This is a genomic window from Halobellus litoreus, assembly GCF_024464595.1.
Taxonomy (GTDB): Archaea; Halobacteriota; Halobacteria; order Halobacteriales; family Haloferacaceae; genus Haloquadratum; species Haloquadratum litoreum.
The window spans coordinates 281,436-339,106 of sequence record NZ_JANHAW010000002.1; the positions used below are offsets into that span (position 1 = coordinate 281,436).

Below are 57,671 nucleotides of genomic sequence, written 5' to 3' on the forward strand. Positions count from 1 at the left end.
CGAACGGCCGGACCTCGTGGACGCGCTCGAAACGCGCGTCGACGGCGAGGTCCGCTTCGACACCTACACCCGCCAGATGTACGCCACCGACGCCAGCGCCTACGAGGTGACCCCCATCGGCGTCGTCTTCCCGACGTCGACAGACGACGTCGCCGCGGTGGTCGCCTACTGCGCCGACGAGGAGATTCCGGTGCTGCCGCGCGGCGGCGGCACCAGCCTCGCCGGACAGACGGTCAACGAGGCGGTCGTCCTCGACTTCACGCGCCATATGGACGCGGTCCGCGACATCGACCCCGACGCCCGCGAGGCGCGGGTGCAGGCCGGGACGGTGCTCGCGACGCTCAACGACCGCGCCGCGGAGTACGGCCTGACGTTCGGCCCCGACCCGGCGGCCGGCAACCGCAGCGCCATCGGCGGGGCGATCGGCAACAACTCCACCGGCGCGCACTCGCTCGTCTACGAGAAGACCGACCACTACGTCGAGGAGGCGGAGGTCGTCCTCGCGGACGGCACCGTCACGACGTTCGGGGAAGTCGCCGTCGAAGACCTCCGCGAACGCGCCGACCCCGACGGCGACGCCGAGGCCCGAGTCGCCGCGGGCGTCGTCGCCGTCCTCGACGAGCACTCCGGGGAGGTCCACGAGCGCTACCCCGAGATGAAGCGGAACGTCTCGGGGTACAACCTCGATCGGCTCGTCGCCGAGGCCGAGGGCGAGTACGGCGAGGAGGGCGTCGTCAACCTCGCACGCCTGCTCGCGGGTTCGGAGGGCACGCTCGCGGTCGTCACGGCGGCGACCGTCTCGCTGGAGCCCGTTCCGGAGACGAAGTCGGTCGCGCTCCTGACGTACGACAGCGTCGTCGAGACCGTCAGCGACGTCGTCCACGTGCTGGAACACGACCCGGCGGCGGTCGAACTCATCGACGACGTCCTGATCGAGTTGGCCTCGAACACGAGCGAGTTCGAGGAGGTCGCCGGCAAACTCCCGGATCGCACCGAGGCGGCGCTGTTGGTCGAGTTCTACGCCGAGAGCGACGAAGCGGGGAGAGAGAAGGTGCGAGAACTCCTCGCGGATCGCGTCCCCGGCCGCGGCGAGGCGGACGCGGTCGGTGGCGACGAGCGCGACGGCGACGCGGATCGAGAGCACTACGCCTTCGACGCGCTGGAGGCCCACGACGACGAGGATCGAAAAGAACTCTGGAAGCTCCGGAAGTCCGGCCTCCCGATCCTCCTGAGCCGGACGAGCGACGCGAAGCACATCAGCTTCCTGGAAGACTGCGCCGTCCCGCCGGAACACCTCCCCCGGTTCGTCACGGAGTTCCAGTCCGTCCTCGAAGAGCACGACACTTTCGCCTCGTTCTACGCCCATGCCGGCCCGGGCGTCCTGCACGTCCGCCCGCTCGTGAACACGAAGTCCCAGACGGACCTCGACGCGATGGAGGCCATCGGCGAGGCCGTCACCGACCTCGTCGTCGAACTCGGGGGGTCGGTCTCGGGCGAACACGGCGACGGCCGCGCGCGGACCCAGTGGAACCGGAAGCTCTACGGCGACGACCTCTGGTTCGCGTTCCAGGACCTCAAGACCGCGTTCGACCCCGACTGGCTCCTGAACCCGGGGCAGGTCTGCGGCGACGTCTCGCTCACGGAGAACCTCCGCTTCGACCCCGAGTACGAGTTCGACGCCGGCTTCGACCCCGCCTTGGTGTGGGACAACGAGAACGGGATGCAGGGGATGGTCGAACTCTGTCACGGCTGCGGCGGCTGTCGGACACAGCAGTCGGAGGGCGGCGTGATGTGTCCGACCTACCGCGCGGCCGACGAGGAGATCCAGGCGACGCGCGGCCGGGCGAATATGCTCCGGCAGGCGATGAGCGGCGACCTCCCGGACGACCCGACCGACGACGAGTTCGTCACCGAGGTGATGGACCTCTGCATCGGCTGTAAGGGCTGTGCGAACGACTGCCCGAGTGAGGTCGATATGGCGAAGCTGAAGGCCGAGGTGACCCACGCCTATCACGAGGAACACGGCGGCTCGTTCCGCTCGAAGCTGTTCGCGAACGTCGACACGCTGGCGAAGGTCGGCAGCGCGTTCGCGCCGGTCTCGAACTGGGCCGCGAAGGTGCCGGGCGCGCGAACCGTGCTGGAGCGGACGATCGGCATCGCGAGCGATCGCACGCTCCCGACGTTCGAGCGCGAAACGCTGCAGGACTGGTTCGAGGCCCGCGGCGGCTCCCGCGTGACCGTCGGGGAGGCCGACCGCCACGCCCTCCTCCTCCCGGACACGTACACGAACTATAGCCACCCCGACGTGGGCAAGGCCGCGGTCGAAGTGCTCGAAGCCGCCGGGGTCCACGTCGACGTCGCGGACGTGACCGACAGCGGTCGACCGGCGTTCTCGAAGGGGTACCTCGACGTCGCACGCGAGACCGCCGCGGAAGCGGTCGACGCGCTCGCCCCCCGGGTCGAGGAGGGTTGGGACGTCGTCGTCGCCGAACCCTCCGACGCGGTGATGCTCCAGTCGGACTACGGCGATCTCCTCGCCGGCGACGACGTGGCGACCGTTCAGGCGAACAGTTACGGGGTCTGTGAGTACCTCGACACCTTCCGGCTCGACGAGGCGATCGACTTCGACGCGCCGGACCGCTCGATCGCCTACCACGGCCACTGCCACCAGAAGGCGACGAAGAAGGACCACCACGCCGTCGGCGTCCTCCGACGCGCGGGCTACCGCGTCGACCCGCTCGATTCGGGCTGCTGCGGGATGGCGGGCTCCTTCGGCTACGAGGCCGAACACCGCGCGATGAGCCAGGCCATCGGCGACACGCTCAAAGGCCAGGTCGACGACAGCGAGGCCGAGTCGGTCGTCGCCCCGGGCGCGTCCTGCCGGACGCAACTCAACGATCTCGGGGCGACCGTCGACCGCTCGCTGTTGCCCGACGGCGACATCGATAGAGAAGAGCCGCCGACGCCGATCGAGGCGCTGGCGGCGGGGCTGGCGGACGGACGGTAAGCGGGGCCGCGGCCGACGAACCGGCGCTCACTCTTTCTCGACTCCCGCGATTTGGATCCCGCGAGGGTTTATCAGCGAGGACGGGGCCAACGCCCCCGTGACGTAGGAACAGTCCCGCGCCGGGTCGCGGTCGCTCGGCACGCCGGCGCGGGTGACGAAGACGATAACGCTGGACGTCGTCGGCGTGCGGGTGCCGACTGTTCGCCACCACCGAGAGGCGTCAACGTCTCGTCGGATCCCGGGAGCCGCCGAAACAGACGACCGCTCACCCGCCGAGCGGCGCCGTGCCCCGGTAGAACAGCGCCGCGCCGAGGAGCGTCAGGCCGCCGACCAGGACCAGCGGCGGGGCGTAGCCGCCGGTGAACTCCCGGAGCACGTTCAGCGCGATCGGGATCGAGAACGCCGTCGTCGCCTCCGCGACCGTGAAGATCCCGACGATGGCTGTCGCGTTCGCCGGGCCGAACCGCTCGATGATGATGGGCGAGAACAGCGGTGCGACCGCGCCGAGGCCGACGCCGAAGCACACGACGAGCGCGTACATCGGGAGCGGCGTCGTCACCAGCGGGAGCGCAGCCATCCCGAGCGCCGCGAGCACGACGCCCGCGGTGAGGGTCACCCGCATCCCGATCCGGTCGGCGAACTCCCCACTGGCGACGCGCGCGGCGACGCTCACGCCGCCGACGATGCCGAACGCCGTGGCCGCGAGGGTTCGACGGATGCCGTTCGCCGTGAGGATGCCGACGAAGTCCGCCGAGAGCACGAAGTACCAGCTCCAGATCAGTGCGAACCCCGCGAGCGCGGCGAGGAACGACGGATCGGTCAGGTTCGACCGGAGCCACGCCGCGTCGACCGGCGAGACGTTCGTTCCCCGTCGTCCGGGAGGGCGGCGGTAGAGGAGGCTCGCCAGGAGGATCACCGCCGCCGTCGCGCCCCCGACCACGAGGAACGCGCCCCGAATCGACGTCCTGTCGAGGAGCCACACCCACACCGGCGGGAGGACGAAGACGCCGAGCCCGTTGCCGGTCATCGTGATGCCCATCGCCCGACCCTGGTACTCCTCGAACCACTGCGGGACGAGCGAGATGACCACGACGAACATCGCGCCCCCGGCCGTGCCGAGCAGCCCGAACGCGAGCACCAGCCCCGCGTAGGACGCGGTGATCTGCACCAGCCCGACGGCGACGGCGAAGACGGCACCCGCGGCGGCGACGACCGGGCGAAGCCGAACCCGCGCGACGACGACGCCGATGGCACCGCCCGCGACGTAAAACGCCGCCGTCGTGACCGAAAAGATCGACGAGACGCGAAGGCTCGCGAGTCCGAACGCGCTCCCCAGCGCCTGGGAGTACACGGTGAACGTGAAGACGATGCCCCAGATGAGCACGAGCAGGATCACGCCGAGCGCGACGATGAGCCAGCTAGTGAGCGAGTCGAGCGCGGAGTCGTGCACCTCGGTCATAGCAGTATATTCGAGAGCCGCACAGCCGAATCCGCGGTTGTGGGAGCGGCCGTTCGAGCGAAGCGTATCGCCAACGCCGCTTAGTGTTTTCTCTCGTCGACCGGTGAAAAACGCTCCCGGCGACAGCAGATATCATCGGCGTCACCCGGTTACTGTCGGGAACTCGGCGATCTGACCAAACTTTCATTAGTGTTTCACGGTAACTATGGATATGGCACTCGAAGGCCAGTCACGATACAGCATCGACGCCGACTGGAACAAACTCTATATCGACGGCGAGTGGATCGAATCCGAGAGCGGCGAGTCCACCCCCGTGGAAGACCCGTCCACCCGGGAAGTGGTCACGGAGGTACCCAGGGGAACAGAAGGCGACGTCGACGCCGCCTACGAGGCGGCCGTGGAGGCCCAAGCGGAATGGGGCGAACAACCTCCTGCGGCGCGAGAGGAACTCGTCCAGGGGCTCATTCACGCCCTCGACGAGCATCAGGAGGAGATCATCGAACTGATCACGACCGAGATCGGCGGCATCCACGGCGTCGGCGAGACGTCGGTCCAGATCACCCAGGACCACCTCGCGGAGGCCGCGACGCTCCCCCGGCGGATGAAAGGCGAGACCGCGGCCTCGAACATCCCCGGCAAGGAGAACATCGTCTACCGCGAACCCGAGGGGGTCGTCACGGTCATCTCCCCGTGGAACTTCCCGCTGAACCTCACGGCCCGCGCGCTCGCGCCCGCGGTAGCCGCCGGAAACTCGGTCGTCGTCAAGCCGGCGACCGACGCGCCGATCATCGGCGGACTCGTCTGGGCCCGACTGGCCGAGGAGGCGGGCTTCCCGGACGGCGTGATCAACGTCGTCACCGGCAAGGGCTCCGAGATCGGCGACCACATCGCCAGCCACCCCGACAGCGACGTCGTCGCCTTCACCGGTTCGACCGAGGTCGGTCAGCACGTCGCCGGTCTCGCTGCGGAGAACCTCGCGGTCCCGGCGATGGAACTCGGCGGCAACAACGCCCACATCGTCACCGAGGACGCGGACCTCGAGCAGGCGATCGACGCCGCAGTGTTCGGGTCGTTCATCCACCAGGGGCAGGTCTGCATCTCGATCAACCGTCACATCGTCCACGAAGCGGTGTACGACGAGTACGTCGAGCGACTCACCGAACGCGCGGAGGCGCTCCCCGCCGGCAGTGCTCACGACGAAGTCGTCCTCGGGCCCATCATCAACGAGTCCCAGCGCGATCAGATGCTCAACTACGTCGAGGAGACGATCGAGGCCGGCGCGACGCTCGAAACCGGCGGCGAGACGGTCGAACTCGACGGCGTCGAGGACTCGCTGGTCGTCAGGCCCACGGTGCTCTCGGACGCCACGAACGATATGTCGGCCGCGTGTAACGAGCACTTCGGCCCCATCGCGCCCGTGATCCCGTTCTCGGACGTCGACGAGGCGGTCGAGATGGCGAACGACACCGAGTACGGACTCGCCGGCTCGGTCCACGCCGGCGACATCGGGACCGGGCTCCAGATCGCCAAGCGGATGGACACCGGCAACGTCCACGTCAACGACCAGGGCATCAACGACGAGGCCCACGTCCCCTTCAGCGGCACGAAGGCCTCCGGCCTCGGCGGCTACAACTCCACGGACTTCCTCGACGAAGTGACCGAGAAGAAGTGGATCTCGCTGCAGCACGAACCGCGTGAGTTCCCGTTCTGAGATGGTGGACGGGACGGTCTGTATCGTCACCGGCGGGGGCAACGGCCTCGGACGGGCCGCCGCCCACGAACTCGCTGGCCACGGCGCGCGCGTCGTCGTCAACGACCTCGGCTGCGAGGTCGACGGCTCGGGGAGCGACGCCTCAGTCCCCGAGGACGTCGCGAGCGAAATACGCGACCGCGCCGGAACCGCGACCGCCCACCACGGCGACGTGAGCGACTTCGAGTACGCCGAGCGCCTGATCGCGGACACCGTCGAGGAGTACGGCCGCGTGGACTTCGTCTGCAACTTCGCGGGCGTCCTCCGCGACGGGATCAGCTACAAGCTGAGCGAGGAGGACTGGCGCGACGTCATCGAAACGAACCTCACCGGTCAGTTCGCGCCGCTGCGGGCCGCCGCGAAGCACTGGCGGGAGGCGAGCGAGTCGCAGGACGGCTTCGACCGACAGCGCTCGTACCTCGCGGTCAGCGCCGGTGCGGCGCGCGGGAGCCTCGGGCAGGCGAACTACGCCGCCGCGAAGGCGGGCGTCCTCGGGACGGTCCGCTCGGTATCGAACGAACTGGTCCGCTCGAACGTCCGGGTGAACGCCCTGGTACCGAACGGCTACACGCGGATGACCGAGACGGTGCCCGAGGAGCACCGGCCGTACACCGAGTCGGAGATGCCGCCCGAGAAGGTCGCCCCGCTCGTCGCCTACCTGGCGAGCGAGGCGGCCGAGGACATCACGGGCTGCACGCTGTACGCCGGCGGCGACCGCGTCGGGGTCTTCTCCGATCCGACGATGGAGGCAGTCGGCGTCTGTCCCGACGGCTGGACGCTCGAGTCGCTCTCGGAGCACTTCCGCGAGGACGTCGCGGGCGACGTCGAACTGAGCCGGACGGAGAGTTACCTGTAAGACGGGCGCTCGCTGTCGTCACTCGCCGGTTCGGAACCGACGCTCGCGCCGAAAGGCATCTTTTATCACGGATTCCGCCGATGGTTCCCGTATGCGATTCGTCCGCTACGACGACAATCAGCTCGGACTGCTCACAGAGGACGGAACCGGCGTCATCGACCTCTCGGACCGTCTCGGACTCGACGGCGACGAACCGCTCGTCGAGTACATCGACGGCGACTACGACGCCGCCGAGTACGAAGACGAAGACCCCGACTACGACGTCGACGACGTCGAGGTCGGGTCGCCCGTCGGCCGGCCGGGCAAGGTCATCGCCGCGCCGCTGAACTACGAGAACCACATCGAGGAGGCCATCGCGGACAAGGACATCACCACAGAAGAGTGGTTCTCGATCAAGGACAAGGGCTACTTCCTGAAGGCCCCCTCGAGCGTCGTCGGCCCCGACCACGGGATCGAACTCCCGTTCGAGGACCGCCGCACGGACCACGAGATCGAACTCGCCTTCGTGATGGGCGAGGAGGCCAAAGACGTCTCCGCCGAGGAGGCCTGGGACCACATCTTCGGCTACACGATCCTGCTCGACATCTCCCTGCGCGGCGATCAGGACCGCTCGAACCGGAAATCCTACGACACGTTCACCGTCATCGGTCCGTGTGTCGTCACGGCCGACGAGATCGACGACCCCCAGGACCTCCAGATGGAACTGCAGCTCAACGGCGAGCGCCGCCAGTACGAGAACACCGGCGATATGGTGTACACCTGCGCGGACGTCGTCCAGTACGCCTCTCTCGGCGCGACGCTGGAAGTCGGCGACGTCATCACCACGGGAACGCCCGAAGGCGTCAGCGAACTCCACGACGGCGACACCATCGACGCCGAAATCGAAGACGTGGGCTCGATGACCGTCGACGTTACCGGCCGCGACGTCTCCTACGCGGACGCCAACGTCACGAAAGGCGGCCAGGAGTAGGGTCGCTCGCGGCCTGGCGCATCGACGGATCACCGACGGACTGCCGCCGCTTCGTTCTGACGGGCCGGTTCGACCCCCGTCGTTCGGCCCGTCGCACGCGGTCCGAAAGGTAGGCTTAAGAAAGCCGGTGACGTACGACGTGGCAATCGATGTCACTGCTCGAAGTAGATTCGATAGACGTCGCGTACGGCAACGTGCAGGTCCTCTGGGACGTGAGCCTCTCCGTCGACAAAGGCGAGACAGTGGCGTTGCTGGGGGCGAACGGCGCGGGGAAGACGACGACCCTGAAAACGATCTGCGGGGACCTCGTGCCGATGGAGGGAGAGGTCCGGTACGACGGCGAGTCGATCGGTGACCTCCCCCACGAAGAGGTCGTCGCGAAGGGCGTCGCCCACGTGCCCGAGGGACGGGAGGTGTTCACCGAGAGCACAGTCCGTGAAAATCTCGAACTGGGATCGTACCTCGACCGGAGCGGGATGGACGACCGTCTCCAGCGGGTCTACGACATCTTCCCGCGGCTCGAAGAGCGGGCGAAACAGCAGGCCGGGACGCTTTCGGGCGGCGAACAACAGATGCTCGCGATCGGTCGCGGCCTGATGAGCGATCCGGACCTGCTCCTCCTCGACGAGGCGAGCCTCGGCCTCGCGCCGGTGCTCGTCGACGACGTCTTCGAGGCCATCCAGCGGATCAACGACGAGGGAACGACCGTCCTCCTCGTCGAGCAAGACATCTACAACGCGCTCCGCGTGGCCGACCGCGGCTACGTCATCCAGACCGGCGAGATCTCCCTGTCGGGGACTGCAGAGGAACTCGCCCAGGACAAACGCGTCGAAGAGTCGTACCTCGGCGCGTAGGTCCAGCGGAGTTCGGTTTTTCTCGGCACGAGATAAAAAGCGCGAGCAAAGCGCGAGCCCGGGCCGACTCAGTCGCGAGCGGCGTCGGTCTCGACCGTCTCCTCGACCAGATACTGCTTGATGAGTCCGTAGAGTCCCGTCGGGAGGAAAATGATGAAGAGGATAATCAGGATCCCCTCGACCGCCGAGGAGAACCCGCCGACGATCGCCGAGAGCCCGTTGTCGAGCAGCAGGAACAGCGCGGACCCGAAGATCGGGCCGGCGAACGTTCCCATCCCGCCGAGGATGACGATGACGAGGGAGTCGATCGTCCACGTGACCGCGAGCGTCGACTGCGCGTTGATGTACAGCGTGTAGTGACCGTACAGCGCGCCGGCGAGTCCCGCGAAGAACGACGAGACGACGAAGGCGTACATCTTGTACTTCAGCGGGTTGACGCCGAGACTGCTCGCGGCGTCTTCGTCGTCGTGGATGGCCTTCATTCCGAGGCCGGTCGGACCGCGGACGATGAGATACGTGATCACGACGGTCAGGATCGTCGCGACGAGCGTCAGGAAGAACATCGTATCGCCGTGCGAGATCGCCTCGCCCAGCGAGAGGTCGCCCTGCACGTAGTAGCCGGTCGCGCCGCCGGTCAGGTCCCGACGGTCGAGCATCACGAGTTCGATGACGGCCGCGAGCGCGAGCGTCCCGATGGCGAAGTAGTGGCCGCTCAGTCGGAAGATGACCGGGCCGATGACGAGCGCGATGAGCGCCGACGCGACCGCGCCGACCACGACCGCCGGAATGATCGGCAACTGGACCGACGCCGGAAAGCCCGCGGCCGACGGCGTCGTCAGCCACGCGGAGACGAACGCGCCCATCCCGAAGAACGCGGCGTGCCCGAGCGAGATCTGGCCAGCGTATCCGGCGAGCAGGTTCCACGAGACGCCGAGCATCACGAAGACGAGCCCCGTGAGGACGAGCCCCGTCAGCGAGTCCGTCGTGGTGAACGGCACGGTCACAAGCCAGAGCACGGCGAGGACGCCGAGCCCCTGCACGCGGCGGTCGGTCGCCAGCGACTCGCCCGGTGCTTTTTCGAGCAGCGCCATCACTCACCACCCCCGGAGCCACCGAACAGGCCCTCGGGTTTGACCAGCAGGACGGCCAGGAAGATGAGCAGGCTCACCACGTTGCGGTAGCCGCCGCCGAGGTACAGGGCCCCGAGGTTCTCGGAGACGCCCAGGACGAGACCGCCCACGAGCGTGCCGAGGACGCTGCCGACGCCGCCGAGAACGACCACGGCGAACGTCTTCAGCAGGTAGGACCACCCGACGTAGGGATCGATCGGGAACAGCATCGAGAGCAGCGCTCCGGCCGCGCCGGCGAGCGCCGTCCCGATACCGAGCGTGATGACGTAGATCTGATCGGTGTCGATCCCCATATACTTCGCGGCGGTCCGGTTCTGCGCGGTCGCGCGGATCGCCTGTCCCGTCTTCGTGTACTGCAGGAACGCCCAGGTGAGGACGATGAGCAGCACGCTGACGACGAACGTCACCGTCCGCGGGAACGACATATACGCGAGGCCGATGTCGATCCCGCTGCCGGGGAGTCCGATGTCGGCCGTCCGGGCGTCGCCGCCGAGGATGACACGGCCGAGGTTCTGCAGGATCAACGCGAGACCGAAGAGCACGATGATCGGTTGTTCGAGCCCCTCGTCGACGACGTGCTTCAGGAGCACCTTCTGCAGGAGGACGCCGAAACCGAACATCAGTACCATCGCGAGCAACATCCCCACGAGGGGGGTGATCCCCGTCGCCGTGAAGACGAGAATCGCGATGTACGCCCCGACCATCAGCATGTGGCCGTGGGCGAGGTTCACGATGTCCATAATCCCGAAGACGAGCGACAGGCCCAGGGCTGCGAGGGCGTAGATGCCCCCGAGTAGCAGCCCGTTCACCACTGATTGGGTGAGAAGGTCGGTTGCGACCATCTTAGGCGTGGCTGCTGACGTTCGTCCGACCGGTCATCGCTCGCTCCACGGCGGGATCGGGTATCGGAAGTCGACCGCGCGCTCGGAGTCGGTGTCCGGGTACGCGAGGCGCTGTGCGCCGTCCCACCACTGGCCGGTCGGCGCGGTCAGCTCGCCCTCCGCGGGCAGCCCGTTCTCCTCGAAGCTGAACGAGCCGATCACGGTCTCGAAATCCGTATTTCGGAGCGCGTCGCGGATCGCGGTGGGCTCGACGGAGCCTGCCGCCTCGACGGCCTGCTGGGCGACCTGCGTCAGGTTGTACGAGCCGCCGACGTTCGCGGGCATATACTCGCTCTCGACGTCGTACTCGTTGAAGAACGACTCTCGGAGCGCGGCGTTGCCGTTGCCGGTGAGTCCCGGCACCCAGCCGGGACACATCAGCGCGTAGGCGCCGTCCTGGCCGAGCGCCGACCACCATGCGGAGGGGTCCGCACCGCGGACGAACTTCAGCATCTTCGGGGCCCAGTTGTTGTCGCGCATCTGGTTGACCGCGGTGATGCCGCCGCCGGGCGTCGGGTTCGACAGAAGCACCTCGACCTCGTTGCTCTGTGCCTGCGAGATGAGCGTCGAGAAGTCCGAGGAACCGATCTCGAAGACCTCCCGCATCACGACCTCGTAGCCGGCTTCCGTGAGCGTGTCCTCCCAGTACTGAGCCTGCTCTTCGCCCCAGCCCGAGTTGGGCTCCCAGATGCCGACGTTCGTCGGCCGCTCCTCCTCGGGGATGAGTTCGAGCGTTCCGAGCGTCGAACGGGCGACGTCTCGGGACTTCGGGAACGGCGCGAAGGTCCACTCGTAGTTGTCGTTTCGGTGCGGTGCCTCGTAGGCGAACGCGATGCCCAGGAACGGAAGCCCCTGGTTCTCCGCGAAGGCGCTTCCGGCCGTGACGAGCAGGCTGGAGAAGCTCCCCCAGATCATATTGACGTCGTTGTTGCTCACGATGGCCTGGAGCTGCTCGCGGAGCGTCTGGGCGTCGCTCTCGTCGTCGCGGAGGACGAGTTCGACCTCCCGATCGAGTTCCTCGTTCATCCGCGCGACGCCGAGTTCGTAGCCCCGCCGGAGGTCCTGCCCGAGCGAGGAGAAACTCCCCGTTTCCGGGACCGTCCCGGCGATTGTGAGCGGGGTCGTGTCGCCGCCGCTGTCCCCGCCACTGTCGCCGCCGTCGTCTCCGCTGTCGCCGCCGTCGCCACCGCTGTCACCGCCACTGTCGCCGCCGTCGTCTCCGCCCCCGCCGCCGAGCGTACAGCCGGCGAGACCGGTGATCGCGAGCGTACCGGTCGCTCCGGCACCTTTCAGATACGTTCGTCGTCGAATCGAGGTGTCATCACGAGCCATACCGTGTGACACAATAATTATAATGGAATATAAAAGTGTATGGTCCAAAGCCGGGTCGGTTACGATGCAGATATCGGTCGGTAGCAGCGTTGAAAACGCCGTTTCGCGGGGGAGATCCGACAGACAGTCTCAGGAAGAGGGTTCGGCCTCGGCGTAGAGGTTGAACGCCTCGAAGACCGGCCGGTCCGTCATCGCCAGCAACGTCGCCTCGCCGTCGGGTTCGTGGTGGTGGATCTCGTCCGGCGGGACGATGAAGATGTCCCACTCGCCCCACTCGAAGGCCTCGTCGCCGATGTGGGTGATGCCCTCGCCGTCGATGACGAAGAACACCTCGGTCATGTTGTGGAAGTGCGGGTCGGTGTCCTCCTGCATCAACTGGGCGCGGAACGACATCGTCGGGAACAGCGGCGGTTCGCCACTGGCGGGGTTGACGTACGAGAGGCTGTAGCCGTCGTTCGGGTTCGGGTCGTTGTTGTCGGCGCGCTGGTGCAGCGACTCCACCATCTCCTCCCACTGGAAGCGATACGGCGGCGTGGGCTCCTGGTTCCCCTCGAATGGACCGGGGATCCCGTCTTCCTTCAGGTCCTCCTGCGCCCGCCCGCGGCCGTACTGGGAGGCCCAGTACCCCTGGCTCTTCGTGACCGGCTGTCGTTCGAGTTCGTGGTACTCGAAGGTGTTCTTGGCGTTCAGCGAGTCGAGGACGAGCGGGAGGTCGAGCACGTCGAGCCACGCGGCGGTTTCGTCGCTCTCGTTGACGTGGTCGTGCCACTCCCACTGCGGCGTCGTGATAAGGTCGTTGTCCTTCATCGGGAACTCCTCACCCGCGACGACCGTCTTCATATCCTCGTGGCCGTCGATGGTAAAGCGCAGGGCGTTCGCCCCGTGGCGGTGCGACGGCGCGGTCTCACCCGGCGAGACCGTCTGGATCCCGACGTAGATCGTGTTCGAGATCGCGTTCGCCGTGTTGATCGGGACGGCCACTCGTCGCTGGAACCCCGGCGGCAGGTCCGCGATCGGAACGTCGCGTTCGATCGCGTCGATGGACTCCTTGATGTCCTCCCACTTCCAGATGTCCGCCTCCGGGTCGTCGAGGACGGTACCCATCTCGTCTTCGACTTCCCAGAGTGGACGGAGGTCGTGCTCCTCGAGGATGCTCCGTGTATCGGAACTCATCTCTAGGAGTTCCTCTGGCTCTTGCTGTGCCATACATAATTGTTCGTAAAACTCGATAATAAGTGTGTTGGACGCTCGCACCCCACAGAACGCCGGAGTCGTCGCTAGCACCCGTTTTGCGCTTCGAAATCGACGCCCACGGCGACGCGCTCGCCTTACGCGGTGGCTTCGGCGGTCTCTGTGGCCTGCGCCTCGAAGACCTCCTCGGTGGTGAAGATAGACCGACAGTCCTCACACACCATCTGTCGTTGAATGGCGTACTCCCAGAGCTTCCCGCCACAGTTCAGACAGTCGAAATGCGCCTCGACGAACGGATCATTGGTCGCGTACGGGTTCTCGAACTCCGCCATACGACGAACTACTCGCGTAATTCCTAAAAGCGTATCGCCGGACCCGTCGTGCCGGCCAGAGATTTATATGCAATACCGGAACCAGACGGTCCGTGATTTGAAAGCCGCCCCGCGTCGGGTCGCGACTGTCCGGCACGTCGACGCGGGGAGACGGCGCGGGCGAGCGCGTCGTCGCGGGCGGGTGCCGGCTGTTCGCCGCAGTTCGACGGTCGTGAATGATCGACAGTGGTCCGTGGCCGTCGGGACGACGACGCCACTCCGGTCGGAGTCGACAAAAACCGTCCCGTCGTCGATTCGGTTACTCCTCGGCGTACTCGACGAACTTCGAGTGTATCTCCTCGGGGATTTCGACGGCGCCGCCACCGCCGGTTTCGGCACAGACGCGCTGCTCGTACCCCGAGAACGCGAGCGTGTCGCCGTTGTACGCCTCGTACTCGAACCGGACGGCGCGCGTGCTGGGGTCCGGCGTCAGCGTCATCCGGACATCGTCGCCCGCGTGGAGTGGGGCTTTGAATTCGAACTGCATATCGACGAGCGGGAATCCGAAGTCGTAGTTCTCCGTGAGCTCCCAGAACGGGAATCCGATCTCCTGCATAAACATATCCGAGGTCTCGTGGAGCGCGTCCACGATGCGGGGGTAGTGAGCGATGCCGTGTGGATCGGTGTCCGAGAACCGGACCGTCCAGGTGCGTTCGTACATTATCGTTCCTCAAGTACGACCAGCGCGTCGAGCGCTATCACTCCATCGGTCGTCGCAAGAACTGGGTTGACGTCGAGTTCGGCGATCGGCTGGTCGACGACCAGATCGCCGACGGCCGCGATGGTCTCGGCGAGGCTCTCGACGTCCGCAGGATCGCTGCCCCGGTAGCCCGAAAGCAGGGGCGCGGACTGTAACTCCTCGATCATCGCTCGGGCCTCGCGGCCGTCGATCGGGGCGATCCGGTGGCTGGTGTCCTCGAATATCTCCGTGAACACGCCCCCCAGTCCGGTAAGCACGACCGGGCCGAACGATGGATCGCGAACCCCGCCGACGATCACTTCGGTCCCCCGCTCCAGATCCATCGCCGCCTCGACGAGGACGTCGGCAGCGACACCGCGCTCGTCGGCGGCGTCGAGGACGGCCGTCGTGGCCTCCCGAACCGCGTCCGGGGTGTCGAGTCCGACGGCGACGCCGACGCCGCCCGCCCAGTCGCTCTTGTGCGTGACGTCCGGCGACGAGACCTTCACGACCACCGGATAGCCGATCTCGTCGGCCGCCGCGACCGCCTCGTCTGCGTCGGCACAGACCTCGAAGGCGGGCGTGTCGATACCGACCGACGCGAGGAGCCGCTTCCCCTCGGCCTCGGTCAGCGTGTCCCTGCCGTCTTCGCGAGCGGCAGCGATCGGTTCCGGGAGGGTCTCACTCATCGGCGGTCACCGCCTCGTCCGCGTTGGTCCCTGCCTGAAGTTCGCCGCCGTCGGTGACGCGATCGTCCTCGCGCAACTGCGCGTAGCGGGCCAGCGCACCGGCGGCGTCGGCGGCGCGTTCGGGCGTCTCGAAGAACGGGACGCCGACGTCTCTCAGCGCTTGGCGCTCGTCTGCCAACGCCTCCTCGATTCCCTCGGTCGCGAACAGGACGGGTTTGCCGACGCGTTCGGCGAGGCCGTCGAGTTCCTCGATCGGGAACCCGATCGCCGCCTCGAACAGTTCGTACACGAGGACGACGTCGACGCGGTCGTCCTCGGCGACGGCCGTCACGACCTCCCCGAACTCCGGCATCGGACGGCCCGTGTCGACGGGGTTGTCGGCGTAGGTGATCCCGGGGAGGATCTCGTCGACGCGCTCCTGCGTCTCCTCGGTGAGCTGTGGGAGCCGCCCACCGGCGCGCTGGATGCGGTCCGTGATGATGATCCCCGGCCCGGCCTGGGCGGTGACGACGCCGACGTTCGGACCGTCGGGCGTCGGAGAGTCTCCGAGCGCCGCGGCGGCGTCCAGGAGGTCGTCGGTGGCGTCGACCGTCGGGACGCCGTACTGGGCGAAGCCGGCGGTGTACAGTTCGTGATCGCCCGTGAGCGCGCCCGTGTGCGACTCGGCGAAGTCGCCGACGTCGGACTGCCCGACCTTGTACGCGATCACCGGCGTGTCGCTCTCCCGGCAGGCTTCGAGCAGCCGTCGGCCGTCGTCGGTCCCCTCGACGTGGAGGACGATCGCGTCGGTCTTCTCGTCGCCGTCGAAGTACTCGATCGCCTCGGCGAAGCCGACGTTCGCGCGGTTCCCGAGGCCGACCTCCGCGGAGACCCCCCTGCCCTGCCGCCGGGCCTGGAACGCCAGCACGAGGCCGACGCCGCCGCTCTGGGCGACGACGGCGACGTTGCCCGCCGGGATCTCCTCGGCCCCGCTGGCGAACGAACACCGGAGGTCGAGTGCGGGGACGATGAACCCGCTGGTGTTCGGGCCGAGCAGCGAGATATCGTACTCGTCGGCGACGTCGACGATGGCCGTCTGCAGCGCCTCGCCCTGCTCGCCGGCTTCGGCGAATCCGCTGGCGTAAATGACCGCCGCGCCGATCCCCGCCTCGCCGCACTCTTCGAGCACCTCCGGCACTGCAGGTCCGGGAACGCAACAGAGCGCCAGGTCGACGTCGCCGTCGATTTCTGTCACCGACGAGACGAACCGCGACCCGAACAGTTCCCCCGTGGCCGACGGGTTCACCGGATACACCGGTCCGTCGAACCTCGCGGCGTTCGCCATCGCCTCGTATCCGATCTTTCCCTCGGTCGCCGACGCGCCGACGACGGCGATTCCCGAGGGGTCGAAGAGCTGTCTGAGAGTCACGGTCTCACATATAGCGAACACCATCAAAGCGTTTTCCCCCGTGACCGATGCCGTTCGACGGCCGACAGCAAGGTCGGAAAGGCCTCCGAAACCGGAGGCGGTCTCGGGGACGCCCCCGGCCCTGTCCGGGTGTCCCGTGGTCGGAGGCCGCTCCGTGGACAGGGCCGCTCCGTTCCCGAAGCCGCTCGCGTATTCCGTAAGTTTATCATCGTGGCTTGGATATCGATCGATAATGACGTTATTGGAAGGACGAGGGCTGACGAAGAAGTTCGGCGGGGTCGTCGCCATCGAAGACGTCTCTTTCACTGTCGAGCGCGGCGAGGCCGTCGGGCTCATCGGTCCGAACGGCGCCGGGAAGAGTACCCTGTTCCGGACGATCACCGGCGTTCACCCGCCGACCGAAGGACAGGTGTTCTTCGACGGCGAGGACATCACCGGCGAGTCCCAACACGAGATCTGTCACCGCGGCTTAGCGAAGACGCACCAGATCGTCCGCCCCTTCGGGAGCCTCTCGCTCATCGAGAACGTCGCCGTCGGCGCGTCCTTCGGCGGGCGAACGTTCGACGATCCCAGAGAGCGCGCGGCGGAGATGCTCGAGTTCGTCGGCCTCGAAGAGCAGATGCACGCCGACACGGGCGAACTCAGCGTCGGGCAGCTCAAGCGGCTCGAAATCGCGCGCGTGCTCGCGACCGACCCCGAGATGGTGCTCTTCGACGAGGTCGCCGGCGGACTCGACCCCGAGGAGACCGAGGGCATCATCGACCTCGTCGGCGACATCATCGACGAGGGGAAGACGGTGTTCCTCATCGATCACGTGATGCGCGCGCTGATGAGCGTCAGCGAGCGCGTGATGGTGCTCGACAACGGGAAACTCATCGCCCAGGGGACGCCCGAAGAGATTCAGAACGACGACCAGGTCATCGAGGCGTACCTCGGCGAGCACGCCGGGAAGGACCTCTCGGACGCGATCGCCGAGAGCTGAAACCGCCGCTGACCGGAGGGGTCCCGCTCGCAACCTACCGCTTGCCGGCGAAGTCCACGAACGCGGCGATCTTCTCGCTCGCGTCCTCGGTGACGCTCGATCCGTGATACACCAGGCCGACGTCGAACTCGTAGTCGAGCAGTCGCGAGAGCGACTCGTCGGCGGCCGCCAGGTCCGCCGAGTAGTGCGCCGTCGGGAGAACGAAGTGTCCCGCCGGGAGCCCGCGGGCGTCCGACCCGAACAGCGCGTCGCCGAGGACGGCGACGCCCGCGGCTTCGTCGACGAGCGCGTGGTGCGCTGCGGCGTGGCCTGGAACGTGGACGGCCGTGAACGCCCCCACCTGATCGCCGTCACCGAAGCGGTGGTCCACTGCCACGTCGACGTCGACGCCTTCTGGCACCCACGTCTCCAGGTCGAAGCGCTCGACGAGACCGGCGAGGCCGCCCACGTGATCCGGATCCCCGTGGGTGATCACGATCCGCTCCGGCGCGATCCCGAGCGAGTCGAGGGCGTCGGCGACGACGTCGACGGTGTCCTCGAAGCCGGCGTCGACGAGTGTCGGCGTCTCGCCGTCGAAACAGAAGACGCGCCACCGGGCGTCCGGTGCCCTCCGCACGGTGATGTCGTAGACGTCCGGTGCGATCTCGGTGACGGGCAGATCTGGATCTGGCATCGTTTCTCGATACGCCGTCGCCCGTGTTAAAGGGTACCATCGACCCCGAACCGATTCGGCGCGTGATTCGCCGACCGCGCACGCATCGACATTCCTATTGTGGATCACGGTGACACGACGGACACGAACGATGACAGATGGAATCCCGGCGCGGGCACGCGGGGCGCTCCCGATCGATCCCTCCTGGCTCGCTCTCCCCGCGGGCGTTCTCGTCGCCGGCGCGGTTCTCCAGTTCGCGCCCCTGTCGGCCGAGGCCGCTCGGATGCTCGCGATCACGCTGTTCTGTGTCGCGATGTGGATCGGGTCGCCGGTCGATCCGTGGTTCACCGCGCTGATCGGGATCGGGCTGATCGGCGTGGGGTTCTCGGCCGAACTCGCGCTGACCGGGTTCCAGTCGCCCGCGACGTGGCTGGTCGTCGTCGGTCTCCTCGTCGGCGAGGCCGCGACAGCCAGCGGACTGGCCGGTCTCGTCGAGCGGACCTCGCTGCACCGGATGCCCGACCGCATCGCCACCGACGCGGTCGCCGTCTACCGGTACCTGCTCGTCGTCCTCTCGGTCGGCAGCCTGGCGCTCGCGGTCCTGGTCCCCTCGTCGCTGGTGCGGGTGCTCATCCTCGCGCCGATCCTCAAGTCGCTGGGCGACCTGTTCACCGAGCGGAGCCCGAAGATCGGGATCTTCCTCGGCCCGCTCTTTGCCACCTACTACGGCGCGTCGGGCGTCCTGACCGGGTCGCTCGCGAACATCATCGTCACCGGACTCGTGGAGTCGAGCGGCGGCCCCGCGATCACCTGGACGGAGTGGACCCTCTGGATGGGCCCCGTGATGGGGATCGGTCGCGTCGTCGTCGTCGTCGCCGTCACGTACCTCCTCTATCGACCCCGGGACCGGAGCGCTATCGACGCCCCGGATCGGATCGAGTCCGTCTCCGCGTCGCCGCAGGAGCGGCGGATGCTTCTCTTCTTGCTCGTCGGCGTCGGGGTCTGGGCGACGGACTTCCTCCACGGGCTGCACCCGCTCTTCGGCGCGCTCGTCGTCGCGCTCCTGGCGTTTTCGCCCCGGATCGGAGTCATCGACCACGAGGCGATCGGCGAGACCGACTTCTCGATCCTCTTCTTCCTCGGCGCGATCTTCGCCATCGCCGAGGGACTCCGGCGGACGGCCTTCACCGACCTGGCCGCCGAAACGATGCTCTCGTACCTACCGAGCGACCCGTCGCTGCCGCTCGTCCTGCTCTTCGTCGTCGGCGTCTCGATGTCGCTCGCGTTCGTGATGGAGGGGATGGCGGTCGCGAGCGTGATCACGCCCGTGTTCGTCTCCTTCGCGAACAGCGCGGGAATCCCGCTCGTTCCCGTGGCGATGATCGAGAGCGTCGCACTGAACGCGTACTTCTTCCCGTATCAGTCGGCCGTGCTGGTCGCGATGCTCGGCCTCGGCGTCGTCGACACGATGGAACTGAGCCGGATGGCGGCGCTCTGTACCATCGCGACGCTCGTGTTTCTCCTGCCGATCCAGATCGCGCTGTTCGTCTTCCTGTTCTGACCTCCCGTCTCGTCGACCGGGAGCCGCACCCGTTCGGTCCCCTCAAGCGTCCCGTTTTGATAGTGAAAACGCCCGCTCGTCCGGTCGCTACGAGAAGTACTTCTCGACGAGGTCCTCGCGCTGGATCGTCCCCGTGTCGGTGCGGGGGAGCGCCTCGTCCGTTATCGCGTACGCCCGGGGGCGCTTGAAGTCGGCGAGGCCGTCGTGCTGGAGACAGTACTCCTCGAGGTCCTCCTCGGAGAGTTCCGCCCCCGTCTCGGTGACGACGACGGCCGTGACGACCTGCCCCCAGTCCTCGTCGTCGAGGCCGAAGACGCAGGCCTCGGCCACGTCGGGGTGGTTGCCGAGGACCCGTTCGACCTCCGCCGGGTAGACGTTCTCACCGCCGCTGTTGATCATGTTGTCGACGCGGTCGACAATGTAGAGGTATCCCTCCTCGTCGATTCTGGCCACGTCGCGGGTCCGGAGCCACCCGTCGAAGTAGGACTTCTCGGTCGCCTCCTCGTTGTCGATGTACTCGTGCGACATTCCCGGACCGCGGGCGATGATCTCCCCGCGTTCGCCGGCGTCGACGGTGGCTTCGGGGTCGGGGTCCTCCGAGAGCGGCGCGGTCTCGACGACGCGGATCTCCCAGGTGAACGATTCCTTTCCGATGGTGCCGGGGTGCTCCTCCTGGACGCTCGGGTGCGCGAAGGTGAGGTCCGGCCCCGCTTCGGTCATCCCGTAGGTGTTGTAGACGTGCTCCGAGAGGTGTTCGTGGGTCGCCTCGATGAGGTTCTCGGTGACGATCGCGCCGCCGGTGCGGATGTACGACAGGGAGTCGGAGTCGTACGGCGTCGCCGACTCGCGCTGGACGTCGTTGAGCGCCTTCAGTTGCGTCGGCACGGCGAGTAGCCCCGTGACCTCGTGGGTCTCGATGAGGTCCAGCGCCTCCTCGGGGTCGAACGCCGAGTGGAGGACGACCGTCGCGCCCGCGACGAAGTGCGGATAGAGCCACGCGTCGGTCGTGACCATGTGGTACCACGGCGAGGTGCACAGCGCCGTGTCAGTCTCGTCGATCCCGTGCTCCATAATGACCTGGACCGCGCCGTACCACAGCTGTTCCTGGTCGAACGCGACGGTCTTCGGGACGCTCGTGGTCCCGCTGGTGTGCAGCACGGCGCACTCGTCGTCCGCCGGGAGCGACTCGTCGAGGCTCGGGGCAGCCTCGTCGAGGACGGTCTCGTAGGACTCGACGGCCTCGTGGTCGACGTCGCGGTCGCCGGCGTGGATGGCGACGTCGAACGCGCCGCGGTCGAGGAGTTCGAGGGCGTCGTCGGCGTTGTGATCGTCGAAGATCAGCGCTTCGGCCTCCGCGGTATCGGCCATCTGTTGTAACTCGGTCACCGTCGCCCGGTAGGAGAGTTGCACCGTCGCGAGACCGCGCTTGTTTCCGGCCCACATCGACTCGATAGCGGAGAAGTGATTGATCGCGAGCACGGCGAATCGCTCCGCCCCGATCCGATCGGTGACGGCGTTCGCCAGTCGGGTGCTCCGATCGTCCAGTTCGGCGTACGTGAACGAGCGGCCGTCGTCGGTTACGAGCGCCGGCTTGTCCGGATGACAGCGGACCGAGCGCGCGAGGGCATCTCCTAGTTTCATAGTCTCGTGTTACGCATCACCAAGCCAACTGCAACATTAATTGTTTTGATCGGTGGTGCCGCTCTCACCCCGGTCGTCGCCGTCGCGGCGAATTTATCACCGGTCGGCCGGAACCGAGACAGTATGACACGAGTGCGCGACGGACTGGACGACCTACTCGCGTACGTCCGACCCACGTTTATGCTGCCTGCCGTCGGGATCTCGGTCGTCGGTGCCGCCTTGGCGCCCCTCTCCGAGTTCGCGTGGTCGGTCGCCGCGCTCCACGCCGGCACCGTGGGACTGGCGCTGTTCGTGGCTCACCTCCGGGACGGATACGTCGACGGCCACCGGCGCGGCGAGGAGACGCCGCGGCTCTCCGTCGCGGGGTTCCGGCGAGGGATCTGGGCTGGTTCGGTCGGCGTGATCGCACTCTCCGGGCTCCTGGCCACGGTCTCGGGAATCATCGCGGCGCTCTCGACGATCGTTCTGCTCGCGCTCGCCCTCGTTCACGCGCCGTACCTCGACCGACATCCGATCACCGTCACCGTCGACTATCCGGTCGGAATCGGCGTCGCGCTGGTCGGGGGTCACGCGGCACAGACGGGCGAGATAGGCTTCGCCGCCGCCGTCGCCGCGCTCTTCGTCGCCCTGCTCGCGGGTATCAAGGTCGGGATCGACCGCCTCGACGAGGCGTTCGACCGATCGATCGGCAAGCGAACCCTCCCGGTCGCGCTGGGGTCGAGAGCGGCGAACCGCGTCGCGGCCGGTCTCTTTCTCGCGACCGCGCTCGGGACGGCCGGTCTCGGCGTCGGGGGGGCTGCGGATCTGCTCCCCGTTCGCCCCGCACTTGCGGTGTCGGCGGCCGTCGTCCCCGTCGGTTGCGTTCTCGCGACGGCGCTGTTCCCACCGGAACGAGCCGTCCGGCTCCAGATGGGCCTGACCTACGTGTTCACGGCGCTGCTCTTTCTCTCCGCCTGCGATCCCCAGTGTGCGGGCGTCGCGTTCGGCGAAGGCGCTCTCGAAGCACTCCGGTCCGGGATCGCCGTCTGACCGGCCTCACCGGTAAGCGATCGTGAGGTCGATCTCGTCCGTGGCCGCGCGCAGGCGTTCGAGGATCTCTCCCTCGCACCGCTCTTTCGACATCCGGTGGGCCGGGCCCGCCACGCTCAGCGCGCCCTGAATCTCGCCCTCGACGGTCAGCGGCACGCCGATCGCCTGGACGCCCTCGAGATCCTCGCTGAGGTTGAGCGCGTACCCCTGTTCGCGGATCTGTTTCAGTTCCTCGTCGAGTCGGTCCCGGTCGGTGATCGTGTTCTCGGTTCGGGCGGGCAGGCCGTGTCGCTCGACGATCCGGTCGACCTCCGCCTCGGGCAGGTGTGCGAGAATTGCCTTGCCCCCGGAGTTGTAGTGCATATGATCCTGCGTCCCGAGGATCGTGTTGACGTTGATGTCGTTGTCACCGCCCCGGCCGTACACGTAGATCGCCTTGCCGTTCTGGTGCGCGATCAACCACGTCATCTCGCCGGTCTCCCGTTCGAGTCGATCGACGGCTGCCAGTCCGGACTGGAAGATTTCGAGTTGCCCGCGGACGTACTGGCCGTACTCGAAAAATCGGAGCCCGAGGTGGTACTCCCCACCGCGCTTGACGACGAAACCGCGCTCTACGAGCGTCGTCAGGTGCCCGTGGACGGTGCTCTTGGCGATTTCGAGGCGGTCTGCGAGTTCGGTGACTCCCTCCCCATCGAGACGACGGAGGAGTTCGACGACGTCGAACAACGTCTCGTCGGACTTGATCCCGCGGCTTTTCTCCGATTTCTGTCCCATACCCGTACTCTTCGAAGCGAAAACAAGTATCTGTCGCGTATATTCGTCCGGAACTATCGCGAATGAACGACGAAGTGGCCGCCATAGCGTTCGCTACTGTCGAATCCCACGAATTCGAGGCGGGATATAACAACCGTACGGGTGTTACTGATACCCCGTCCGATTTTCACATACAAAATGAGCGCACCGATCGATGCGAACCGACCAAACGTACCGTGTTACCGGAGTCCACGACGGGGTCAGCCGATACTCTCACCAGTTTATGTTCGGCACTATCGAACGGCTTTCCGCTCGTCAGTCGACCTCTCGCGCGTCCAATCCCGCATCGCGGAACCGGGCGGCCAGTTCGACGTACGTCTCGTGGGTCCGTTCGATCTGTGCGAGTTGCGCGTCCGTAAGGGGTCTCGTCTCCGCGGGAGTCCCGTACGCGAGGTGCCCCGACGGAACGGTCTGATCCTTCCGGACGACGGCGTTGGCGGCCACGATACAGTGGTCCTCGACGGTCGCTCCCCCCAGGACGGCGCTCTGCATCCCGACGAGCGAGTGGGCTCCAACGTCGGCGTAATCGACGACGGCACCGTGGCCGACCGTGACCCCGTCACCGAGCGTCGCCCCGTGGAGCATCGCGAACTCCTGGACGTTCGTCTCCGTGCCGACGACCACTCCCGTCCCGTGCCCGCGAAGGCAGGCGAACGGCCAGATACTCGAACGACCTCCGACTTCGATGTCACCGACGAGATACGCCGCCTCGGAGACGAACGCGTCGTCCGCGGCGGTCGGTTCCGCATCCTCGAACGCTCGTAGCATACCTATGAGACGGGGACCGCGTGGCATAAATTCCGGTGTCGATCCCGCGCTGTCTCCCGATTCCCGTTCCGAGATAGGACACCTTCGACGCGGCGTTCGACATTATCGAACAAAATTGTCGGGGGCCGAACGGTACCTCGACTCGTCGACAGAGAATCAGCGCGGAGATATAAGTGGGTGGCCGGTGGAGTGAGCATATGGTTCGAGTACTGCTCGCACTCGACGACGACATCGCGCAGGCACACGCACAGACGAACGCCATCGAGGATATGGTCGAGACGGCCAGCGGCGCGGAGGTGTTCATCCTCCACGTGTTCCGCGACAACCCCGAAGGGGCGTCCGTCCAGCAGGTCGAGGCGGTCCGAGAAGCGTCCGACCGGCTGGAGGAAGCCGGCGTCGAGGTGCAACTACTGGAAGCCAGCGGGTCTCCATCGGACGAGATCCTGCGATACGCCGACGAGCGGGACGTCGATCAGATCTGCGTCGGCGGGCGGAAGCGCTCGCCGGCCGGCAAGGCGCTCTTCGGCAGCGTCACGCAAGACGTGATCCTCGGCACGCACCGCCCGGTACTCGTCTGCGGCAGCGCCGAGGAGTAAGGGGTCTTCGAACGACGATTCGATCGGCGGAGACGGACTGCAGAATGTCCTTTCGAGTCCCGGCGAAGGCTAGTCGCTGTTGATTGCCGAATCGAGGTTCCGTTCGAGCGCCGCGACGCTCCGGCTGATCTCTGCGACCTGCTCGGTCTGCTGTTGGTTCGCCGCCGCGAGTTCTGCGACCTCCTCGGCGATCCGCTCGACGCCCTCGACGGTGGTTCCGAGCATCGCGGAGATGTCCTCCGCGCTCGTCGCCTGCTCGTCCGTGGCCGTCGCGATCTGTTCGAGTTGATCGGACACGTCCGCGATCGACGACTGGATCTCGCGCTGGTTCTCGTTGACGGCCTCGATCTGCGTCTCGATCTCCTCGACCCGTTCGGTCGTCTGCTCGATGCCGTCGATCGTGTCGGTCGCGATCTCGGAGATCGACTCGACGAGACCCTCGATGCGATCGGCCTCCGTCTTCGACTCCGAGGCGAGCGACTTCACCTCGTCGGCGACGACGGCGAATCCCTCGCCCGCGTCGCCGGCCCGAGCGGCCTCGATCGACGCGTTCAGCGCCAGGATGTTGATCTGGTCGGCGATGTCGTCGATCAGGGCGACCACCTCGTCGATCTCCTCGACTCGGTCGGCGAGGTTTTCCGCGTCCGAGGCCATCCGGTCGCTCGCCTCGGCGACGTCCTCGACGGTCCGCAGTAGTTCGGTCGTCGACTCCTCGGATTCGGTGGCGAGGTCGGCGGTGTCCGCACTCTGCGTGCTGATCGTCTCGACGCTCGCGGCGACTTCCTCGGTCGTCGCGCTGAACGTCTGAATCTCGTCGTCGACCTCCCGGACGTGCTCGGCCTCCTGTTCGGCGACCTCGGCGATCACGTCGACGTTCTCCGTGACCTGCGAGGACGCTCCTTCGAGCTCTCCGACGGTCGATTCCAGGTCCTCTCGTACCTGTTGCTGGACGTTCTGCATCGACTGGCGCTGTTCGACGAGGTCCGTGACCTGGTAGAGGACCTCGAAGGCGCCGGCGACGGACCCGTCGGGCGCGGTGAGCGGGACCCCCATCGCGCGGCCGTGTCCCTTCTCGCCGGCGGTATTGGTGATCGTCCGCACCTCGGTTTCGCGGATCGTCTCGCCCGTGCGCGCGACCTCCTCCGCGAGCGTCTCGGTCACGTCCTCGGTTCCGATCACCTCGTGGGCCTCCCGCCCGAGTGCCTCGTCGGCGGGGAGGCCAACGAACGACGCCTGCTTCTCGTTCCAGTGGGTCAGGCGACCGTCGTCGTCGACGACGATCACCGGTTCGGGGAACTCCGCGGCGAGTTGGTCGAACATGTGCCGCCAGTGATCACGTTCGGCTTTGTACCGCTCGGCTTCGCTCAGCCCGTCCGGGAGGTCCGGAGCGAGGGTGGCGTTCTCGGGGACCGGATTTTGCGTTGCCATCGCGAACGTGTCGACCGTGTCCCCACATAACTGATTCGCCCAGTTTTCAGGATTGATAGTCTGTTCTCCGAGCGACCTGGCTGGCAACGCCCGCCCGCGATCAGTCGTAATCGCGGCCCTTGACGAGCGCGACGACCTCGAACGTCGCGACGACCTCGTCGTCCCCGTTGATCGCCTCGCCGGCAGTCGTGACGTACCCGCGGTCGTCGCGGCTCTTCGACGGCCGCTTCTCCACTACCTCCGTTCGGAGGTGCAACGTATCGCCCGGGCGCACCGGCTTTCGCCACTTGATGTGGTTGACCTCGACGCCCGCCAGCGCCGCGAGCGGGTCCGGCTGCTCGGTGATCATCCGCATACACATCGCCATCGTGTGCCATCCCGACGCGACTAGCCCGCCGAACATCGATTCGGACGCGACCGCTTCGTCCGTGTGAAACGGCTGAGGATCGTACTTCTCGGCGAACTCCTTGATCTCCTCGGGCGTCACGTCGTAGGACCCGAACGTCGCGGTCGATCCGACCTCGACGTCCTCGAAGTATCGCATATCCGAGCCACGACCGGCGAGGTAGAAAACCCTTCGACGCCGAGGGCCTCTCGCCGTCGCGTCGGTACAGGGAGACTCACCAACGTACCGCAAGGATTTATGTACCGACCGCCGAAGGGTTTCGTATGGCGCGACAGTCAAATCTGGAAGAGGCCGCCGAAGCGGAAGCGGATCTGCCGGACCCGCGAGACGTGGTCGGCAAGGACGAGGAGATCCTGCTCGAAGAGATCTTCGACGCGGCGTTCATGACCGAAAACACCGACTTCGAAACCTTCGGCGAGATGGTGGCTGCGAGTCCGTCAGAGGCGACCGACGCGGACGAACTCGGGCGGATCCCCCGCGGTGAGTGGGACGAGTTCGTCGCGGAGACGACGATCTTCGAGGACGAGGAGGCGTTCGTCTTCGCCGCGCGGGACCACTGGGTCGCGAAGAAACTCGGCCTGAACTGACGTCGGAACCGCGTTCGACGGCGCTCGATCCCCTCCCGTGAGCGTCCGCGATGTCGACTGAACGGCCGTGTTCGGCCGTTTCCGGCCGATGCAACCACAACGATTATGAGGTACGTGTGGCAAGGTATGAGTAGACACGATGAGTTCAACTGACATCGACCAACCAGTGTTAGTCGCCGGGGCTGGGCCGACCGGGATGACCGCCGCGCTCGCGCTGCACGCCCGCGGCATTCCGGCAGCGATTCTCGAAGCCGACTCCGAGGACCGAGACCGCGCCGGGAGCCGCGCGATCTACGTCCACGGGTCGACGCTCAAGACGCTCGAACGGAACTACCCGGGCCTCGGAAAGGACCTCGTCGACGAGGGGCTGGTCTGGCCGACGCGCCGGACGGTCTGGCGCGGCAAGGAGGTCTTCAAGCGAACCTACGACAACCCCGGCGGCAGCGGGGACTTCCCCCACTTCACGAGCCTGCCGCAGGTCACCACCGAGAAGTACATGCACGAGGCCCTGGACGAACTCGGCATCGACATCCACTGGGACGCCGGCGTCGAGTCCGTCGAGTCGACTCCCGACGGCGTGCACGTCGAGACGACCGACGGCCAGGAGTGGGAGACGCCGTACCTCATCGGCGCGGACGGCGGCGGCTCGCAGGTCCGCAACGAGATCGGCTCCGAGTTCGAGGGCGACCAGTCGGAGAACTCCTTCATCATCGTCGACGTCGAGACGCTCGACGGCAACACGATCGAGGAGGAACCCATCCCCTTCGAGCGGCTGTTCCACTACGACGCTCCCGAGGCCGGCGGCCGCAACGTGATGCTCGTTCCCTTCTCCGGCGGCTGGCGGCTCGACATCCAGTGTCTCGGCGACGACGACCCCGAGGAGATCGCGAGCGACGAGCAGATGCGCGAGTTCGTCCGCGAGATCATGGGCGAGGAGTACGTCGACAACATCCAGTGGACCTCGACGTACAAGTTCCTCCAGGTCATCGCCGACTCGTTCGTCGACGAGCACCGTCGCGTGCTGCTCGCCGGCGAGGCCGCGCACCTGCTCGCCCCGTTCGGTGCGCGCGGGATGAACTCCTGCGTCGCCGACGCCGACGAGGCCGCCTCGGCCGTCGCCGTCGCGGCCCGGGCGCGGCAGGACGCCGTCGCGCGCAACGAGGTCGAGCTGTACGCCGCGCGCCGCGAACGCGCCGCGGAGTACAACATCGACGCCGCCGGACAGGCGCTCGACTACCTGCAGGGGGACACGCCGGTCACCGTCCTCCGCAAGGAGGTCGCCGCGTCGCTGGCGGACTACTTCGAACCGGCCGGCGAGTACCTCGACGACGCGCCGTACGGCCCCCACGACGCCCCGCCGATCGCGGCGACGGGCAACTACTGAGCGCCGTCGTTCGAGCGGTTTCGAGAACCGAATTCGATCTTTTCGCTGTGACGATCCCGGAAGCCACGCTCCCGTTCGGACGCTGTTCGTCCGCCCCGACGTCGCCATCGGCCGCGTTCAGTAGTTCCGGTAGATGAGATCGCGCTGGACCGCGCCGACGCCCTCGTAGGTCATCGGCATCCGGACGTCGCGGTAGACTCTGGTGATGCGTTCGTCGTCTAAGAGCGCTCGCCCCCCGTGGAGCTTCATCGACGTCTCGGCGCACTCGGCGGCGACCTCCGTGGCCTTCGCCTTCGCCATCGCGGCCCAGCGCTCGGCGTCCTCGCCCGCCATCACGTTCTCGACCGCCTGCCACAGGAGCGCGCGGGCGCTCTCGAACTCCATCCGCATCTCCGCGAGGTCGTGCTGCACGGACTGGAAGTCCGCCACCTGCCGGCCGAACTCCTCGCGGCCGTGGACGAACTCCCAGGCCTCCTCGATGGCGGCCGCGGCGAGGCCGATCCCGTGGGCCGCGACCCGAACCCGACCGGTGTTGAAGAACTCGGCGACCATCTTGAAGCCCCTGCCGCGCTCGCCCACGAGGTTCTCCGCCGGCACGCGGCAGTCGTCGAAGACGATGTGTGCCTGCTCGGAGGCCCGATAGGCCATCTTCTCGGGGATCGGTTCGGCCTCGTACCCCGGCGCGTCGGTCGGGACGATGAGAAGCGAGTGGTTGCCGTGGCGGTCGTCGGTGTCTTCCGTCTTCGCGTAGACGGTGATGTAGTCGCCCGAGACGCCGTTGCCGATCCAGTACTTCTCTCCGTTCAGAACCCACTGGTCGCCGTCCAGACGGGCGGTCGCCTCCATCCCCGCGAGGTCGCTGCCGGTGTCGGGTTCGGAGATGGCCATCCCGGTCCGTTTCTCGCCCGCGGCGACGGCGCGGAGGTACTCTTCTTTCTGCGCGTCCGTGCCGAACTCCTGGAGGATCTCGGTGCCGAAGCTCTGGCTGACAATCCCGAGTCCGAGGCCGGCGTCCGCGCGGAAGAACTCCTCGACGGTCGCGACGATCTCGTCGAGCGACCGACCGGGGCCGCCGTACTCGGCGTCGATCTCCTGGGCCACCAGCCCGGCGTCGTGCGCGGCCTCAACGACGTCGACGGGGTACTCGGCGGACGCGAAGTACTCGCCCGCGACGGGGGCCATCTGTTCCTCAGCGAACGACCGCGCACGGGTCTTCAGTTCGCGTGCACCCTCCGGAACGACGGTCGGCGTAAGTATGTCTGATTTCATATTATTTTACGGTAATCTCGGTTATTCGGAACGTCTCTTCGAGCGAGCCAGTCAGTCTTCCAGGGGTAATTCCCCGTGCTTGTCGACGAACTGGTCGCGAAGAGTCTTCTTGTTGAACTTGTGCGTCGTCGTCTTCGGTATCTCATCGACGAAACGGAATACGTCCGGAAGCCACCACTTCGGGAACGTATCCAGGAGGTGATCCCGGAGCGCCTCCTCGTCGACGCTGGGGTCCTCGACCACGACGAACGCCACCGGTCGTTCCTGCCACTTCTCGTGGGGGACGCTGACGACGGCCGCCTCGGCGACGCCCGCAGCGTCGATGAGCGAGTTCTCCAGTTCGACCGACGAGATCCACTCCCCGCCGCTCTTGATCGCGTCGTCGATGCGGTCGACGATGTCGAGGTACCCGTACTGATCGATGGTCCCGACGTCGCCGGTCTTGAACCACCCGTCCTCGGAGAACGACGACTCGTTCGCTTCCGGGCGCTTGAAGTAGCCGTCGGTGAGCCACGGCGACCGCGCGTGGATCTCACCCGGCGTCTCTCCGTCGTGCGGGACGGGTTCCCCGTCCGTGTCGCGCAGTCGAATCCGCGCGCCCGGCGCGGGAATGCCGGCCTTCCGCTTGAGTTCGTAGCGCTGCTCCTCGGGGAGGTCCCGCATCTCTGTCGTCTCGAAGGTGTTCGCCAGGTGCGGCGACGCCTCGGTCATTCCGTAGCCCTGGTAGATCGGTGCCTCGTACACCTCCTCGTACTTCTGCATCAGCGACGCCGGGGGTGCGCTCCCGCCCGTGAGGACGCGGTCGAGGGTGTCGAGCGGTTCGCCCTCGGCGGACTCGAGGTAGCTGTCCATCTCGATCCAGACGGTCGGGACCGCCGCGGCGACGGTCACGTCCTCGGCGGCGATCAGGTCCGCGACCGCCTGCGGCGACGTGTGCTGCCCCGGGAGGACGAGCTTCGACCCGTAGAACGTCCCCGAGTAGGGGAAGCCCCAGCCGTTGACGTGGAACATCGGCACCACCGGCATCACGGTGTCGCTCTCGCCGACCCCGAAGACGTCGACGTGGCCGTGAACGAGCGTGTGGAGGAACATCCGCCGGTGGCGGTACTGGACGCCCTTCGGGAGGCCGGTCGTGCCCGACGTGTAACACAGGGCGAACTCCCGCTCCTCGTCGAGTTCCGGCCAGTCGTAGTCGGTGGCGTAGCCCGAGATGAACGACTCGTAGTCCACGACGTCGTCGAGCTCCGTCTCCGGAACCTCGCTGTCGAGGACGACGTACTGTTCGACGGTTTCGAGATCGGGGGCGATGGCTTCGACGGTGTCGAGGAACTCGGGATCGACGAACAGCATCCGGTCTTCGGCCTCGTTGATGATCTCCACGAGGTGGTGTTCCGGCAGTCGGTGGTTGGTCGTGTGGATGCTTCGACCGCTGCAGGAGGGACCGAAGTACAGTTCGTAGTGGCGGTAGTGATTGACCGCCATCACCGAGACGCGGTCCCCCTGGTCGAGCCCGTAGTCGTCGAGCGCGTGGGCGAGCCGACAGATCCGGTCGTACGCGTCCGCGTACGTGTACCGGTGGATCGAGCCGTCCGCGAGTTTCGAGACGATCTCCTTGTGGTCGAAGAGGTCGACCGCCCGCTGCAGGAACTTCGTGATCGTGAGTTCGTAATCTTGCATCTGCCTATTCCTGTGGTTCGAACCGGTAAAAAACCCGTTCGTGGTCGACCGGACCGTCGATCTCGACGATTTTTAGTTCGACCGGATCGCCGATGGCGAGGTCGTCGTACTCCGCGTCGTCGATCCGCGCGGACAACTGCACGTCGCCGAGGTCGACGATCCCCGTGACGAACGGGACCTCGTCTTCCATCCCCATCGGCGCGCCCGCTCGAACCGTCGAGAACGCGAACAGCTCCCCCTCGTGCGGGAGGTCGACGTACTCCAAGTCCTCGCTCCGACACTCCGGACAGACGATCCGCGGCGGGAAGTGTAGTTCGCCGCACTCCTCGCACTGCGTCGTCGTCAACTGTCCGTCCCGGAGGTTGTCGTAGAACTCGACGATCTCGGTCGTTTCCTGGTTCTGTAGCTCGTAGAAGTCCAGCAGTCGAGGCAACTCGACCGTCTTCGGGATCTCGACGACGTCCCTGTCGGTGCCGCCGTCCGTCTCCGCTCTGTGCTTCGAGTCGTGTTCGGTTTCGTCGTCGTGTTCGTTCATAGTCGACCTCGCGAGAGGGTCATCACGCTGTGCACCGAGGCGCTGCCACTGAGGTTGTGGATCAACCCCGTTTCCGGGTCCGGGACCTGGCGGTCGGGCTCGACGGTCCCGCGGAACTGGTTGAACACTTCGAGGGCCTGGGAGACGCCGGTCGCCCCCAGCGGGTGTCCGCAGCCGAGCAGTCCGCCGCGGGGGTTGACGGCGATGTCGCCGTCGAGTTCGCTGCGGCCCTCCTCGATGAACTTTCCTCCTTCGCCCTTCTCGACCCACCCGAGGTCCTCGTACTCGACGATTTCGCTGATCGAGAAGCAGTCGTGGACTTCCGCGACGTCGAGTTCGGCCACGGGGTCGTCGATCCCGGCCTGGTCGTACGCCTGCTCGGCCGCCGTCGTCGCCTGCGGCCACGCCGACATCGACGGGAGGTTGTTGATGGAGTTGCTCGCGAAACAGGCCTGGCCGCTGCCGGTGATCCAGGCCGCCTCGTCGGTGACCTCCCGCGCCTTCTCTTCGCTCATCAGGATCAGCCCCGCCGCGCCGTCGGTGACGCCGCTGCAGTCGTACAGACACAGCGGCGGCGACAGCTCGAAGGAGTCGACCACGTCGTCGACGGATACCTCCTGTTGGAACTGCGCGAAGGCGTTGGAGGCGGCGTGGGTCTTGTTCTTCGCGGCGACGAGGGCGAGTTGCTCGCGGGTCGTGTCGTACTCGTGCATATGCCGCTGGGCGATCATCGCGAAGTACGGCGGCGCGTTGAAGCCGTTGACGCCGTCGAACTCGCGGTCCATCACGTCGGCCATACTGGTCTGGGCCTCGGCGGCGTACTCCCGCGGGAGGTTCATCTTCTCGACGCCCAACACGAGCGCGGTGTCGATCTGCCCCGCGGCGATCGCGAGCCACGCGTAGCGGAGCGCGGCCTGGCCGCTCGCGCAGGCGAGTTCGGTCCGCGCGATCATACTGTCGACGTCGACGCCGAGCAGTTCCGCGACCATCGGCGCGACGTGCGTCTGGAAGGCGAACCGTTCCGGCTGGACGCTCCCGACGAACAACCCCTCGATGTCGTCGGGGCTGACGTCCGGAACGTCCTCGAACGTGGCCTTGCCGGCCTCCTGGATCAGATCCTTGTAGCTGGCCTCGCGGACGCCCCACTTGGTGTGCCCACCGCCGACGATGCCGACGTTTCGCGTCATCTCACTCACCCCCGAAGTCGGGCTCTCTGTCCTGGTTGAACGCGGCGACGCCTTCGAGCATGTCGTCCGTCGTCGCGAGCAGGCCGAAGCCCTGGCTCTCCAGGGTCAGCCCGGTGTCGAGGCTGGCGTTCTGGCCCTCCTGAATCACGTTCTTCGCGACTTCGAGCGCGGTCTGCGGCCCGTTCGCGAGGTCGTCGACGACGTCGTCGATCAGGGCCTCGAACTCGTCGTCGTCGACCGCGCGGTTGAGGATGCCCCACTCCTCGGCACGCTCCGCGGAGAGTTGCATCCCGCGGTAGACCATCTCTTTCGTTCGGGGCTCGCCGATGAGGCGGACGAGACGCTGTGTGCCGCCGCCGCCGGGGATCAGGCCGAGGTCGATCTCGGGGCTGCCGAGCCTCGACCCCTCGGTGGCGTAGCGGAGGTCGCAGGCGAGGGTGATCTCTAATCCCGCCCCGAGACAGAAGCCGTCGATCTTCGCGATCGTCGGGCGCGGATACTCGTAGATCGCTTGGACGGTCTCGTCGACGCTCGCGAGGTCGGTCGGCTCCGCGACCGTGAACCCGGTGATGTCCGCACCGGCCGAGAAGGCCCGCTCGCCCGCGCCCTCGAAGACGACGCAGGCGACGTCCTCGTCGTCGGCGCTTTCGAGGACGCGCTTGACCTCGTCGAACATATCCGTCGAGAAGGCGTTGAGCCGTTCCTCGCGGTCGAAGACGACCTCCAGAACGCCCTCGTCGGTCAGTTCGTGGGAGATGTAGTGGTACGGGCCGCCGTCGCTGTAATCGTAGAAGCCCTCGCCCGCCTTCTCGCCGGTGTGACCGTTCTCGACCAGTTCGACGAGGTAGTCGTCCGGCTCGTAGCGCTCCGCACCCGTGCGCTCGTGGAGGTCTCGGAGTTTCTCCAACACGCTGTCGAGGCCGATCTTGTCCGCCGTCCGGCAGGTCCCCTCGGGAAGCCCGCCGCCGAGACGCATCCCGATGTCGATGTCCTCGGGGTCGGCGACGTCGTCGCCGACGAGGCGCGCGGCCTCGTTTATCATCCGGGCCTCGATGCGGAGCGTGTCGATACCCTCGCCGTCGGTCGGCTCGTAGTTCACGCCGTCGCCGTCCTCGTAGTCGTAGAAGCCGCTTCCGGTCTTTCGGCCGAGGTTCTCCTCCTCGACCCGCGAACGGATCGACTCGGGGACGGGCAGGTCCCACTGATCCCGGGAGTGGGTGAAGATGTCGAGTCCGCCGAAGTCGTTGAGTTCGAACGGCCCCATCGGATAGCCGCGCTGGAACACCATCGCGGCGTCGACGTCCTGGATCTCGACGTTCCCCTCGTCCAGCATAAACCCGGCCTCGCCCATGTACGGCGTCAGGACGTTGTTGACGACGAACTGTGGGATGTCCTTCCGCACTCTGATCGGTGTCTTCCCGAGCGACTCGACGAACTCGATTCCGGCGTCGACGACCGCCGGATCCGTCTGCTCGCCGGAGGCGACCTCGACGAGGTCCATCTTCACCGGCGGGTTGAAAAAGTGCATCCCGCAGACGTACTCGGGCTGTTCGGTCGCTTCCGCGATGTCGGTCACGCGGAGGCTCGACGTGTTCGTCGCCATAATCGTCTCGTCGCCGGCGGCCCCGTCGACCTCCGCGAAGATGTCGCGCTTGAGGTCGAGGTCCTCCGGCGCGGCCTCGATCACGAGGTCGGCGTCGGAAACCGCGTCGGCGAGGTCGACCGTCGTCGAGACCCGGGCCAGCACGTCCTCGGGGTCCTCGTCGATCTGCCCCTTTTCGGCCAGTTTACCGAGACTCCACTCGATCTGATCGTACCCGTCTTCGACGAGTTCTTCCTCGATGTCGCGCATCACGACGTCGTAGCCGGCGATGGCGGCCACTTCGGCGATACCGTGGCCCATACTCCCGGCTCCGAGAACCGCGACGCTCTCGATTTCTGCGTCCATCGAATAGAAATTCGGATCGTTCATATTTAATGTGTCGGTGCGACGCCCTCACACGGACGGTGTGCTACCACCCGTCAGAGACGGCGGCAAGCGGCGTTCGGACCGCCTACTCGCCGCTGCGGAGGCTGGAAAGCCGCTTTCGGAGGTCGTCTCTGCTGTCGTACAGCGATGTGATCGACGGCACGATGCCGTCCCGGAAGTACAGGAAGAGAACGGTGAGCAGCAGGCCGAACGCGACGGTCCGCCACTGTCCGAAGTTCCCGAGCAGGTTGTCGATGTAGATGATAACCGCAGCGCCGACCAGCGGCCCGTACCGGGACCGCAGTCCGCCCAACACCAAGATGATGAGGACGAGCACGTCCACGGAGTTGAAACTGAACAGTGACGGGATGATGATACCGGTCGTCTGCCCGTAAAACGGCCCCACGAGCCCGATAATGAACGTGCTGATGAACCCCGCGAACATCTTCAGCCTGACGACGTCGACGCCGGTCGCTCGGGCGGCGAACTCGTCCTGACGGATCGCGTCGAACGCCAGTCCGTACTTCGAGCGGTTCAACCACGTGTACACGCCGAGCACCGCGGCGAAGATGGCCAGCAGCACGTAGAACTGGACCGCGTACGAGCCCAGCCCGGTCAGCCGTTCGACGGCGGGTAGTTCGAGTCCGCTGAACGGGAAGCCTGTGCTGCCGCGGGTGATATCGCGGAGCCCCACGAGGACTTCCGAGATGATCATCTGGAAGGCGAACGTCACGATAGCGAGGACGATCACGGTGAACTGGCGGCGTGCGGCCACGTAACAGACCACCGACCCGAAGACGCCAGCCACGAACGCGCCCAGAAGTAGTGTCACCCAGGGCGAAATCCCGAGATACTGGGCCGTCAGCGCGGTCGTGTACGCGCCGACCGCCGCGATGCCACCCATGAAGAGAATCAGCTGATCGGTCTCGCCGAAGACGATGTTGAGCGCCATCGCGAAGATGGCGAAGATCATCACGCGGATGAAGCGCCGCGAGATGTAGGTCGTCGCGGGGTCGAAGAACAGTAGCGGCACCGCCAGGAGTGCGGCGAACACGATGGCGGTGGTGAGTCTGTCCCGAGTCGCGGTGTCTGCGCCAGTTCGGTTCATGATATCTGCTCCGGTTTGTAGATCAGCACGGCGATTGCGACGGCGAAGAGCGTCACGGTGGACAGGTACGATCCGAACAGCGCGCCCGCGACCGTGATGACGATCCCGAGGATGATGCCCGCGGCGACGGTGCCTCTGATGCTGTCGACACCGCCGACGATCGAGACCATAATCGCGAACGTGGTCAACTCGAAGGCGCTCGCGGGCGTCACCTCCGCGTCGAGGGCGTAGAGGATTCCCCCCGCCGCGGCGATAGCCGCGCTCAACACGAACACGATCGACTGCACTCGACGGGGACGGATGCCGCAGAGGATCGCTCCCGTCTCGTCCTGGATGACGGTCCGCGTAGCGACTCCGAGGTAGGTGTGGTTGAAGAAGTAGTAGATGAGTCCGAACAGCACCCCCGCAGACACGATAACCGCCATCGAGGATCCCGTAATTCCAGCGCCGACGACCGACACCGACGGGACGTCGCTCTCGAGGAAGTAGCTCCCGGCCAGGAAGACGAAGAGCAGCCCCTCGAACAGCAGCGACAGTCCGAGCGTGACGAAGATGCCGAGAAGCACTCGATCTTCGCCTTCCTCCCGGTAGACGAGCGACAGTACCGATCGGTCCAGCGCGAACGCGAACAGGGCGACGGCGACGACCCCACCGAGTCCGGCGACGAGCAACCCGGGGACGACTCCCAAAAGCAGGGAACACGCGATGACGGCGATGACGGCGAAAACGCCGAGCATAAGATTGAGAATTCCTCCCAACCCGAAGACGAGCGTGATCCCCAACCCGAGGAGTGAGAGGATCATTCCCCTCGCCAGTCCGTCGATAAGCAGTTCTACGCCTCTGGCAAACATAGTGGCTCATCGTCGGACTGTGTGTATAAATATTATGGATGCCGGAACGCTTCGATCGACTGTCTCCGAACTCCGATCACCGAATTATTTATGTAGAATCGTGGGAAAGCCGAGTCTGTGCTAACCGCCACCAACGTAACCAAGCGATTCGGCGGGCTAGTCGCCGTCGACGACGTCGATTTCTCTATCGGCGACGAGGAGATCGTGGGCCTGATCGGACCGAACGGGGCGGGAAAGACGACCCTGTTCAACACCATCACGGGCGTCCACGCACCCAACGAGGGTTCGATCACCTTCAACGGGGAGGAACTGGTCGGCAAGACCCCGAACCAGGTGGCCCAACTCGGCGTCGCCCGGACCTTTCAGGCGGTCCGGACGTTCAACGAATCGAGCGTCCTCGACAACGCAACGGTGGGCGCAGTGTTCGGAAACGACGAGTCCGTTTCGATGAACGAGGCGACCGAACGCGCTCGCGAGGCGCTCGCGTTCGTCGGGCTCGGCGGCCGCGAGGAAGCGGAGGCCGGGTCGCTGACGATTGCCGATCGGAAGCAACTCGAACTCGCGAAGGGCCTCGCCGCCGATCCGGACCTCATCCTCGTCGACGAAATCGGCGCGGGTCTCACGCCGGCGGAGATCGAAGAGATCACGCAGACGTTGGAACGCGCCCGCGACGAACGCGGCGTGTCGGTGTTCTGGATCGAACACATTATGGAAGCGATAATGAGCGTCACCGACCGAATCATCGTCCTCAACCGCGGCGAGAAGATCGCCGACGGCACGCCCGAGGAGATCCGTTCGAACGAGCAGGTCACCCAGGCCTACCTGGGGGAGGTCGAGTCGTGACGCTGATTGACGTCGACGGCCTCGACGTCCACTACGGCGACCTGCAGGTCCTGTGGGACGTCTCCCTCGAAGTCCGCGAGGACGACTCGGTGGTCTCGATCGTGGGCCCGAACGGGGCCGGCAAGACGACGCTGCTCAAGACGCTCTCGGGCGTCCTGACGCCGTCGGACGGCCGCGTCGAAGTGCTCGGACAGGACGTCGCCGACGTGCCCGCCAGCGACATCGTCGAGCGCGGGTTCGTCCAGGTGTCCGAAGAGCGAAACCTGTTCGGCGACCTCTCGGTCGAGGCCAACCTCCGGATGGGTTCGTTCACCAAGCGCGAGACCTTCGCGGAGAACCGGGATATGGTGTTCGAGATGTTTCCCGTGCTGGAAGACCGCCGAAACAAGAAGGCCCGAACCCTCAGCGGCGGTGAGCAACAGATGCTCGCGATCGGCCGGGGCCTGATGGCGGAGCCGAAAGTGCTGGCGCTCGACGAGCCGTCGAACGCCCTCGCCCCGCAACTCGCCGAACAGGTGTTCGAGACGATCGAGGACATCTCCGACGACGTGACGGTCGTGCTCGTCGAGCAACACGTCGACCGAGCGCTGACCCTCGCGGACCGCGGATACCTGCTCGAAAACGGCCGCATCGAGACCGAAGGGAGCGGGACGGAACTCCTCGAGAGCGACGCGATCAAAGAAGGCTATCTCCGCGGGTAGCTCGACCGGTTTTTCAGCCGTCCAGCAGGTCACCCGACGGATCGTACGCCGGCAGCGGTTCGGACCGGAACTCCTCCGTCAGATCGACGCTTCCGTCGGGGTAGTACTCCGGCGATCCGGACTCGAAGCCGACCATCAACTGGACCAGGTTCCGCAGTTCACCCCACTCGGTGTACTCGATCGGCGAGGCGAACAGCGTGTCGAACTCGATGTTCCGGATCGAGTCCGCGATCGCGGTCGGGTTCGCCTCCCCGGCGTCCTCGATCGCAGCGGCGAAGAGGTCGGCGACGACGTATCCGACCCCGTTCAGCACCCCGAACCACCCCTCGGTCTGGTCGTAGAACCGCTGGGCGACCTCGGCGTACTGATCCGAGAACGGATCCGGTTGCGTCTGTGCGAGGAAGCCCTGCGTGACCGAGTCGCCGAGGGCGTTGGCGGACAGTTTCGCGTCGCTCCGCCCGATGACGTAGTCCGGGTTGACGTCGGAGAGCCCCTGAAGCTGGTTGTAGATCGTGAACACGCCCGGCGGGTGGCTCGCCGAGATGAGCAGATCGAGATCGTCGGGCATCGCCCGGAGGTACGTCGTGAACGAACTCTCGCCGAACGGCGCGACCTCCATATGCACGTTGATGTCGTCAGGGAAGATCGCGTTGATACTCTGTTCCCAAGCCCGACCGTAGGAGTAGTCCGCGATGATGGCACCGACGTTCTGGAACCCCTGATCCTCGATGAACTGGTTCACTGCCCGGGCGTTCGTCGGGGCGGGCGCCAGTCCCATCCGGAAGTTGTACCGCGAGTCGCGGGTCAGGAACTCCGAACTCCCGACGAACTGCGGCACGTGCGGCACCTCGTTCTGTTCGGCGATGGGCGCGACCGTCAGCCCGATGTCGCTCGAAATCGGGCCCGTGAGCGCCACGGCGTTCTCGGCCTCGATGAGTTCGGTCGCGATCGTGCTCGCCTCGGCCGGATCAAGTTGGGTATCGCGGTCCGCGAAGACGAGATCCCGACCGAGCACGCCCCCGTTGGCATTGATCTCGTCGAGTCGGAAGTTGAACCCGTCGACGAACTCCTGCGTCGTCTGCGCGTACGGGCCGGTATAGGGCTGCAGTCCCCCGATAACGATGTCCTCGCCGCCGCCGTCGCCGCCACCGTCGCCGGCAGTCGCCCCGTTTCCGTCGCCGCTGTCGCCGCCACCGCCGTCGCCGCCGCTGTCACCGCCACCATCTCCCCCGTTCCCGCCGTTCATACAGCCCGCGAGAGAGCCAGCGACGACGGTCGCACCGGTCAGTTTCAGGAAATTTCGTCGGTCGGCGCTATTCGATCCACTGGTGTTACCAGATGGCATAGTTGTAACTGTTAATCATCAACATATATATTTTTCTACTATCAGCGATACGTGGCCGGGTCGTCGGGCAGTCATCCCCGGCGGGTCTCGGCGACGGAACGGTCGCCTATTCGTCGTCGACGCCCTCGCGACGCCGAAGCGACTGCCGCCGAACTTTCCCCGTCGTCGTCGTCGGGATTTCGTCGGTGAACTCGACTTCCCGCGGGTACTCGTACTTGGCGAGGCGGTCCTTGACGTGGGACTGCAACGCTTCGACGAGTGCCTCGCTCGGATCGTACCCGTTCGCGAGGACGACGAACGCTTTCGGGATCTCCCCGCGCGTCTCGTGTGGGACCCCAATGACGCCGACGTGTTGGGCCGCCGGGTGCGTCAGGAGGACCTCTTCGATCTCCTTGGGCGCGATCCGGTACCCCGAACTGATGATGAGGTCGTCCGACCGGGAGTGGAACCTGAAGTAGCCGTCCTCGTCGACCGACACGAGGTCGTCCGAGAGGAGCCAGCCATCCTGCACGGTTTCGGCCGTCTTCTCGGGCAGGTTGTGATATTCGAGAAACAGCATCGGATCGCCGTCGTATCTGACCGCGAGTTCCCCGATTTCGTGCGGCTCCTCGATTCGCTCGTGCGTCTCCGGGTCGAGGACGGCGACCTCGTGGCCGACCGAGGGAACGCCGAAGTAACCGAGGCGGTGGTCCAGTCCGACCGCAGGGTCGTCACAGACGAGCCCGCCGATCTCGGTCGTTCCGTACCCCTCGATGAACGCGGCGTTCTCGAACGTCTCCCCTACCCACTCGATGATGTTCTCGTCGGCGGCTTCGCCGCCCGTCGTCAGTGATTGCAGGCTCGCGAGATCGTACGTCGCCGCCGGATCCTCGGTCTGCATCATCATCCGGACCGCCGTTGGCGGGAGGTTGAGGTGCGTGACCTCGAACCGCTCGATCAACTCGAATTCCGCTTCGGGGTCGAACTGATCGCCGGCGTAGCCGACGACCGGCAGGCCGTAAAACATCGCCGGCAGGACCATCCCCGGGAGCGACATAATCCACGACCACTCCGAGACGGTGCGCACGACCTGATTCTCATCAGTGCGGTGACACTGAAGGCTGAGGAACTGCGGTAACTCGCCGAGGAGGTGGCGGTGGGCGTGGACGACGCCCTTCGGCCGTCCCGTCGTCCCGCTCGTGTAGATGATGAACGCCTCGTCGTCGGCTTCGGTCTCCCGGCTCTCGAAATCCGCGCCGTGGCCGTCGGTGGCCGCCTCGAAATTGACCTCGTCGTCGCGGTCGAAGTCGTCGTAAGTGACGACCAGATCGAGTGAGTCGACCTGATCGCGGATGGACCTGAGCGTGTCGACCGCGGCCTCGTCGACGAGGAACACCGACGCGTCGCAGTCGGAGAGTCGGTATTCGAGGCCGTCGGAACCGAGGAGAACAGTCAACGGCACGGACACCGCACCGAGTTTGAACGCCGCGAGGTGCCCGGCGAGGGACTCGACGCACTGCGTCCCGTTTATCGCGATTCGATCACCGACGTCGACGCCCGCCTCGGCGAGGTACGCCGCGAACCGGTTGGCTTTCCGATCCACTTCCTGAAACGTGTGGGTCGTGTGGTCGCCGTCGGGACGGCCGAGGGACAGCGCGGTGCGGTCCGGGTCGCGGTCGGCCCACCGCTCACAGGCGTATGCGGCGATGTTGAACGTCTCGGGCACCTCCCATTCGAACCACTCTCGGATCGCTTCGAGCGTCTCGAACTCCCGTTGATGAAAATAGTAGTTTTCGAGTTCGACGGTCTCTGTCATCGTCTGAGTAATGATAACGGTCGGTATTAAAAATACGGCCGGGCGAGAGTTCGATCGTTGGGAGCGACGTCCTGCGAGTTGTTCGAACGGCCCTGTCGGGCGGGGCGAGCGGAGTGCCACGATGCGTACTCCCGGGGCAGGTCACGGCGCGTACTGGTAGTTCACGGAGACGATGTTTGCCGATTTCTGGACCTCGTCGGCGAGTTCCTGCCGATACTCCTCGTCGCGAAGGCGGTCCGAGGGGCAGACGACGCCGATTGATCCGAGTACCTCCTCGCCGACCTTGATCGGGGCGGCGACCGCGCCCATACCGACGACCTGTTCGTTGCGGTCGATGCCATAGCCCCGCTCGCGGATCGCTTCGAGTTCCGACCGGAGCGCGTCTTCGTCGGTGATCGTGTGTTCTGTCCGCGCTTCGAGTCCGTGTTCGTCGAGGATCTCCCGAAACGATTCCTCCTCGAGGTGCGCGAGTATCACCTTCCCGCCCGCGTGGGTGTGAATCGGCGTTTTCAGCCCCGGATAAATCCCGAGTCGGAGCGATTCGGAACCGAACTCGGTGTGTAGGATGACGAACCGGCCCCGCTCTTCGACGTTGATACTGACCAGCTCACCCGTCTTGTCCACCAGTCGTTCGAGTTCCGGCTTCGCCACGTGGAAGAGTCGGTTCCGATATTTCACCTGTCCGCCCAACTCCAGCAGCTCGAATCCCAGCCGGTAGCTGCCGTTCTCGTTGATCACGTATCCCATCGAGCGCAGGGTTCTGAGATAATCGTGTACTGTACTCTTCGGCACGTCGAGCCGTCTGGAAAGCTCCGCGACACCGACCGTCTTCTGCTCTTTCAGCACGTCCATTATCTCGAAGGCCCGCTGAATCGTCTTGAGTGGTGGGGCGTCGTCGGTCATCTCTATCCAGTAGATGTAGCCGGTGTGACCTAAAGACTGCGGTTATCTCGAACGGTAGTATCGGATATCGTGAATGACGTGCCCATATATCCGTGTCTCCACGACAGCGTGGATGGACCTCGTACCCACCAGTCTGTCCGGCCTTCAGTCCGTTTCTTTGGTTGTCAACACAATTCCAGTCATCTCGATCGAGCAGTAACCCGTATCGACAGTATCCCGCTACCGGTCGGCGTACGTCGCTTTCGATCGGGGCCTCGCTCGCCGTCGCTCTCTCGGTTTCCTGCGGATAACTCGAACGCAGATACGGGTTTCCAGAATATCCTAGGCCTCCCTTCGTATACGTACTGGGAGGATTCGGACGGCGAGTATTGTCCGTCCAACCCCCATATGACAACTGTCCTCGCGGTGCACAGACGGCGCTTACGAAACTCGATTGGCCGTAGCGTGACCATTCCACGCACTTCGACCCGGGCCTGGACCGGTTCGTTTTGAATAACGAAAGTACGACTGTTATTTGACCACTCGATGCGGGCGGAACTCGGGGCTATTCGCGGGATGCTGCCGGTCGAATTAGTTTTCAGAAAATAGTGGTATCCTGTGTGATAGTCTATTAGAGACCATTCAAATACTGTATTCGCTGTCGAATACGACTGAATAAATACTACGTTTTATTATATTTCTCGGATCCGATCAAACGGAAATTCGTCCGGTCCGGCTGGGCACCGTCACTCGCCGGTGCGGAAATGTCGAACGTCTCCCGGACGTAATCTGTTACTCGGGACCGAGTATACCACACAAAGTATATATACCCAACAGCGATTACATCAGGTATGGCGACTTCCGAACAACTGACTGACTCCGCTCACTTCTCTGTCGAGAACGTCGGCGGCATCGATCACACCGAAGTAGACATCCCACCCGGCGTTACCGTCCTCACCGGCAAAAACGCCACCAATCGCACCTCCTTCCTCCGCTCGATTATGGCCGCCATGGGCAGCCATCGCGTCTCTCTGAAAGGCGACGCCGACCACGGTCGTGTCGAACTCACCCTCGACGGCACCACCTACGAGCGCACTCTCACCCGCGCCGGCGACGGCGTCACCTTCGACGGCGACGCCTACCTCGACGACCCCGCCGTCGCCGACCTCTTCGCCTTCCTCTTGGAAACCAACGACGCCCGCCAGGCCGCCGCCCGCGGCGAGCAGTTGCGCGACGTCATCATGCGCCCCGTCGACGTCGACGCCATCCGCTCGCAAATCCGCTCCCTCGAAGACCAGAAGGGTGACATCAACGACGAACTCGCCCGCATCGAATCCAACAAGCGCGACCTCCCCGACCTCGAACAACAGCGCACCCAACTCCGCGAGAAAATCGAGGACAAACGCGAAGAACTCGCCGACCTCGAAGCCGACATCGACGACAGCAGCCGCGACGTCGAAGAAGGCCGCAAAGAGCAAGCCGAACTCGAAGAGAAACTCCAGGAACTCCGCTCGACCCGCTCGGAACTGGAATCCATCCGCCGCAAAATCGAACGCCAAGAGGAGAGCATCTCCTCGCTGAAACGCGAGCGCAGCGACCTCGAAGACGACCTCGAAGAACTACCCGAGGCGCCGATGGGCGAGCACCAAAACCTCGAAGCCGACATCGACCGCTTGCGAACCGAGCGCCAGGACCTCAACACGGAGATCAACGAGCTTCGGAGCCTCATCCAGTACAACGAGGAACGCCTCGAAGCCGAAGACTACGACCTCTTAGAAGACGGCGGCACGGCCGCCGACAGCGGCGAGGGCTCGGTGACCGACCAACTGGTCGCCTCCGAGTCCGAGACCGTGGTGTGTTGGACCTGCGGCTCCTCTGTCGAGCGCGAACAGATCGAATCGACGATCGAACGGCTGAAACGCCTGCGCACGGAGAAAGTCGACGAGCTGAACGACATCAAAACGAGGCTGGAAGAGAAGAAGGAGGCCCAGCGGGAGGCGACGAAGAAACAGCGCAAGCGCTCGGAAATCGAACGCAAACTCGACGACATCGAGTCGGAACTCCAGCGGCGCGACGAGCAGATCGACGCGCTGAAGCAGAACCGCGAGTCGCTGACCGAGGAGGTCGAAGCCTTAGAGTCGGACGTGGAGAACCTCGAATCGGCTGATTTCGAGGAGATCCTGTCGCTGCACAAGGAGGCGAACCAACTGGAGTTCGAGATCGACAGTTTGGAATCGGATCTCGAGGAAGTGACCGAAGAGATCGAGTCGATCGAAGCGGACGTCGAGCGGGCGGACGAACTCCGGGAGGAGCGCTCGGAGCTCGTGGAAGAGCTGACGGATCAGCGGACGAAGATCGATCAGATCGAGGCGGAAGCGGTCGAATCGTTCAACGAGCATATGGAGTCGATTCTGGAGCTGTTGGGCTACGAGAACATCGAGCGGATCTGGATCGAGCGGATCGAGGGTGCGGGGACGAGCGAGGGACAGACGCGGTTCGAGTTGCACATTGTGCGGACGACGGAGAACGGGGCGGCCTACGAGGACACGATCGAGCACCTCTCGGAGAGCGAGCGGGAGGTGACGGGATTGATATTCGCGCTGGCGGGCTATCTGGTGCACGACCTCCACGAGACGGTTCCGTTCATGTTGTTGGATTCGCTGGAAGCGATCGATTCGGACCGGATCGCGGACCTCGTCGAGTACTTCGCGGACTACGCGGAGTTCCTGGTGGTGGCGCTGCTGCCGGAAGACGCCCAAGCGCTCGACGAGGAGTTCACTCGCGTCACCTCGATCTAACGGGTCCCCCGGGTGCGCTGGGGTAGCCCAGTACATTTTTGAGGCTCTTCGGCGAAGGGAGGGTAATGCCAGACACGACCGACAACCGACCGTCGAGCAAGGTGGCGCGACTGATCGCCGAGTACAACCTCGACGGGTTGGGCGACGAATTGGAGGCCCGCTGGACCGGCGACGGCGTCGAGCGGACGAGCCTCCGCGATCTCGCGGACTACTTCAACGAGCGGCTTCTCGAACAGACGCTCATCGATGCCGGAATGAACGCACTCGAGAGCGACGTCTCCACGATGTATCAGAACCTAACCGACGACGAAGTGAGCACCGGTGTTCGAACCGACACCCGGAGCCGTCTGGAGCAGAACGGGATCGACGCCGACGAACTCGAATCGGACTTCGTCAGCTATCAGGCGATTCGGTCGTATCTCACCGAGTACCGCGACGCCGAGTACCGCCAGCTCTCGGACGAGGAGAAGGTCGAGAAGGACCTTCAGAGCATCCAGCGGTTGATGACACGAACGTTGTCGGTGACCGAAGAGCGAATCGAGAAACTCCGCGAGACCGGCCGGGTCGACGTCGAAGAGTTCGAGGTACTGTTGGACGTGCAGGTGCTCTGCCAGGAGTGCGGCGAGCAGTACTCCGTCTCGGAATTTCTCGAAAACCGCGGCTGTGCCTGTCAACAGGAGTAGATAGCAGACGCGTCGCGCTGGAGCGACGGTTTCGACCCGTCATTCGCAGACTCGCCCGATCGTGTGTGATCGGACGAGGGCTCACGCCTGCCCGAGTTTCAACTCGAGTTCGTTGGCGGCGCCGCGGATCTGATCGACGATACCGTCGGCGAGCTGTTGATCTGTCAGCCGGTTCGCCGGACCGACGACGCTGATCGCGCCGACCACGTCGCCGCCGACGATGATCGCCTTTCCGACCGCGCGTGCCCCTTCGACGGCCTCCTGATCGTTGATCGCGTACCCACGCTCCCGCGTTGCTTCCAGTTCGTCGAGGAGTTGCGCGCGGGAATCGATCGTGTGGGGCGTCCGCTGTTCGAGGCCGTGTCTGTCGATTATCCCCTCGACGCGCGCTTCGGGCAAATACGCCAGGATGCTCTTTCCCGATGCCAACTGGTGCAAATACGAGCGCGTCCCGATCCGGGCGTGCGTCTGGACCGCGTGTTCTCCGAGCGCGTAGTCGAGGTACACCGCACGGCCGTGTTCCTCCGTCACGAGCCACGTCGCTTCGCCGGTCTCGTTCGCCAGTTGCGTGATCGTCTGCTGTCCGATGTCCGCAATGGCGTGACGGTCACGGGCCGCAATCCCGTGATCGAGGAGTCGAAGCCCCAGATCGTACTTTCCCTCCGTCTTCACGAGATATTCCAGGTCGTACAGCGACGAGAGGTAGTCGTGCGCGGTACTCGTCGGCACGTCGAGTCTCTCCGTGATCTCAGTGGCACCGAGCGGACCCTCCTTCTGAAGCAATTCGATAATCTCGGACACCCGTCGGATCGATTGTAACTTAATAGCGTCGTTTGTCATTGTCATACAGTGCTCTAAGAGAGCGTATAAACTTAGCTTTGTGGTCTTCATCTCGACAAATGCCCGACGACACTATCGGAAGAGCGATCAGGCGCGCCACGTATCGCGTGCTCGATGGGCCCCAGACCCACTATCAGGCGAGTTGGGGTAGCCGAAACCTGATCGTTCGGCCACGCTTCGAGTCCCCGAAATGAACGACGCGAGACTTGAGAGAGTCGGTCCGATCCGATCATTTCGATCACAGTATCTGTCTATCGGTGCTCGAGTTCGGGGAGATCCGAGAAGTTCTAACGGACGTACTCTTGTTAGGGCGTCGCCGATCGAGCGGTAATCATCATTATCATTCATCGTATATTATCCGACAATATCGGATTATTTGATACGGTTGGGGCCCGCCGCGAGCGGCAGACGGTTTTTGACTCGACGATACGAACCGAACAGTTCTGTGGTCAGCCGACGCTGATCGATTCGACGTCGAGACGGCCGCGCTCGCGGCCCACGGAGAGATCGTCTGCAAAAAGCTGGAACGGTCGACGTCCGCTCTCGAACGCTACTCGCCTTTCCGTTGATCCGGCGAGTACGGCACCTCACCGACGGTCGCCCGGATCTCGGTCTGCTCGTGCCGTTCGACCTTCGGATTCGGCGAGTCCTCCTCGCCCCACACGAGCGTGACTTCGGTTCCGGGTTCGCTGTGTTCGACGTCGATACTGCACAGCGAGATGATCGTCCCCGCGTCGTACTCGTAGGACCGCGAGTGCGAGAGCCCGATCAACTCGTCGCCGTGCAACACTTCGTCGTAGTTCGCCCGGCCCCAAGCGATCCTGGGCAGGTCCATGAACTTCTTCGTCTCGCCGTCGCGGAACAGGGAGGCGTACACGTCGATGACGTCTTCTTCGTCCCAGGCGAGGGAGACGAGCGTCCGATCCGGATCCTCGACCTTCTCTTCGAGCGCCTCGCGACCGACGTAGTCGTGATCGAAGCTGATGAGCTTCTCGTATCCGAGTTCGATCGGATCCATGTAGTACTCGGAGATGTCATCGGAAACGAAGCTCCCGTCGATTGAGTAGGTGGCTTCGCGGCTGTCGGCGTCGAGCCACTCGCGATAGTCGCTCATCTCCTCGACGTTGTAGATCGGCGGCACGCCCGGCGGCACCCATCCGAGCTTCACCGAGAGCGTGTGGTAGGCCTTCGATCCGAGCTGTTCGAGGCCGTAGTCCTGACCGGCCTCGACGATCGCCTCCCGTACCTCGTCGGCGTGCTCGTAGGGACCGATGAACTCGAAGCCGAACTCCGTCGACATCCCGTGCCCGACAGCGAGGGTGTCGACGCCGGCGAGATCGATCTCCTCGAAGTGATAGAACGGAATCGAATCCAGGTCCGCGTCGGTGACCTGCTCTAAGACGTCTCGCGCGTTCGGACCCTGTACCTGGAACACGAACTTCTCCGGGTCGCCCTCGTGTGCGGAGGTTCTGGGCTCGGTCTCGACGGTCGCGTCGTAATCGCCCGTCTCCAGATTGTAGCGAACCCAGTTCGCCGACAGCATTCCGGCGCTGTAGTACTCCTCGTCGTCGACCCGCAGCATCGGTCCGTCGCCGATGATATGGCCGTTGGGGTTACACATCACGAGTTGCTTCGCGCGGCCGACCTCGAAGTTCTCGAAGCTGTTGACGCTGAGGTCGCGCAGCAGGTCGCGCGCGTCCGGTCCGGTCACGCGTAGCGACGTCATATGATGAGAGAGGTTAGCGAGCGAGACGGTCTCCGTGACGGCCCGCTGTTCGTCGAGCCAGTTCGTCTGCTCGTTCGGGACGACGGGAAAGTTATCCGTGTAGTCGCCGCCCTTGCGACGCAGCACTTCGACGGGGTTACCAGACGCCTGAATCTCTTCGGGGTCCATACACCGAGGGGGATTCCCCATACACTTAAATATATCTTACTCGGAACCCACGGAGAAACAAAGCAGATTATCAAGAAATAATATCTAGAGAGCTATCTGCGCGTTCCGAAATTGCGACGCGGGCTACAGATCCAGCAGCCGCTTGATGTTGCCGGAGAGGATCTTCTCCCTGTCCGCCTCCGAGATGTCGAGGTTCTCGATCAGCGGGATGATCTCGGTCGCCCAGTACCGCCCCTTGTCGGGCCCGAAGGGGTAGTCGGCGCTGTAGACGACGTTGTCCGCGCCGAAGAACTCCAGTCCGCACTCCAGCGGATAGGACTCTCCTTGACTGCTGACGGCGGTGTCGCCGTAGATCCGATCGAAGTACGCGTCGAGCGGTTCCGAGAGGTCGGCGATCGCGGGGTTCTGGTACAGTTCCGGCTCCTCGGTCCGCGTCTGATACCACGAGCGGATCCGCCCGATCTGGTAGGGGAAGGATCCGCCGAGGTGGTGAGAGATGATCTCGAGGTTCTCGTGGCGGTCGAGGACGCCCGAGAAAATGAGGCGAGCCAGCGCGATGTTCGTGTCGAACGGCCACGCCAGCATCTTGTAGATCCAGGTGTGAGACTGGTCGTAGTCGTGCCAGTCGGCGAGCTGCGGGTGAATCCAGATGGGGATGTCGAGGTCGTCGACGGTCGCGTAGAACTCCTCGAAGTCGTCGTCATCGAGCATCCGCCCGTCGATGTTCGAGAAGATCTGGACGCCGTGCATCCCGAGGTCGTCGATGCACCGGCGAACCTCGTCGACGTACTCGTCGGTGAGGAACGGCACCGTCGCCGTGGGGATGAACCGATCGGGGTGTTCGTCGGCGATTCGTCGGATCTCGTTGTTCGCGACGCGGGTCGCCTCCAAGGCGTCGTCGGGGTCGATCCCCTGCCAGAGCATCGGCGCGGCGAGGTTGATCACCTGCCGGTCGATCCCGTTCGCGTCCAGATACTCGATACGGCCCTCGACGTCGAACATCCGCGGTGCGTTGCGAAGGCTATCCAGTTCGGAGGTCGGGTGGACCTGCTCCAGTTCGTCGAGCGCCTCGCTCGACATTATGTGCGAGGTCGCGTCTATGATCTCGGGCATCGTTGGCTGCTTGGTGTGATATTACTTAAATCATTGTGTAATTTAGGTGAACGAGCGCACGGGCGCGACAGCGGTAAGATAGCAGAAACCGACTAGTGCGGACTTTTCCGATCGGTAGCGCTGATCCGGTCGCAAAGCCTAATACCGTTACCCGGATACGTCGTAGTATGTCTCAGGAGCGCGTCGAGCACCGCGGGATGTTCGTCAACGGCAACTACCATCAGATGAGCGACACGTTCTCGGTCGAGGACCCCTCGACGGGGGAGGAGATCGCGTCGGTAACGGACGCCGGCGAGAGCGGCGTCGACGCGGCTCTCGACTCTGCAGAGCGCGCACAAGTCGAGTGGGCGGCGATGGACCCCGTCGAGCGCGGTCGCGTGCTGCGCGACGTCGCCCGTGCGCTGGAAGATCACGTCGAGGAACTGGCCGACATCTCGACGCAGGAGATCGGGCGTCCGATCGGTCAGTCGAGGGGGCTGGTCGGCAACGCGGTGGACTACGTCGACTACTACGCGGGGATGACCGACAAGATCGAGGGGCAGACGTTTCCGCTGAAACAGTCGAATCAGGCGTTCAGCCGCAAGGAACCGATCGGAATAAGCGCCCAGATCGTGCCGTGGAACGCGCCGGTGCTGCTGTGTTTCCGCGGCGTCGCCCCCGCGCTGGCCGCCGGTAACGCCGTCGTGGTTAAACCCTCGCCCTTCGCCCCCGGCGTCATCCTGAAGCTCGCCGAAATCGCGAGCGAGGCGGGCCTTCCAGACGGGCTGTTCAACGTAGTCCCCGGACTGGTCGAGACCAGCAAGTCCCTGACCACGGACCCGCGCGTCGACCAGATCACGTTCACCGGGTCGGTCTCGACCGGACAGATCGTCGGCAAGGCGGCGATCGATCAGGTCATCCCGACCGTGCTGGAACTCGGCGGCAAGAGCCCGGCCGTCGTCTTCGACGACGCCGACCTCGACGACGCGCTCGACGGGGCGATGAAGGCGATCACGCTCGTCAACGGCCAGGTCTGCTTCGCGACGACGCGGATCTTCGTCCACGAGGACGTCTACGACGAGTTCAAATCCCGGTACGTCGACGCCGTCGAGTCGATCACCCTGGGTCCGGGGTCGGAGAACCCCGATCTGGGCCCGGTGATCTCCCCGGAGGCGGTCGAAGAGATCGATAGCTACGTCCAGAACGCGGCCGACGGCGGTGCGAGCGTGCTCACGGGCGGACGGCCAGCGGACCGCGACGGTAACTTCTACGAGCCGACGGTCATCGAGGGCGTCGACGACGACGCACCGATCTCGTGTGAGGAGGTGTTCGGACCGGTGATCAACCTCTACTCCTTCTCCGACGAGGAGGAGGCCATCCGCCGGGCGAACGACACGGAGTACGGCCTCTACGCGACCGTCTGGACGAACACGCTGGACCGCGCCCACCGCGTGGCCAACGGGATCGAGGCGGGCAGCGTGATGGTCAACCAGTACGCCGGCTCACGCCCGCAGACGCCGTTCGGCGGCTACAAGAAGAGCGGGCTCGGTCGCGAGAAGGGAATGCAGGCGGTCGATCACTACACGCAGTTGAAGACGGTCAACGTCGACATCGGCTCCGTCGGCGACGAGTAAGGCATCTCGTTCGGCTCTCTCGGTTTCTCCCCGTCCTACGGTCGCTCGACCTTCACGTCGAGCACCGCGGGCGTTCCGTCCTCGACGGCCTCGACGGCGTCCGTCAGCGCTCCCGGCAGTTCGTCGGGGTCGTCGACGACGCGCGTGTGGGCGTCGACCAGCGTCGCCGGGGCCGAGAGATCCATCGTGGTCTCGATGTGGCTCTCCGGCACGGCGTCCGCGGCGGCCGCCCCGTCGGGGTACTGCGCCGTCGTCGCGCCCTCGACGGCGTTCCACCCCTGGTTGTCGTAGACGACGGTGAGGGTCGGTGCGTCGTACTCGGCGGCGAGCAGAGCACACGCGGAGGGGTTCGCGAACAGGTAGGAGCCGTCGCCGACGAGCGAGATCACGCGGCTGTCGGGGCTGGCCAACTTCGCGCCGACGCCCGCCCCGCCCGCCCAGCCGAGGCCCGCACCGCCCTTCCAGAAGTAGCTTCCCGGCTCCGAGAGTCGTATTTGCGACATAATCGCGGGGCGGCTGGTGACCGCGTCTTCGACGACGATCGTCTCCTCGTCGACGATCGATTCGACCGCGTCCGAGAGCACCGTCGGCGTGAGTCGGCCCGCCTCGGTGTCGGCCGAGAGGCGGGCTTCCGCGTCCGCCCGCCGCTCGGCGGCGACGTCCCGCCAGAATGACAGACCGTCCTCGTTCGCAGCGTCGAGACGGTCGGCGACGGCCGACAGCGTCGCCGCGGCGTCCGCCTGGATCGACTCGTCGACCGCGAACGGCCACCGGGGGAACGCGGGTTTCGTCGGGTCGGGATCGATCTGGACGACGGTCGCGTGGGTCGCGACGGCGTCCCCGTCGGGGATCCAGGGGACGTCGGTGTCGGCGAGGATCACGAGGTCCGCGCGCTCCAGTGCTACCGTCGGATCGTAGCCGACGTGCTGCCCGTGGTCCCGGGGGAAACAGAGCGTCGTCGGGGTCTGCTCGACGACGCCGGCACCGGCCGCTTCGGCGAACGTCACGAGCGCCTCGACGCGCTCTTCGGCCGGCGCTCGACCGAGGTCGCTCGTGATCACGGCGGGCCGGTCCGCGTCCCGGACGAGATCGAGGAGTCGATCGGTCTCGTCGCCGTCGGCGCCGCCGGGACCGACTCGGCGGCGCGCGGCGGTCGCTGGCGTCGGCTCCACGGTCTCGCTGAGCGCCTCGCGGGTCGCCGTGACGTAGACGGGGCCGGCCGGCTCGGAAACGGCGCGCTCCAGTCCCCGGCGGACCGTCTCGGCCGGATCGGCCGGCGGTCGGTACTGGTCCACCCACCGGCAGTACTCCCGGACGATTCCCGGCTGATCGAAGACGTCCTGGAAGTAGTGGACGGGGTGGTCGCGGGAACCGGAGTGGCCGGCGTCGGTCACGGGCGCGAGGCCCGCGAGCACGTACACCGGCGCGCCGGCTCGGTGGGCGTTGTGCATCGCCGCGCCGAGGTTCTGGGTCCCGACGTCGACGTGGACCAAGACGACCTGCGGCTCACCCGTCACGGCGGCGTAGCCGTGCGCGGCGCTCATCGCGGCGAACTCGTGGGGACAGGAGACGATGCCGGGGATCGCGTCTTCGTCTCCGGCCCGCCTGACAGCGGCGGCCGCCTCCAGGAGCGGGGTGTGGTCGGTCCCGAGGTTCGCGAAGACGTACTCGACACCGTGGCGGTGGAACGAGCGAAGGAACCTCTCTGCGGCGGTACGGTCGGCTGTCGTGGGGTCCGGTTCGGATGCTGACACGTGGGTGCTCTCTCCTACGTGAGACACTCACTGTCGATCCTGATATAATTATGCCGACGTGGTTTCGCCCACGGAATCGGACAGTGTGCCCGACGAGGGGCGGTCATCGCCGTGAAAACGAGGTCCGCAGCGACGTGGGAACGCCCGGAGAAAGGGGTGCCGTGACAGATACCGGGACTGAGTGCCGTGACAGCTACGGAGACGGGGTGCCCTGAAACGGAGTTAGCGCGGCCCGGTGCCCATCGAGGACTTGACGTCCTCGCGCCAGGAGAAGAGGTACTGTTCGGTCTTGCTGAAGACGCCGTATTCGATGATCATCATCACGATCACGAACAGGACGACGTACTGGAGCACGCCGACCATCGAGAACCGACTCATGTTGTCTCGGATCAGGAAACCGATCCCGACGTTCGAGATGACGACCTCCGCGAGGATGGTCACCTTCCACGCGACCGAGAACGTGAACCGGATGCTCGAAAAGATCTCGGGGAGGATCGACGAGAACAGGACTCGTTTGTACACCCGAGTCCGCGACACGCCGAACGCACTCGACATATTGAGCAGGTCCGAATCGACGTTCTCGACGCCGCTCTGGATCATATCCACGACGAACGGGGCCGTGATGACCGCCGTCGCGAGCATCGGCGTCGTGTCGCTGATCCCGAACGCCATCGCGGTAAAGATGACGACGAACAGCCCCGGCACCGCCATCCCGACCAGGACGTAGTAGCGGAGCACCCGTCCCCAGAAGTTGCTTACCCCGAGCGCGATGCCGCCGACGATGCCGACGACGAGCGCGGCGACGAACCCGTACACGATCCGCTGCATCGACGCGACGAAGTGCATCACCCACTCGCCGGCCTGGAGCATCTCGTACATCGACGCCCCCACCAGGAGCGGGGAGGCGATGAGGTCGGTGATGGCGAAGACGCGGGCGCTCAGTTCCCAGACGAGGATGAGGAGGAGGATCGACTCGACGAAGACGACTCTCCGGTTGCCGAGGAGGACTCCTTCCACCGTCCCGCGTAGCTGTGAGGTACTCATCAGCCCTCAGACCATCTCTTCGAGGTCAGAAACCGTCATGAACGTGAGGTGATCCTGCCAGCCCGAGGGAACCTGTCCCAGGTCCTCCATCACGTTCATAACGCTCCGGGCGTCCTCGACGGACTGTTCGTCGAGGCCGACTTCGGAGTACAGCGCCGAGCGCGAGAGGCTCTCGATCTGGTCGACCTCGTTGCCGGAGAACAGGTCCATCAGGAACCGCGCTTCCTCCTGGCTCTCGGCTTCGAGCGTCTCCTGTCCTGCTGGGTCCTCGGCGATCTCCGGAATGTTTTCTTGGACGTAGTTGAGACCCTCACTCCACATATTGATCATATTCAGGAGCACTTCGGGGTTCTCCTCGGCGAAGTCGAGTCTCGTCGAGAGGCTGACGAGTGGCGGTCGGCCCCATCCCTCTTCGAGGTAGTCGTTCCAGATCCACAGCAGCGGTTTGAGCTCCCCGTTGACGATTTCGGTGAGCCCCGCCGACGAGGCCGAGTGGACGGCCGTCGCGAGGTCCCCGCGGAGCGTGAGTTGCGGCATCGTGCCGCGGTCGGTCGTCTGGACGTTGAAGTCGCCGCCGTCCTGCGCCAGGTTGTATCCGTACTTCTCCTGGATGATGTTCTGGAGGTGCGGCACCGCGCCGGCGGCCCAGCCGGGGATCCCGAAGCGCGCGCCCTCGTCGACGATCTTGTCGAGGGACGCCTGGACGCTGCCGGTCTCGTCCGGATCGTACGGACCGCCGACCTCGACCCACGGGGTCGAGACGACGCCCTCGATGTTCCCGAACGTGACCAACTGCTGATCCTGTTCGACGCCCAGGCGCGCGTCCTCGACCCAACTCACGGTCCCCATATCGATCTGTCCGGAGGCGAAGAGCGTCGCGTCCTCGAACGTGAGTTCGTAGTCGAGTTGGTACCCGTCCTCCGCGAAGCGGGGCTGGATGAGGTCGTTTTCGGCGAGGTAGTACTCCATCACGATGTTCACCGGCATCCCGACCGGGGGTGTCGCGAACGACACCGTGGTCAGGTCACCGCTGCCGCCGGAGTCGCCACCGCCGTCTCCGCCGCTGTCCCCACCGCCATCGCCGCTTCCGCCGCTGTCACCGTCTCCGCCGCTATCGCCGTCTCCGCCGCCATCGCCGTTTCCACCGCTCGTACAGCCTGCGAGGGTCGCTGCGACCGCACTGGCGCCGGTCGCCTTGATGAATTTCCGCCTGTCGATACGACTGAATGGCTGCCCGTCCTGTGTCATACGGTATCAAGTCAGCATCAATCATCAAAAACCCATCGGTCACGGACAGCGGTGCACTGCGAAGGCGGTCGAGTGTCGGGACCGATTTTTTCGAATCGCCTGCGATCGGACGCACGCGTGAGTGGACGGGCAATCGAGTAAATCGGTGCGCACGATTGCGGTATCAGCGGATCCGAGGTTGTATACGGGATCTGGTGAGCTGGCACGAGAGCACGTACGCAGGTGTAGGGGTCGGATGCTGCGGTTTCACGGGTGACACTCCCAACACACGTCGTCTAGCGAGCAGTAATGGGAGGCGGACCTTCGACGGGGAGACGTGTCTCTGAAACGCGATTTATGGGGGCGGAAATACTAATTCGTTGACGCTGTGGGTTGGTGTCTCGTAGCAAACCTAAAGTACACCCAATAACTATTGAGGCTCACAGCTATGACCCGAACCAGATCTCTCACAGTCCGTCCACGCTCGTATTCGGCGGCCGGAGCCGACGGAGGTGGCTCGTATGGCGTCTGAAGTGCAACAGTCCGACGAGGGCCCCGAGGCCGCGGGCGTCGCCCACGGAACGTCGGCTGCCGGTGCGATCCACGTCAGGAACCTCACGAAGGTGTTCGACACCGAGGAAGGGACGGAGACGGTCTTCGAAGACGTGAGCTTCGACATCGAACCCGGATCGTTCGTGACGCTCATCGGCCGCTCCGGGAGCGGCAAGTCGACGATGCTGAACATCATTAGCGGCGTCCTCGAACCGACTGAGGGGCGCGTCGAGTTCGAGGCGACCGAAGAGGGCGACGTGACGCTCGGACACGTGTTCCAGTCGCCCCGGCTGCTCCCGTGGAACACCTGCGTCGAGAACATCGAGTACGTCCACGAGAACAACCCCGATTACACGAGAGCGCTGGCCGAGGAGTACCTCGATCTCGTCGGCCTCTCGAACCACTACGACAAGTACCCCTCGCAGCTCTCCGGCGGGCAGCGACAGCGCGTCGGAATCACCCGCGCGCTCAGCATCGACCCCGAGATTCTCGTTATGGACGAACCGTTCAGCAACCTCGACGAGATCACCGCCGAGTCGCTCCGCGAGGAACTCATCGACATCTGGCAGCAACTCGGGAAGACGGTGTTCTTCGTCACCCACGACATCACCGAGGCGATCGAACTCTCCGACCGGATCCTGATGCTCGGCAACGGCGAGATATTCGACGATATGTCGATCGAACTCGATCGACCGCGCGACGTCGACTCCGAGGAGTTCCTGAAGGTTCGACAGGACGCGATCAACCGGTTCCACGCGATCAAGTGAGTGATTCGATGAGACGCACAGATTCACGCCCCACGCAAAGAATTAAGTCTGTCACCGTGATTCGTGAGGATATGCGAGTGAGACTATCGCCAGTACACAGCAATCGAACACCCATCGACGACGGCCGTCGGTCGTCGTCGACCGGGCCGGCGGAGTGAGAGTCGATGGCGACAAGCACCCGATCGATTCCGACGCCGCTCCGTTCGACTATCGGGGACAAGTGGGCCGCGGCGATCATCAGCGTCGTCCTCGGGCTCGCCGCTTGGTGGCTCGTTACGGTGATCTTTCCGCGGGGGCTCTTCCCCGGACCGATAGAGACGGTGAACGCCTCGGCGGAACTGCTCGCCTCGGGCATCGTCTGGACGCATATGGAGGCCACGTTCTTCCGGACGTTCCTCGGATTCATCGGGGCGTTCTTCGTCGGCGGGGCGCTCGGCATCGCGATGGGAATCAACAATTTCGGCGAACACTTCTCGACGCCGATCATCATCATCGCACTGTCCGTGCCCGGCATCGCGTGGGCCGCGATCACGACGATCATCTTCGGATTCGGCGTCGCCGCCCCGGTGGTCGCCACTGCGGTCACCGTGTTCCCGTACATCTCGCTTCGAATCTGGAAGGGCGTCGAGGACATCGATCCCAACCTCATTCGGATGAGCCGCTCGTTCGACATCTCGAAGGGGCGCTTGCTCCGTCGGATGATCCTCCCGAGTATCGCACCGGCGCTTTTCACCGCCGTCCGGTTCGGACTCGCCATCTCCTGGAAGATCGAGACGCAGGCGGAGATCTTCGCCTCGAAT

General features: G+C 65.3%; 49 protein-coding genes (2 of these 49 cut by a window edge). 18 read left to right on the top strand and 31 right to left on the bottom strand.

Going from position 1 to position 57,671, the window contains the following annotated elements; genetic code table 11:
- Positions 1-3,007, top strand: the 3' portion of a protein-coding gene (locus tag NO360_RS08960) for an FAD-binding and (Fe-S)-binding domain-containing protein (protein ID WP_256307450.1). The gene continues 101 nt to the left of window position 1, outside the view; only the last 3,007 of its 3,108 coding nucleotides appear in the window; its start codon lies off the left edge, out of view; its stop codon occupies positions 3,005-3,007.
- A 265-nt stretch (positions 3,008-3,272) separates the two neighbouring features.
- On the opposite strand, the gene NO360_RS08965 is transcribed toward NO360_RS08960, so the two are convergent.
- Positions 3,273-4,466 carry an MFS transporter gene (locus NO360_RS08965; protein ID WP_256307451.1) on the bottom strand — a complete coding sequence of 398 codons (1,194 nt, stop codon included), beginning with the start codon at positions 4,464-4,466 and terminating at the stop codon, positions 3,273-3,275.
- Positions 4,467-4,677: 211 nt separating this feature from the next.
- On the opposite strand from NO360_RS08965, the gene NO360_RS08970 reads away from it, so the two are divergent.
- From NO360_RS08970 to NO360_RS08985, 4 genes are all read left to right on the top strand, one after another.
- Entirely contained in the window at positions 4,678-6,177 is a 1,500-nt protein-coding gene (locus tag NO360_RS08970; RefSeq protein ID WP_256307452.1) for an aldehyde dehydrogenase family protein, read from the top strand.
- A 1-nt stretch (position 6,178) separates the two neighbouring features.
- A complete protein-coding gene (locus tag NO360_RS08975) occupies positions 6,179-7,072 on the top strand; it encodes an SDR family oxidoreductase (RefSeq protein WP_256307453.1) in 894 nt (297 codons plus the stop codon).
- Positions 7,073-7,163: 91 nt separating this feature from the next.
- A complete protein-coding gene (locus NO360_RS08980) occupies positions 7,164-8,042 on the top strand; it encodes a fumarylacetoacetate hydrolase family protein (RefSeq protein ID WP_256307454.1) in 879 nt (292 codons plus the stop codon).
- Between the two features lie 149 nt (positions 8,043-8,191).
- Positions 8,192-8,896 carry an ABC transporter ATP-binding protein gene (locus NO360_RS08985; RefSeq protein WP_256307456.1) on the top strand — a complete coding sequence of 235 codons (705 nt, stop codon included), beginning with the start codon at positions 8,192-8,194 and terminating at the stop codon, positions 8,894-8,896.
- A gap of 68 nt (positions 8,897-8,964) precedes the next feature.
- Here the strand turns inward: NO360_RS08985 and NO360_RS08990 are convergent, their stop codons facing one another.
- From NO360_RS08990 to NO360_RS09025, 8 genes are all read right to left on the bottom strand, one after another.
- Positions 8,965-9,987 carry a branched-chain amino acid ABC transporter permease gene (locus NO360_RS08990; protein WP_256307457.1) on the bottom strand — a complete coding sequence of 341 codons (1,023 nt, stop codon included), beginning with the start codon at positions 9,985-9,987 and terminating at the stop codon, positions 8,965-8,967.
- Positions 9,987-10,868, bottom strand: a complete 882-nt coding sequence (locus NO360_RS08995; RefSeq protein ID WP_256307458.1) for a branched-chain amino acid ABC transporter permease — start codon at positions 10,866-10,868, stop codon at positions 9,987-9,989. The genes NO360_RS08990 and NO360_RS08995 overlap by 1 nt, the downstream gene beginning before the upstream one ends.
- Positions 10,869-10,901: 33 nt before the next feature.
- Positions 10,902-12,239 carry an amino acid ABC transporter substrate-binding protein gene (locus tag NO360_RS09000; RefSeq protein WP_256307459.1) on the bottom strand — a complete coding sequence of 446 codons (1,338 nt, stop codon included), beginning with the start codon at positions 12,237-12,239 and terminating at the stop codon, positions 10,902-10,904.
- Between the two features lie 129 nt (positions 12,240-12,368).
- A complete protein-coding gene (locus NO360_RS09005; RefSeq protein WP_256307460.1) occupies positions 12,369-13,445 on the bottom strand; it encodes a cupin domain-containing protein in 1,077 nt (358 codons plus the stop codon).
- Positions 13,446-13,567: 122 nt separating this feature from the next.
- Positions 13,568-13,762 carry a hypothetical protein gene (locus NO360_RS09010; protein ID WP_256307461.1) on the bottom strand — a complete coding sequence of 65 codons (195 nt, stop codon included), beginning with the start codon at positions 13,760-13,762 and terminating at the stop codon, positions 13,568-13,570.
- 298 nt (positions 13,763-14,060) lie between these two features.
- A complete protein-coding gene (locus tag NO360_RS09015) occupies positions 14,061-14,462 on the bottom strand; it encodes an acyl-CoA thioesterase (protein ID WP_256307462.1) in 402 nt (133 codons plus the stop codon).
- A complete protein-coding gene (locus tag NO360_RS09020; protein WP_256307463.1) occupies positions 14,462-15,169 on the bottom strand; it encodes an acetate--CoA ligase family protein in 708 nt (235 codons plus the stop codon). Before NO360_RS09020 ends, NO360_RS09015 begins: the two co-directional genes overlap by 1 nt.
- Positions 15,162-16,577: a CoA-binding protein gene (locus NO360_RS09025; protein ID WP_256307464.1), complete on the bottom strand. Its 1,416-nt coding sequence runs from the start codon at positions 16,575-16,577 to the stop codon at positions 15,162-15,164. Before NO360_RS09025 ends, NO360_RS09020 begins: the two co-directional genes overlap by 8 nt.
- A gap of 232 nt (positions 16,578-16,809) precedes the next feature.
- On the opposite strand from NO360_RS09025, the gene NO360_RS09030 reads away from it, so the two are divergent.
- On the top strand, positions 16,810-17,559 hold the full coding sequence (locus NO360_RS09030) for an ABC transporter ATP-binding protein (protein ID WP_256307465.1): 750 nt from the start codon (positions 16,810-16,812) through the stop codon (positions 17,557-17,559).
- 34 nt (positions 17,560-17,593) lie between these two features.
- On the opposite strand, the gene NO360_RS09035 is transcribed toward NO360_RS09030, so the two are convergent.
- A complete protein-coding gene (locus NO360_RS09035) occupies positions 17,594-18,232 on the bottom strand; it encodes an MBL fold metallo-hydrolase (protein ID WP_256307466.1) in 639 nt (212 codons plus the stop codon).
- Positions 18,233-18,362: 130 nt separating this feature from the next.
- Between NO360_RS09035 and NO360_RS09040 the strand changes: the two genes are divergently transcribed.
- Positions 18,363-19,772, top strand: a complete 1,410-nt coding sequence (locus NO360_RS09040) for an SLC13 family permease (RefSeq protein ID WP_256307467.1) — start codon at positions 18,363-18,365, stop codon at positions 19,770-19,772.
- A gap of 87 nt (positions 19,773-19,859) precedes the next feature.
- Here the strand turns inward: NO360_RS09040 and NO360_RS09045 are convergent, their stop codons facing one another.
- On the bottom strand, positions 19,860-21,413 hold the full coding sequence (locus NO360_RS09045) for a class I adenylate-forming enzyme family protein (RefSeq protein WP_256307468.1): 1,554 nt from the start codon (positions 21,411-21,413) through the stop codon (positions 19,860-19,862).
- A gap of 123 nt (positions 21,414-21,536) precedes the next feature.
- On the opposite strand from NO360_RS09045, the gene NO360_RS09050 reads away from it, so the two are divergent.
- Positions 21,537-22,442, top strand: coding sequence for a UbiA prenyltransferase family protein (locus NO360_RS09050; RefSeq protein ID WP_256307470.1), 906 nt, complete (start codon positions 21,537-21,539; stop codon positions 22,440-22,442).
- Positions 22,443-22,448: 6 nt separating this feature from the next.
- Here the strand turns inward: NO360_RS09050 and NO360_RS09055 are convergent, their stop codons facing one another.
- On the bottom strand, positions 22,449-23,216 hold the full coding sequence (locus NO360_RS09055) for an IclR family transcriptional regulator (protein ID WP_256307471.1): 768 nt from the start codon (positions 23,214-23,216) through the stop codon (positions 22,449-22,451).
- Between the two features lie 294 nt (positions 23,217-23,510).
- Positions 23,511-24,023 (bottom strand): gamma carbonic anhydrase family protein, encoded by a 513-nt coding sequence (locus NO360_RS09060; protein WP_256307472.1) that lies wholly within the window; start codon positions 24,021-24,023, stop codon positions 23,511-23,513.
- A 197-nt stretch (positions 24,024-24,220) separates the two neighbouring features.
- Between NO360_RS09060 and NO360_RS09065 the strand changes: the two genes are divergently transcribed.
- A complete protein-coding gene (locus NO360_RS09065) occupies positions 24,221-24,619 on the top strand; it encodes a universal stress protein (RefSeq protein WP_256307473.1) in 399 nt (132 codons plus the stop codon).
- Between the two features lie 69 nt (positions 24,620-24,688).
- On the opposite strand, the gene NO360_RS09070 is transcribed toward NO360_RS09065, so the two are convergent.
- Complete coding sequence (locus NO360_RS09070; RefSeq protein WP_256307475.1) at positions 24,689-26,047, bottom strand: methyl-accepting chemotaxis protein; 1,359 nt, start codon at positions 26,045-26,047, stop codon at positions 24,689-24,691.
- Positions 26,048-26,147: 100 nt separating this feature from the next.
- Positions 26,148-26,591, bottom strand: coding sequence for a MaoC family dehydratase (locus NO360_RS09075; RefSeq protein WP_256307476.1), 444 nt, complete (start codon positions 26,589-26,591; stop codon positions 26,148-26,150).
- A 125-nt stretch (positions 26,592-26,716) separates the two neighbouring features.
- Here NO360_RS09075 and NO360_RS09080 point away from each other — a divergent pair, with 125 nt between their 5' ends.
- On the top strand, positions 26,717-27,040 hold the full coding sequence (locus tag NO360_RS09080; RefSeq protein ID WP_256307477.1) for a hypothetical protein: 324 nt from the start codon (positions 26,717-26,719) through the stop codon (positions 27,038-27,040).
- A gap of 139 nt (positions 27,041-27,179) precedes the next feature.
- On the top strand, positions 27,180-28,424 hold the full coding sequence (locus NO360_RS09085) for an FAD-dependent monooxygenase (RefSeq protein WP_256307478.1): 1,245 nt from the start codon (positions 27,180-27,182) through the stop codon (positions 28,422-28,424).
- A 117-nt stretch (positions 28,425-28,541) separates the two neighbouring features.
- Here the strand turns inward: NO360_RS09085 and NO360_RS09090 are convergent, their stop codons facing one another.
- The 7 genes from NO360_RS09090 to NO360_RS09120 form a co-directional block, all read right to left on the bottom strand.
- Positions 28,542-29,693, bottom strand: a complete 1,152-nt coding sequence (locus NO360_RS09090) for an acyl-CoA dehydrogenase family protein (RefSeq protein ID WP_256307479.1) — start codon at positions 29,691-29,693, stop codon at positions 28,542-28,544.
- Between the two features lie 51 nt (positions 29,694-29,744).
- Positions 29,745-31,370, bottom strand: a complete 1,626-nt coding sequence (locus tag NO360_RS09095; RefSeq protein WP_256307480.1) for a long-chain fatty acid--CoA ligase — start codon at positions 31,368-31,370, stop codon at positions 29,745-29,747.
- 4 nt (positions 31,371-31,374) lie between these two features.
- A complete protein-coding gene (locus tag NO360_RS09100) occupies positions 31,375-31,905 on the bottom strand; it encodes a Zn-ribbon domain-containing OB-fold protein (RefSeq protein ID WP_256307481.1) in 531 nt (176 codons plus the stop codon).
- Positions 31,902-33,092 (bottom strand): thiolase C-terminal domain-containing protein, encoded by a 1,191-nt coding sequence (locus tag NO360_RS09105; RefSeq protein ID WP_256307482.1) that lies wholly within the window; start codon positions 33,090-33,092, stop codon positions 31,902-31,904. The genes NO360_RS09100 and NO360_RS09105 overlap by 4 nt, the downstream gene beginning before the upstream one ends.
- 1 nt (position 33,093) lies before the next feature.
- On the bottom strand, positions 33,094-35,040 hold the full coding sequence (locus NO360_RS09110; RefSeq protein WP_256307483.1) for a 3-hydroxyacyl-CoA dehydrogenase/enoyl-CoA hydratase family protein: 1,947 nt from the start codon (positions 35,038-35,040) through the stop codon (positions 33,094-33,096).
- Positions 35,041-35,146: 106 nt separating this feature from the next.
- Complete coding sequence (locus NO360_RS09115; RefSeq protein ID WP_256307484.1) at positions 35,147-36,169, bottom strand: branched-chain amino acid ABC transporter permease; 1,023 nt, start codon at positions 36,167-36,169, stop codon at positions 35,147-35,149.
- Positions 36,166-37,020, bottom strand: a complete 855-nt coding sequence (locus NO360_RS09120) for a branched-chain amino acid ABC transporter permease (RefSeq protein WP_256307485.1) — start codon at positions 37,018-37,020, stop codon at positions 36,166-36,168. Before NO360_RS09120 ends, NO360_RS09115 begins: the two co-directional genes overlap by 4 nt.
- 117 nt (positions 37,021-37,137) lie before the next feature.
- Between NO360_RS09120 and NO360_RS18945 the strand changes: the two genes are divergently transcribed.
- Positions 37,138-37,863 (top strand): ABC transporter ATP-binding protein, encoded by a 726-nt coding sequence (locus tag NO360_RS18945; RefSeq protein ID WP_256307486.1) that lies wholly within the window; start codon positions 37,138-37,140, stop codon positions 37,861-37,863.
- Positions 37,860-38,564 (top strand): ABC transporter ATP-binding protein, encoded by a 705-nt coding sequence (locus NO360_RS09130; protein ID WP_256307487.1) that lies wholly within the window; start codon positions 37,860-37,862, stop codon positions 38,562-38,564. Before NO360_RS18945 ends, NO360_RS09130 begins: the two co-directional genes overlap by 4 nt.
- A 13-nt stretch (positions 38,565-38,577) precedes the next feature.
- Here the strand turns inward: NO360_RS09130 and NO360_RS09135 are convergent, their stop codons facing one another.
- The 3 genes from NO360_RS09135 to NO360_RS09145 all read right to left on the bottom strand — a co-directional run bounded on the left by NO360_RS09135 (position 38,578) and on the right by NO360_RS09145 (position 42,607).
- Entirely contained in the window at positions 38,578-39,909 is a 1,332-nt protein-coding gene (locus NO360_RS09135; RefSeq protein ID WP_256307488.1) for an ABC transporter substrate-binding protein, read from the bottom strand.
- Between the two features lie 106 nt (positions 39,910-40,015).
- Entirely contained in the window at positions 40,016-41,704 is a 1,689-nt protein-coding gene (locus tag NO360_RS09140; protein WP_256307490.1) for an acetate--CoA ligase, read from the bottom strand.
- A gap of 141 nt (positions 41,705-41,845) precedes the next feature.
- Positions 41,846-42,607: an IclR family transcriptional regulator gene (locus NO360_RS09145; RefSeq protein ID WP_256307491.1), complete on the bottom strand. Its 762-nt coding sequence runs from the start codon at positions 42,605-42,607 to the stop codon at positions 41,846-41,848.
- Positions 42,608-43,437: 830 nt separating this feature from the next.
- Between NO360_RS09145 and NO360_RS09150 the strand changes: the two genes are divergently transcribed.
- Both NO360_RS09150 and rdfA read left to right on the top strand, forming a co-directional pair.
- A complete protein-coding gene (locus NO360_RS09150) occupies positions 43,438-45,384 on the top strand; it encodes an archaea-specific SMC-related protein (RefSeq protein WP_256307492.1) in 1,947 nt (648 codons plus the stop codon).
- A 65-nt stretch (positions 45,385-45,449) separates the two neighbouring features.
- Positions 45,450-46,067, top strand: coding sequence for a rod-determining factor RdfA (gene rdfA, locus NO360_RS09155; protein ID WP_256307493.1), 618 nt, complete (start codon positions 45,450-45,452; stop codon positions 46,065-46,067).
- An 81-nt stretch (positions 46,068-46,148) separates the two neighbouring features.
- Here rdfA and NO360_RS09160 read toward each other — a convergent pair whose 3' ends face one another.
- From NO360_RS09160 to NO360_RS09170, 3 genes are all read right to left on the bottom strand, one after another.
- Positions 46,149-46,907: an IclR family transcriptional regulator gene (locus NO360_RS09160; protein ID WP_256307494.1), complete on the bottom strand. Its 759-nt coding sequence runs from the start codon at positions 46,905-46,907 to the stop codon at positions 46,149-46,151.
- 550 nt (positions 46,908-47,457) lie between these two features.
- Positions 47,458-48,801: a hypothetical protein gene (locus NO360_RS09165; protein ID WP_256307495.1), complete on the bottom strand. Its 1,344-nt coding sequence runs from the start codon at positions 48,799-48,801 to the stop codon at positions 47,458-47,460.
- Between the two features lie 123 nt (positions 48,802-48,924).
- Positions 48,925-49,914, bottom strand: a complete 990-nt coding sequence (locus NO360_RS09170) for an amidohydrolase family protein (RefSeq protein ID WP_256307496.1) — start codon at positions 49,912-49,914, stop codon at positions 48,925-48,927.
- 167 nt (positions 49,915-50,081) lie between these two features.
- Here NO360_RS09170 and NO360_RS09175 point away from each other — a divergent pair, with 167 nt between their 5' ends.
- Positions 50,082-51,527, top strand: a complete 1,446-nt coding sequence (locus NO360_RS09175) for an aldehyde dehydrogenase family protein (RefSeq protein WP_256307497.1) — start codon at positions 50,082-50,084, stop codon at positions 51,525-51,527.
- Between the two features lie 35 nt (positions 51,528-51,562).
- Here the strand turns inward: NO360_RS09175 and NO360_RS09180 are convergent, their stop codons facing one another.
- The 3 genes from NO360_RS09180 to NO360_RS09190 all read right to left on the bottom strand — a co-directional run bounded on the left by NO360_RS09180 (position 51,563) and on the right by NO360_RS09190 (position 55,573).
- Positions 51,563-53,281 carry a thiamine pyrophosphate-requiring protein gene (locus NO360_RS09180; RefSeq protein WP_256307498.1) on the bottom strand — a complete coding sequence of 573 codons (1,719 nt, stop codon included), beginning with the start codon at positions 53,279-53,281 and terminating at the stop codon, positions 51,563-51,565.
- A 222-nt stretch (positions 53,282-53,503) separates the two neighbouring features.
- Positions 53,504-54,325, bottom strand: coding sequence for an ABC transporter permease (locus tag NO360_RS09185; RefSeq protein ID WP_256307499.1), 822 nt, complete (start codon positions 54,323-54,325; stop codon positions 53,504-53,506).
- 6 nt (positions 54,326-54,331) lie between these two features.
- Positions 54,332-55,573: a twin-arginine translocation signal domain-containing protein gene (locus tag NO360_RS09190; RefSeq protein ID WP_256307500.1), complete on the bottom strand. Its 1,242-nt coding sequence runs from the start codon at positions 55,571-55,573 to the stop codon at positions 54,332-54,334.
- A 500-nt stretch (positions 55,574-56,073) separates the two neighbouring features.
- Between NO360_RS09190 and NO360_RS09195 the strand changes: the two genes are divergently transcribed.
- Complete coding sequence (locus tag NO360_RS09195; RefSeq protein WP_256307501.1) at positions 56,074-56,871, top strand: ABC transporter ATP-binding protein; 798 nt, start codon at positions 56,074-56,076, stop codon at positions 56,869-56,871.
- 164 nt (positions 56,872-57,035) lie between these two features.
- Positions 57,036-57,671, top strand: the 5' portion of a protein-coding gene (locus tag NO360_RS09200; RefSeq protein ID WP_256307502.1) for an ABC transporter permease. The gene runs 174 nt beyond the window's last position; 636 of the gene's 810 nt are visible here — the first part of the coding sequence; it begins with the start codon at positions 57,036-57,038; the stop codon falls past the right edge of the window.

Coding starts and splice junctions, on each gene's coding strand:
- NO360_RS09050 (WP_256307470.1), top strand. CDS start 21,537: ATGACACGAGTGCGCGACGGACTGGACGACCTACTCGCGTACGTCCGA.
- NO360_RS08985 (WP_256307456.1), top strand. CDS start 8,192: ATGTCACTGCTCGAAGTAGATTCGATAGACGTCGCGTACGGCAACGTG.
- NO360_RS09055 (WP_256307471.1), bottom strand. CDS start 23,216: ATGGGACAGAAATCGGAGAAAAGCCGCGGGATCAAGTCCGACGAGACG.
- NO360_RS09140 (WP_256307490.1), bottom strand. CDS start 41,704: ATGACAGAGACCGTCGAACTCGAAAACTACTATTTTCATCAACGGGAG.
- NO360_RS08965 (WP_256307451.1), bottom strand. CDS start 4,466: ATGACCGAGGTGCACGACTCCGCGCTCGACTCGCTCACTAGCTGGCTC.
- NO360_RS09065 (WP_256307473.1), top strand. CDS start 24,221: ATGGTTCGAGTACTGCTCGCACTCGACGACGACATCGCGCAGGCACAC.
- NO360_RS09175 (WP_256307497.1), top strand. CDS start 50,082: ATGTCTCAGGAGCGCGTCGAGCACCGCGGGATGTTCGTCAACGGCAAC.
- NO360_RS09000 (WP_256307459.1), bottom strand. CDS start 12,239: ATGGCTCGTGATGACACCTCGATTCGACGACGAACGTATCTGAAAGGT.
- NO360_RS08995 (WP_256307458.1), bottom strand. CDS start 10,868: ATGGTCGCAACCGACCTTCTCACCCAATCAGTGGTGAACGGGCTGCTA.
- NO360_RS08970 (WP_256307452.1), top strand. CDS start 4,678: ATGGCACTCGAAGGCCAGTCACGATACAGCATCGACGCCGACTGGAAC.
- NO360_RS09080 (WP_256307477.1), top strand. CDS start 26,717: ATGGCGCGACAGTCAAATCTGGAAGAGGCCGCCGAAGCGGAAGCGGAT.
- NO360_RS09015 (WP_256307462.1), bottom strand. CDS start 14,462: ATGTACGAACGCACCTGGACGGTCCGGTTCTCGGACACCGATCCACAC.
- NO360_RS09150 (WP_256307492.1), top strand. CDS start 43,438: ATGGCGACTTCCGAACAACTGACTGACTCCGCTCACTTCTCTGTCGAG.
- NO360_RS08990 (WP_256307457.1), bottom strand. CDS start 9,987: ATGGCGCTGCTCGAAAAAGCACCGGGCGAGTCGCTGGCGACCGACCGC.
- NO360_RS09090 (WP_256307479.1), bottom strand. CDS start 29,693: ATGAAATCAGACATACTTACGCCGACCGTCGTTCCGGAGGGTGCACGC.
- NO360_RS09085 (WP_256307478.1), top strand. CDS start 27,180: ATGAGTTCAACTGACATCGACCAACCAGTGTTAGTCGCCGGGGCTGGG.
- NO360_RS09145 (WP_256307491.1), bottom strand. CDS start 42,607: ATGACCGACGACGCCCCACCACTCAAGACGATTCAGCGGGCCTTCGAG.
- NO360_RS09020 (WP_256307463.1), bottom strand. CDS start 15,169: ATGAGTGAGACCCTCCCGGAACCGATCGCTGCCGCTCGCGAAGACGGC.
- NO360_RS09160 (WP_256307494.1), bottom strand. CDS start 46,907: ATGACAAACGACGCTATTAAGTTACAATCGATCCGACGGGTGTCCGAG.
- NO360_RS09075 (WP_256307476.1), bottom strand. CDS start 26,591: ATGCGATACTTCGAGGACGTCGAGGTCGGATCGACCGCGACGTTCGGG.
- NO360_RS08980 (WP_256307454.1), top strand. CDS start 7,164: ATGCGATTCGTCCGCTACGACGACAATCAGCTCGGACTGCTCACAGAG.
- NO360_RS09045 (WP_256307468.1), bottom strand. CDS start 21,413: ATGAAACTAGGAGATGCCCTCGCGCGCTCGGTCCGCTGTCATCCGGAC.
- NO360_RS09010 (WP_256307461.1), bottom strand. CDS start 13,762: ATGGCGGAGTTCGAGAACCCGTACGCGACCAATGATCCGTTCGTCGAG.
- NO360_RS09115 (WP_256307484.1), bottom strand. CDS start 36,169: ATGAACCGAACTGGCGCAGACACCGCGACTCGGGACAGACTCACCACC.
- NO360_RS09135 (WP_256307488.1), bottom strand. CDS start 39,909: ATGCCATCTGGTAACACCAGTGGATCGAATAGCGCCGACCGACGAAAT.
- NO360_RS09170 (WP_256307496.1), bottom strand. CDS start 49,914: ATGCCCGAGATCATAGACGCGACCTCGCACATAATGTCGAGCGAGGCG.
- NO360_RS09040 (WP_256307467.1), top strand. CDS start 18,363: ATGACAGATGGAATCCCGGCGCGGGCACGCGGGGCGCTCCCGATCGAT.
- NO360_RS09005 (WP_256307460.1), bottom strand. CDS start 13,445: ATGGCACAGCAAGAGCCAGAGGAACTCCTAGAGATGAGTTCCGATACA.
- NO360_RS09060 (WP_256307472.1), bottom strand. CDS start 24,023: ATGCTACGAGCGTTCGAGGATGCGGAACCGACCGCCGCGGACGACGCG.
- NO360_RS08975 (WP_256307453.1), top strand. CDS start 6,179: ATGGTGGACGGGACGGTCTGTATCGTCACCGGCGGGGGCAACGGCCTC.
- NO360_RS09070 (WP_256307475.1), bottom strand. CDS start 26,047: ATGGCAACGCAAAATCCGGTCCCCGAGAACGCCACCCTCGCTCCGGAC.
- NO360_RS09035 (WP_256307466.1), bottom strand. CDS start 18,232: ATGCCAGATCCAGATCTGCCCGTCACCGAGATCGCACCGGACGTCTAC.
- rdfA (WP_256307493.1), top strand. CDS start 45,450: ATGCCAGACACGACCGACAACCGACCGTCGAGCAAGGTGGCGCGACTG.
- NO360_RS09195 (WP_256307501.1), top strand. CDS start 56,074: ATGGCGTCTGAAGTGCAACAGTCCGACGAGGGCCCCGAGGCCGCGGGC.
- NO360_RS09030 (WP_256307465.1), top strand. CDS start 16,810: ATGACGTTATTGGAAGGACGAGGGCTGACGAAGAAGTTCGGCGGGGTC.
- NO360_RS09110 (WP_256307483.1), bottom strand. CDS start 35,040: ATGGACGCAGAAATCGAGAGCGTCGCGGTTCTCGGAGCCGGGAGTATG.
- NO360_RS09105 (WP_256307482.1), bottom strand. CDS start 33,092: ATGACGCGAAACGTCGGCATCGTCGGCGGTGGGCACACCAAGTGGGGC.
- NO360_RS09165 (WP_256307495.1), bottom strand. CDS start 48,801: ATGGACCCCGAAGAGATTCAGGCGTCTGGTAACCCCGTCGAAGTGCTG.
- NO360_RS09095 (WP_256307480.1), bottom strand. CDS start 31,370: ATGCAAGATTACGAACTCACGATCACGAAGTTCCTGCAGCGGGCGGTC.
- NO360_RS09185 (WP_256307499.1), bottom strand. CDS start 54,325: ATGAGTACCTCACAGCTACGCGGGACGGTGGAAGGAGTCCTCCTCGGC.
- NO360_RS09120 (WP_256307485.1), bottom strand. CDS start 37,020: ATGTTTGCCAGAGGCGTAGAACTGCTTATCGACGGACTGGCGAGGGGA.
- NO360_RS09190 (WP_256307500.1), bottom strand. CDS start 55,573: ATGACACAGGACGGGCAGCCATTCAGTCGTATCGACAGGCGGAAATTC.
- NO360_RS09100 (WP_256307481.1), bottom strand. CDS start 31,905: ATGAACGAACACGACGACGAAACCGAACACGACTCGAAGCACAGAGCG.